Below are 57,258 nucleotides of genomic sequence, written 5' to 3' on the forward strand. Positions count from 1 at the left end.
CGCGCCGCAACAAACCTCCCCGCCGAAGCAAATGCATCGTGAGAAGCTGTAAATTTGTCGCGTTTCGGCCAACGGGCAGCTGTCAGGATGACGTCGACGGCCCAGCTATGCCACGATTTGAAACATGTCGATCAAGTGGCCAAGGCGCCGCGCATGAGAGGTAGAAAATGGGACAAGCAGGAGTCATCGGGTTGGGTCAGATCGGTGCCGGCGTTGCCATATGCCTGGCACGATCTAACCAACTCGCGGCAGTCTACGACATCCGGCCGGATGCATCCGATACGCTGGACGGCGTGCCCGCGGTAGAGAGCTCCCCTGCCGCAGTTGCCGAGCAGGCCGACGTGATCGTCATCGCTGTCGTCGATGCAAAGCAGACGATCAGCGTGCTCACCGGCCCCGATGGAGTGCTTGCGCGGGCGCGTCCGGGCATGACCGTCGTTCTCGTGGCGACCGTCTCGATCGAGGACTTGAACGCCATCCGCAGGCTTACGGAGCAAGCCGGAGTGGAGTTGGTGGATTGCGGCGTGACCGGCGGCCCGAAATCGCGCGAACACGGGCTCGTCTGTCTGGTGGGCGGCAGCGATCAAGTGATTGACCGGGTTCGGCCGGTGCTTGACGGCTTTGCCAAGCACGTTGCGCATATGGGCGGTCCAGGTTCCGGCATGGCTGCAAAGATTGCACGAAACGTCATTGTCTTTGGGGGACTTCGCGCAGGATACGAAGCGTCGATATTGTGCCGCAACGCCGGCGTCGACATCCGTCAGCTCAACGAGGTGATCGAGGCCAGTTCCGACAGTGTAGGGGGGCCGCTGATGCTGGCCATTCGCGACGACCCGTCGTCGAGCAAGAGCGAAGCGGCGGTGCGCGAATATACCCGCTCACTGATGGTGAAGGATCTCGACGCCGCGATCGACCTTGCGCAGAGCTACGGGATTTCGCTTCCGCTTATCGAACTGACCCGCCGCACCGACCTGGCGGTTGTCGGCCTTGAAGCAGTATTGGGAGAAAAGGCATGAGTATCGACGAAACACAGTGGCAAAAGGGTCTCGAAACCTTTGATCAGGTCTATGGGCCGGGTTCCTCGGACATGGTGCTGCCATTCCGGAACTCATCGTTCAACCAGGAGATCGTCGGTAATCAGTTCGCCAACCTTTGGGCAAGCGATGTCCTGTCGATGCGCGAGAAGCGTCTGCTCGTGCTCGGTGCAACAGCCATGCTCGGCCGCACTGATCTCGTGGAAATTCAGATGAACGGCGCCTTGATCAACGGGGAGTTCACCGACGAAGAGCTCGATTTCATTCCCCTTTTCACGCTGTTCTATGCCGGCGCAGGCAATACCACGGCGCTCTTTAGGGGGATCGAGGCCGCCAAGGCCCGGCGCCGCGATCGCGTCGAAGCGGCCCAATAGGGAACAGAGATTTCAAGTTTTCGGGAATGGCCCGGCTCGCACGAGCCGGGCCATAATTCTTTAGGCGATTTGTTTCTTCTGCGCGCGGCGAATGGACCGCGATGCCAGCAACAGCACCAGTCCACCGGCAAACGTGAACAGCATAGCCGTCCCGATGCCCCATGCGACTCCCTCGGTCCCGCCCACGAAGTCGCTGACAGCTCCGATCAGATAGGTCCCGGCGCCAACACCGATCAGATTTGCGCCAAGTTGCACAAGCGATACGGCAAGACCGCGCAGGCGCGGGCCGGCTATCGTGACGATCACCGCATAGATCGGGCCGTTGTAGGAGGCGCTCAGGAAGCCGCAGGCCATGAGGAGCGCTTGCATGGGACCAGTTTGTGAAACGACCACCGTGCCGATCCCGGTCAGGGCAGTAAGAATGGGGATCACCGCGCCAAAGAGGGCGGTTCTTGCCGGATCGAAGCCGCCGCGCTGGCGGTTTATCTGATCGATTGCCCACCCGGCAAGGAAACCGCCCACCGAGCCGAGGCCGCCGTAAGCAATGGCGATGGTGATGCCCGCGCGCGAGATCGGCATACCATGAACGCGAATGAGGAACGTCGTAAGCCAGGTGCTCATCCCGTAGATGCCGGCCGCAATCAGAATGATGGCGGCTATGCAGAAGAACAGTCCCGGCCGCGCGGCGAGTTGAAGGATGCGTGCGGCAAGACCGGGCTGGCCCTCGGCTGGCCGTGCAGGCACCGGATCGTCGTAGGCGCCTCGCTGCGGCTCACGAACGGTCAGGAACAGGATCGGCGCCAAAACAAGGCCGGGCAGTCCAGCTGCGGCAAAAGCCCATCGCCACCCACCGACCTGAACGATGGCCCCTCCAATCAGGAAGGCGAGGGCAAGACCGATGCCCGAACTCAGGTACCATATGCCGATAGCCGTCGCCCGCCGTTCCTCGCCGAAATAGTCGCTAAGGAGTGACATTCCGGTGGGAGAGCCGGCAGCTTCTGCGGTGCCGACCGCGGCCCTGCCGAGTAGGAGCGTCCAGAAACCGGATGCCAGACCGCATAGCGCTGTTGCGCCGCTCCAAAGCGCGAGTGCGATCGCCATCAGGTTGCGCCGGTTCAGGCTGTCCACCGCGATGCCGAAAGGCAGCGCGGCCAATGCGAAGAATATCCCGTATGCAAACCCGGCCAGAATGCCAAGCTGACCGTCGGTGAGTGAGAATTCCTTGCCTACCGGTGCGAGCACCAGACCGATGATCGCGCGGTCGATCCCATGGCAAGTCTGCGATAGTGTCAAGATGCCAAGCACATACCAAGGGTAGCGATCGGCGGATTTGACTGGGTCCGGAGCTCTCATCGCACGGACCCGGTTTTGACCGAAAGGTTATGCATAGGTCTCCCCGTTGTGACGAGAACAGCCTAGTCCCCGGGAAACGTTCCGCCATCCACGGCCAATGCCGTCACTCGGCCAGATCGTGTCGCGCATGGGCCAACGGGATAAATTGCCGACAGCACTTTCGGGCATCTTGACGACCTACCCGAAGATAGAGGAACTGGAGGCGGCACAGGTATCTGATGCCCTCATAAAAAAAGAGAAGAGGCAGAGGTAACGATGTTTCGTCCGGAGAGCGATTGGACCGGCCAGGACAGGTTCGGCGTCGATGATTTCTACATCGAAGCGTTGGCATCGGTGAACGATGCCCGCGTCGATATCCGGCACTTCAATTGGGTGCGGCCCTGCAGCGGCGTGTTCAGCCCTGAAAAGCATTACCTCGACTATTCCCTCAATACCCAGCCTCGTCGCAGCATGCTTTCGATGGGGCGTTCGGACGGGTTCGTGGCGAGTGGCGACATGCTCTACATGCCGCCTCACCGTCAGTACGTGGGTGAGCCGGCCCTCCAGGAACGTCATCTCGTTTGCGTCGCGCTCGGCGAGGCCTTCCTCGAAGAACTTTTCGATGGCGAACGCCCCTTCCACGGGCTGGAACCTTGTGCCGATGTTCAAAATATCGCGATGAGGCGCTTTTTCGAGGGGCTGGCGGCAGAGCTTCGTGTACCCGGATTCGCAAGCCAGGCCTTGATCGAATCCATGCTCATGGGACTTGCCGTGGAACTGGTTCGGCATGTGAGTACACAGGAATTCGGCGCCGGCAGCCCACGTAGTACACGGCAAGTGCGCCATATCGTCGACTATGTGATGGATAATCTGGCGGCGCCGCTCGGAGTTGCTGACATCGCTCGTGGTTGCAATATGAGCGTGCGGCACGTGGCGCGCGTGTTCAAGGACGGTACTGGCGTAAGTCTGGGGGAATTCGTTGCGCGCAGCCGGATTGCTCTCGCCAAGGAACTGCTGCGCGGCGACGGCACGCGGATCAAGGAGATCAGCTGGCGCTGCGGCTTCAGCAGCACCTCGGCTTTTTCGGCCGCGTTCCGTGTGGCGACCGGCCAAACGCCCAAGGACTTTCGCTGCCAGCCGCGGCAGGTTCACTGACAGACGCCTGAACATATCGAGCGACGGCCAAAACATGTCGCGCCGCAGTCATTAACTCCGCAACCACTATGGAGGAAAATCCCCCGCGCTTAGGCTCCTCCCCGCGTCAACGTGCCGAAACAGGCACGGAGCAAAACAAAAACGACGTGGGAGGAACGGATGACCAAGGCTGTCATACTGTCGACTATAGCGACAGGCGCGTTGATTGCTGCGTGGGGGCAACCCGCACACGCGCAGCAAGCACAATCAAACGAAACTACCGGGATCCAGGACATCATCGTTACGGCTCGCCGGATCGAGGAGAGTCTTCAGACCACGCCGATTGCGGTAACGGCGCTCAGTTCCCAGGCACTGACGACTGCCAAAGTCGAAAACGTCGTGGATCTTCAACGTACGGCGCCCGGCCTGGTGATCGGCCGCGGTTCGGCGGGCGGCGATGGCATCGTGTTCGTGGCCATTCGCGGACAAGGAAACCTTCAACCGATCCTCGCCAACGATCCGGCAGTGGCGACATACGTCGACGGTGTCTACATTCCGCGCCCTTCCACCGGCATGACCGACATCCAGGATGTCGAGCGCCTTGAGGTGCTGCGTGGACCTCAGGGCACGCTCTTCGGGCGGAACACGACCGGCGGGGCTATCAACATCATCACCAAGGATCCAACCGACCAACGCGAAGGCAGATTCAAGGCGGAGTTTGGAAACTACAACAACCTCGGTGTTCAGTCCACGATCAACCTCCCCCTGGCCGAAGGGTTGGCGATCCGCGTCAGCGGCGCGATCGACGATCGCGATGGCTACGGGAACAATCCACTTACAGGCCGGGATTTTGCTGACAACAACAGCAAATTCCTGCGCGGTAAACTCAAGTACATTGGTAATGGCTGGGACGTCACTCTTTCCGGCGACTGGAACCGCCAGCGAAACAGCGGGCAGCAGATTGCTCTTTGGACCTTCAATCCCGCAATTGTCCCTGCTCCCTTCCAGCCGGGTCTCACCGCAGGTCTGCTGACCAAGGACAACTGGTGGGACAATACCGCTACCGGTACCTCGGTGCCGGCAGGTATTGGCAGACTCACGCCGCAGGCGCAGGCTCTCTATGGGGTGCAGCCGTTCAACACTCTGGAAGTATACGGTTTTTCCGGCACCGTTAATGTCGAACTGGGCCAACTCAATCTGAAGTCCATTACTGGCTATCGTCATTCGATGAACTACGGCTTGAGTGATACCGATGGTACCGCGGTTCCCTTGCTCGGGACCTTCGCTGGATCGGGGTCCTATTACCTTTCCCAGGAACTCCAGGTTTCGGGTAACGTAACGGACGGGCTCAGCTTCATCGCCGGTGCCTACGCCGGGAAAGAAAGCGGCTACGAGTTCAGTCGATCCCAGATCTTCGGCGGCCTCATTCGCGATTCCAATGCGGACGTTACCAACAAGACGTTCGGCTTGTTTGCGCAAGCCTACCTGGAGCTGACCTCGAGCCTGCGCGCCGTCGGTGGCTTCCGCTACACGTGGGACACCAGGGACAGTGTTTTGCACAATGCCCAGGTATATGGCCTGCCCTATGACGTGCCGGTCGCAGGCACGCCCACCGGCATCAATTGCACGGTCACTCCCACCGAACCGGTCACGGCCACGACCTGTAATCAGGACCAGAATGCCAAGTTCCACTATCCTGCATGGAACCTCGGTCTCGACTGGCAGGCAACGGACGATCTCTTCCTGTATGTCGCGACACGCGGGGCGGCGAAGGCTGGCGGCTGGAACCTGCGGGCAGGCGGGCTACCGGCATTCTCGCCGGAAAAAGTGAAGGATGTCGAAGGAGGTCTGAAGGTGGATCTCTTCGATCGGCATCTGCGCTTCAATACGGCGGTCTTCCATACTTGGAAGAGCGACAACCAGGCGATCGTCAACAGCTTCGTTCCCGGGATTGGCGTTACGCAGTATATCCAGAACAACGGCAAGGTGCGGATCTGGGGTGTCGAGGCCGAAGCAACTGCGGTTCCCTGGAAGGGTATGACCGTCAGCCTCAACGGGTCGCTTCAGGACGGCAAGTACGTCAAGGGCACATTTAACGAAATTCAGGTGGTCCCGGGCAGTGGCTGTACCAACGGATCGGGCGTGACAAACGGCTGTGTTGTCGACCTGAGCGGATTGCCGCTGCTGCAGCTGCCCAAGGAGCAGCTCAACGTCAGCGCGACCCAGAAGGTTCCGCTGGGTGCGGGCAGCTTCGCTGTTACGGGCGCCTATTCCTATATTGGGGCTCAGCATTTCGACGCGGTGAGGGCGGCCGATCAGGCATCCGCTGCGACCAAGGCCGCCTACGACACTGAGAACAGCCTCGGACGCGTGCCGGGATATGGTGTCTTCAACGGCCGGATCGCCTACCAGTTCGACAACCCCGACATCGAAATAGCCGTCTACGGACGGAACATCACCAACAACAAGTATCTGCTGCGAAGATTCCCGGATCTCTATCGAACCCTTGGAATTGTCGCAGCCTATGTCGGGCAACCGGCGACCTATGGGGTGGAATTGACGTTCAACTACTGATCGGCCGCGTCGAGGCGAACTATTGAGTAAGCGAGGGGACAACTTGGTCCCCTCGTACACGTCCGGGAGAATTGTGAGAGATGAAACGGCTAGAAAACAAGGTCGCAATTGTGACTGGCGGCGGCGGCGGCATCGGTACGGGTGTTGCGCGGCGGTTCGTTGAGGAAGGCGCGCTGGTCGTCGTCGCAGATGTTTCCGAAGAGGCCGCGGCGCGCACTGCTGCATCTTTGGGAGAAAGGGCACTCGCCGTACAGTTCGATGCGGCAGCGCCGAAGTCGGTCAAGGCCATGGTCGACAAGACAGTCGCGCACTTTGGCAAGTTGGACATACTTCACAATAATGCGGCCATGACGGATCCGGTCAAAAGCCCGCAGGATACGACCGCAGTCGATATCCCGATCGAGATATGGCGCGAGATCCTCGACATCAATCTCACTGGCTACCTGCTCGGATGCAAATACGCGATTCCGCACATGGTGGCTGGTGGCGGCGGCTCGATCATCAATACCGCCTCGAATTCAGGCTCGGCAGGAGATCTGGCCCGTATCGCCTACGGTTCATCCAAAGCCGGTATCATTGGGCTGACGCGGTACATCGCGACGCAGCACGGACGCGACAACATTCGCTGCAACAGCGTGGCCCCCGGTGTCGTGCTGACCGAAGCGCTGGAAAAGACGGTGCCGGGTCTCAAGGAGATCATCCAGCGGCATATATTGACGCCCAATTTCGGAACACCTGAAGACATCGCTGCGCTTGTGGCGTTCCTGGCGTCTGACGAGGCTCGCTACATTACGGGTGAGAACATCTCCATTTCTGGCGGCGGCCTTGTCCATCAGCCGCATTATGCGGATCTGCTTGCCTTCATGCAGGCAGCGGACTGATCGATGCCCAAAACCCGCATTCGGACCAGGAAGCTTCTACCGGGCAGTCCGATGGAAGTATCTGATAGCCAACCGGCCGCCGGCAACTTTGTAGGTCTCGAGGCTGGTCAATCTGACCGTGCCGCTATCGGTCTGAAGGTGATTGGCGACATAGGCGGCGCCTTCCGTTCCATTGACTATCACATCAAGAAGTTCGGTGGTGCATTTGCCCCCGTATTCCTTCCACATGGCGGCCATCGCGGTGGGGCCGTCGACTGCGGAGGATCCGACATATTCGATCGTGAAACCTTGGGGCCCGAGCGAGCGAAAAAGCGCATCGAGCTCTTCGCGCTTGCCTTCGTTCCACAACCGGTAGTTGTCCCTGATCGCCTGCTCAAGATCCGGAGTGATTGCGTCGCCCATTTTCGTGGCCTCCATTGGCTGCGGATATTCCGCCCCGCCGCATTCGCATCCGTGCAGCGGGCGACGCACCCATCTTTGGCAAGGGTTGCCACTATCCGTTGAGCTCTGGAGAATACCATGACTTCACTCGCCAAATCCTCGCTCCCCGCCCATGTTCCGGCCGAATTGGCGTTCACGCTGCCTCTCTTTGCGCGCAAGGTCGTCTATGAAAATCCGCAGGAAGTTCTGATCCCGGCAATGCACGCCGAGCTTCCGCCCGTCTCTTACGTCACTAACATTTTTCCGGGGGATCAACCCGGCTGGCTGCTGAAAAACGCCGAAGATGTTCAGGCGATGCTCCGCGATCCGGACAACTTCACCAAAAACGGCATGGGAAAATGGGCTCAGAATATTGGTGAAGACTGGCTCGTGATCCCAACGGAAGCCGATCCGCCGATCCATACCCAGTACCGCAAGGCGCTGAACGGCCATTTCGCGCCGCAGAAGATGTTTGCAATGAAGGAACAGGTCCGTGAACGCGCGCGGTCTCTCATCGGCGCCTTGCGAGAGCGGGGACAATGCGACTTCATTGCCGACTTCTCGGAGAAGTTTCCCATCTACATCGTCCTCGACCTTTTGGGCCTGCCGCAGGGACGAATGACCGAGTTCCTGAAATGGGAAAAGGAACTGCTCCATTCCAACGACTGGGAAGTGCGCGGAAATGCCGTGCGAAAGGTAAAGGCCTACCTGCTCGAGGAAATCGCAGCGAGGCGCGAGCAGCCACGCGACGATTACATAACCAAGGTGCTCGACTTCGAAGTAGACGGGCGGCCCTGGAATGATGACGAGGTCTTGGGGCACTGCTTCAATCTCTACATTGGCGGCCTCGATACGGTCACGTCCCTGCTGGGCAACATCTTCAACTATCTGGCATCGCATCCGGAAAAGCAGAACGAACTCCGAGCCGATCCTTCGCTCATCGTTTTGGCTGTTGAGGAGTTCCTGCGCGCCTTCGCACCTGTCACCGTGTTTCGCATCGCGACCAAGGAGATCGAAATTCACGGCCAAAAGATCATGCCTGGAGACTATGTGGCCTTCAGTTCGCCGGTCGTGGGTCGCGATCCGGTATTTTACGATGAACCGCAGGAAATCCGGTTCGACCGCAAGGCGGCGCACATGTAATTGGGAAGCGGCATCCACAAATGCCTGGGCATGCATCTCGCCCGGCTGGAGTTGCAGATAGCAGTGGAGGAGTTTGTGACGACGCTGCCCGAATTCAGAATCAAGGACGGCTTCAAAGTTCCCTATTACGTCGGCAACATCTTGCACGTGCCCGATCTTCATCTTCAATGGGATAGCGCATCGGCCTGACAGCTGAGCGTCCGGGAAGCCTTGTTGGGCCTCCCGGACGCTCAGGAGTATCAGCCATCCAGCCTAATACTCTGCGCGTGCCGATAGCGAATTTTCCAGCCTAGAGCGGTTGATCCGACTGCATCGGATCAACCGCTTTAAACTTCTGGTTTGGCGCGTTTTCCGAGTCATCAGGTGGTTCCACCTGATTAGAAAACGCTCTAGCGACCGATTGGGTAGAACACGGATTTCTGGTTCTGGTATTCGTGAAGCCAATCCGGACCATACTCGCGGCCGATACCTGACCTTTTGTACCCCCCGATCGGCGCATAGGTCATCCGCCCGGTCCCGCCATTCAGCATGACGCTGCCTGCGCGAATCTGCATTGCCATCTCATACCCTTTGGCAGCGTCAGCCGTCTCGATGCCGCCGTTGAGACCGTATCTGGAATCGTTGGCGATGCGGATGGCCTCGTCATCACTGTCAAAACCGATCACGCAGCCGACGGGCCCGAAGACTTCCTCCTGCGCGATGTTCATCTGGTTGTCGACATCATCGAAGATCGTGATCTCCGTAAAATAGCCCTTGTCGAGCCCCGCCGGCCGTCCGCCGCCGTGAACGAGCCTTGCGCCTTGATCGCGGGCCTGGGCGATCATGCGTTCGACCTTGCTACGCTGGCTCTCGCGGATCAGCGGGCCCATCGTCACCGTTGGATCGCTGGGGTCGCCGATCCTGAACTGGCGGGCGACAGCGCAGACGGCCTCGACGAATTTGGCCCGCACACTGTTGTGCACCAGAAGCCGCGTGAGGAGAGCGCATCCTTGTCCAGCATTGACCGACAAGACAGCGGCGGCCATTGCCGCGGTTCGGGCAATATCGGCATCGTGCCTGACGATCAGCGCCGACTTGCCGCCTAGTTCCAGATGAACGCGCTTCAAGGTCGGGGCCGCCTGCGCCATGATCGCAGCGCCCACGTTTTCTGATCCCGTGAAACTGACAAGATCGACGCGCGGGTCGGTAGTCAACAGCGACCCCACGTCTGGTCCGCCGGTAACGATATTCAGCACGCCCTTGGGCAACCCGATTTCTTGCGCGATCTCGCCGAACAGCAGAGCGGAAAACGGCGTAAATGGGGACGGCTTGAGCACCAGCGCGTTGCCTGCCAGCAAGGCAGGTACGATTTTCGCCAGGTTGAGCAGAAAAGGGAAATTGTAGCCGGTAATCCCTGCAACGACGCCAACCGGTTCGCGCACGACCGTCGTGCCGCCGATTTTCTTTGGGCCCTGGGGATCAAATGGATCGGGAGTCACGTCGATCGGTAACCGGACACTATCGTCCCGTGCCGAGTGGTTCAGCGCAGCAAGCAGATGGTCGAGCGGGTTGCCGACCTGCATCGTATGGGTGACGCCTTGCGAACAGCCGACCTCTGCCACGATTAGCGTCGCGATCTGGGCTCGCCGACCATCCAATGCGGCATGCATCTTGCGAAGGTATTCCGCGCGCTCGGCCATCGCCATGCGGGGCCATACACCGTTATCGAATGCATCTCGCGCCGCGGCGATGGCTGCGTGTGCCGCGATGCTATCGCCCACGGGTGCCCGGCCGATTACCGCCTCGGTTGCCGGATTGAGGATGTCGTCCCGATCGCCGGCGGCTTCGGCCCAGGCGCCGTCGATGTAAAGACCATCGAAACTGGTGAAGGGAATAGTCAAAGTCCATCATCCTGCTGGGGCCGCAAAATCATTTCCGCGGCGTTGAGAGCGATCGCCATGGCCGGCGCGTTGGTATTGCCCGACACAATGGTCGGCATGATCGATGTGTCCACGACCCGTAGACCGGTGACGCCGCGAACGCGCAGCTGCGGGTCGAGCACCGCACCCGTATCGCTTCCCATCCGGCAGGTCCCGCAGATGTGGAACGATGTGCCGCCAAGCCCGATGGCATTCGCGAGGATGTCCTCGTCGGTTTCGAGGCCCGCCGTGGCGCCGGTTTCCTCGATAATCCAGTCCCGCAAGGCCGGCTGCCGGGCAAGGTTGCGCAGCCACCTGAACAGAGCCAGGAACCGCTCACGATCGTTGGCGCTCGCAAGGTGATTGGCATCGATGGCAGGCGCAGCATCGGGATCTGCCGCGGTAATCCTCACTTCGCCCAGACTGTCGGGCCTCATGTAGTAGGCGATCACCGTCAGGCCGGGAAATGGGTCGAGAACGACCGCGCCCTTTTCATCGGTATGAAACGAATAGAGACCCATGCCCACTTGTGCGTCGGGTCGCTCGAGCTGCGCTTCTGTCTTGATGAAGCCGCCAACTTCGTGCGCCGAATGGGTGAGGGGACCGCTCGAGGCAAACAGGTAGCGAAGGAACGATGCGACCAGACCAGCGCCCGACAGTCGCTGGTTCAGACTTTGGCCGCGAACCCGGAAAGTGAAACCCAGATATCGGTGCTCCTGCAGGTTGGCGCCCACCCCGGGTGCATCGACTACGACCGGAATCCCTAGTCCCTCCAGCAGGCGGCGTGGGCCGATGCCCGAGAGCTGCAGAAGTTTCGGACTCTGGATCGCACCCGCACATACGATTACTTCGCGCCGTGCTTGCACCTCGAAAGTTTGACCGGCCTTGCGCGCGACGATGCCGCAGGCCCGTTTGCCTTCGAACAGGATGCGCAGGACATCGGTGCCGGGCGTAACGTCGAGATTGGATCTCCCACGCACGGGTTTCAGAAATGCGCGCGCAGCCGAAAAGCGTTTGCCATTATGCGTCGTGGTCGGCTGATAGCCCATACCGCCGTCGGTGACCGAAGGGATGTCGTTCATGTCTGCGACCCGAGGAATTCCGGCTTGCTCACTGGCCTCCAGGAACGCTTCGCAAAGCGGATCGCCCGCGGGATGAACACTGACCTTCAGTGGACCGCCGGTGCCGCGCCATTCATTGGCACCAAGCGCGTGGTCCTCGAGTTCGACGAAATGCCGGCCCATTTCCGTCCAGCCCCAGCCATGACAGCCCGCCCGTTCCCACGCGTCGTAGTCGGCCGGAGCGCCCCGGACATAGACCATACCGTTGACGGAACTTGAACCGCCAACCGCTCGGCCCTTGAGCCACACTTCGTGTGACGCGTTCCCGCCCGGGGATACTTGATAGTCCCAGACATGCGGGTTTCCCGGGGCAAGCAGTTTGCCGATGCCGCGCGGCATCTTGATCAGAGGACTCTTGTCGTCAGGGCCCGCCTCGACCAGCAGCACCGAAACGTCTGGATCGGCAGACAGCCTGTTTGCCAGAACGCAGCCGGAGGATCCGGCGCCGACAATGATGTAATCATAGATTTTTTGCTGCATGCCGCGGAGTGAACATGCTGGCACGCTACGCCCACCTGTCTGAAGGAAGGTCGGCGCACCTTCTGTCCAAGAAGCTGAACGTTTGCGGGCTAATTTCCTGGCAGTCGCCATATCGGGGCGTCTACATTGGCGTAAGCCGCCTCCCGCCGCCAAAGTGGAGAGGGCTGGGCCGGGCAACATGTTCCAGGCCACGATCCTGCGTTGGCATTCGCGGGAAATCTGACGAAATGGGTGCACACCGATTCCCTGCGCCGGTGCGCAGGTCACGGTCTGAACGGCCCAAGTGGCTGGTTTAAAACGGCTATCAAACACTGACCGGAATGGCACTATAGGCCATTCCGGTTTGCTGCAGTTCGCATGCGTTGCGTCAGCTTGAGGCGGGCTTCGTAACTGGAACGGGTTCCACGCCCCGATAGTGCGTCAAGAACGCACAGCGTCTCTTAGTCCCACTGAAGTTCGAGGCGGGGCACGAAAGTGATATTGCCCACGAAATATTTCGGTTCGAAACCGTCTTTGAATCGAAATTGCGGAATTTCTTTCAGAAACAGTTCCAGCGCAGTCTGCAGTTCGAGCCGGGCGAGGTGCATGCCGAGGCACTTGTGGATACCCCCGCCGAGCGCCACATGCGCGGCCTTGCGATCGAAACGGACCTCGGCTGGGTCTTCATGGATCTTCGGATCCTGGTTCACGACGGGCGTGCTGACCGAAACATATTCGCCCGGCATGATCTTCTGCCCGTGAATCTCGATTTCGCGCGAAGCGATACGGAATGCCGTAACCGGCCCGTAGACCCGAAGAAACTCCTCGACCGCCAGGACCATTCGATCCGGATTGTCGCGCAGTTCCTGCTGCTGATCAGGATGGCGTGCGAGATGTGCGAAGATATTGCCCAGCATGGTCGTGACCGTGTCGAGGCCGCCGAGAAAAAGATTGAAGCAATGGCCGAGGACCTCTTCGTTATTCCACTTGCGGCCGTCTTCGGCTTCGAAGTCGAATATCTTGGTGATGTAGTCGTCCTGAGGAGTACGGCGGCGAGCATCGATCTCGGACTGCAGATATGCCACGACCTGGCGCACCGCGTTGCTGCGCACCTGCCAGTCATTGGTGTGCAACATCTCCTTTTCCCAGACCAGGAATTCGGCCATCCGTTCCTGCGGAAGTCCCAGGAGGTCGAGAACGATGAAGATCGGGTAGCGTTCGGAAAATTCGTTCACGAAATCGCAGTGGCCGCGGTCTTTGAATGCCCCGATGAGATCGCTTGCGCGTCGCCGCAGCTCGTCTTTCATCGCGGCCATCTTCTGCGGCGAGAATTGGGGGTTCAGGGCCTTGCGGTAGAAACTGTGCATCGGAGGATCCACCTCCGTGGGCACGACCAACCAGTCTGCGCCGATGCTCTGCGACCACTGGCCCATGCCGTTCTTGGTGAAATTGTCGGGATCGCGCAGCATGGCCATGGTGTCATCATAGCCGGTGAGCAGCCAGCCGGGCTTGTCTCCGGGGAAGATGTTGGTGACATACGTAATGGGTCCCAGGGTGCGGTGCATCTCGGGAATGAGCGTTTCCTGAGGGCAGTCCTTCACTTCCTCACGAGCGAAATAGGGCAACCACTTTGCCATCTCGGCCGGTACGTGGGGAGGAATTTCCTGTGTGGGTGCGCTCGCCATCAAATCTTCTCCGAATCCTCTTTGCCCCGCTGGCCAGACCGCTCGCCTGTGCGCTGCCATTCTGGTTTACCGAAGCGTCTAGTCCTGTTTCGCGCTGCGATCAGACGATGGGAAATGCGTCAACGCGTGGCCTGCGCAACCTTCCATAAGATAGGCGCCGGGCCGCCGTTCGCTGCGAACCGGCGCCCTGTCGCGTCGCAGTCACGTCAGAGCGGTTTGGCCGGTTGTTGAGGTAATACCGCCGGCTCGCATTCACAGGGGGCGTCGATGAAAGACATTGGCCGCGCCCCTGGTGGCCGGGAGTACCTGCGCGGCGGCGCCGGACGAAATCTGCGAAAGCATCTCGCTTCACTGCTTCCGGCGCCTTGCGTGTCGGCACTTCGGCTACCCCTATCAGACCGCGCGACGACTATGGCGAATGGGCTGAGCCATATCCGATTGGTCGCCCGCGGCCTGGTTAGGGGCACTCAGGCGCCGATTGGTTGGCCGAGCGGATATTCCAGTCCTGATGTGGAAGCGGCGTTCTCCCGGATCAGTTCTACCATGGGAAGACGGACGCCGAAGCGAGCCGCCTCGGCAATCGCGACCTCCAGATCCTTCACCATGAGCATCTGGAAATATTCGCGTAGCTTCGTCTCGTCGGCATTCCCAGCCGCTTCGGGACGTTTCGCCATGGCAAGGGCGCCCTCAAGCCCGCCGCCGGCGGTCGGGTCGCCTGACAACGCGAGAGTGAGCTGATCGAGGCTGACGCCATAGTTGCGCGCAATAACTGCCCCCTCGTAACCCGCTCTCATGCAGCCGAAGTACGTGGTGTTGCGAGCGATCTTGGCGGCCATGCCGGCTCCCGGGCCGCCCATGTGAAGGACCTGCTGCGCGAATCCGTCGAATACGGGTTTGGCGGCCGCCAGATCACCGTCTTCGCCGCCGGCCATACAAATGAGGCCGTTTTCGGCAGATTTCGGTCCGTTCGTGACCCCGCAGTCGATGAGGATAACGCCGGCATCCTTGCACATCGCCTGCGCTCCGGCGAGATCTGCCATATTGATCGTCGACAACAGAATGACGGTCTGGCCGGGTTTGTTTGCCGCGAGCACTCCGTCCGGTCCGGAGAGGACTGCAAGGGTCTGCTCCCCGTTGAGGACCGCGATCAGCACGCAGTCCGAAGCCTCGGCCAAGGCACGGGGGCTAGAGGAAATTGGAGGTGCACCCTTAACGCGATCCGCGGCTGCCGCCTGAACGTCATAGATTGCTGCAAGCTGGCCGGATCGCTGAAGGCATATGGCGACGCCTCCGCCAATCGATCCCAAACCGATAACGCCGCCGGTCTTCATCACTATTCTCCTGTATCGGAAAAACACTGGTGCTGCCGAGGGGGTCTCGACGCTTCCAGGATAATTCAAAGTCAAAAAGGGGCGGATCGCCTCCGCCCCTTCATGGTAGTTCTGGCTATCAGAACCTGTAGGTCGCCTCGACGCCCCAGGTGCGCGGGGGACCGAGATAGAGGCTGTTGTAAGGGGCATTCGGCAAAATGACCGAAACGCCCGCCTGGTATTGAACGTCAAACAGGTTCTTGACGTAGAAGCCCAGGTCCAGCCCCGTGCCGGCAATTCCTTTGACGTCGATACGCCCGTTGGCGAGGGAATAGCCCTTCAGCTGGTAGCCTTGCTGGCCGCCGTAATCGGCGGTCATGTAAAGATCGCCGCTGATGATGACATCTGCATTTGCCGGATGGACAGGCGTAATCCAGCTGGCCGTGACGGTACCGGAGAACGTCGGTGTCAGCCTGTTGATCTGATCTGCGCCGAAGGATCCGACATTTGGTCCGAGTTCGCCATTCGTATTGATGGGAAGCAGCTTTGCCACGTCCGTTTTTGTGATGGCGCCGTTAAAGCCCAGAGTCAGGTTGCGATCAGGCGACACACTGGCATCGATTTCCACACCATAGATGTTGAGATCGGCCGCATTGATGATGATCGAGGAGGGCGGCGCGTCCAGGGTTCCGCGAGGAAACAGGAAGCTGCCGGAATTCGACAGGAACTGCGTGGCGTTGTCGTAGCGCGAATAGAACGCCGCGACATTGAGTCGCCCTTGTGCACCGGCCACATTGAAGCTCAGTTTCTCGCCGATCTCGACGTCGGTTACTCGTTCCTGCTTGATTGTTTGGTACCCACGCAGATCCACGCAGGACATCGAGTAGGCCTTGGATGGGCAGGTGACCGGAGCGGATTCGAACAGCGGGAAATTGAGGTTCTTGGGGCGAACGCCGCGGCGGCTCGTGATATAGACCATGAAGTCGGGGCTGATCTTGTAGTCAAATCCAACGGTCCAAGTCGGATAGTTGTCCTTGACCGATGCCTGTCCGAAACCGTCGCTGAATTCGGTCGGCGTTCCCACCCGATCGGCGATATTCTGCTTGCACTGTGAGAAGTCAACAGATGCGAAGGTGGCCGTATTGCCAGGATTGTAGCAGAATTCCGACTTGTCCCAGCTGTAGCGACCGCCAATGTTGAAATTCAGCTTATCGGTGAGCGGGATGCCAAATTGCCCGTATACCGCGAGACTCTGGTTTTTCACATGGGTAGTCGTGGGCGGGACGCGGCCAAGCGAAGAGAACACGGTAAATTGGTCGCCGGACGGTCCTGCCGGGCCGTCGACACTGTAGTAGACGCCGAGAATACCGTTCAGTCCGCCCGAGCCCTTGTAGATGAACTGGAAGTCGTTATCGATATAGTCGCGAACATAGCGTTGTTCGGCGTAGTAGGTAATGAACGGCTGGGTAACAAGGCCGCCGAGGAAGGGATTCGCTACGCCTCCCTGATCCAGCACCGGCACGGCAGCAGTGTTGATCGACTGGTCATTCGTATTCTTGCGATAGCCGAAAATGTTCCGGAGAGAGAAGCTGTCGCTCAGCTCAACGTCGGTCGTGTTGACGACCGCGATCGACTTTCGATAAGCCCGGCCTCCGTCGATCCCGCCGTCGAACGCGCCGCGAGGATGCGCCTGCGCGTAAGCCTCGGCGAGGCTTGCAAGCTGAACGGCGGTGGCAGCCCGACTGGCGCTGCCAAGGAGCGGTAGGAAAACGGCCGACTGGAGCGGCGCGAAATCTGCCTTGTAAAGGTAGAGACCGGATGCCAGTTCGTCGGCCTTGAAATATTCGGCGACCGTCGTGTTCGTGATCCCCTCGGTCGGGGCGATTGTAAGCGACACACGAACGCTGTCGTTCTTGATGTTCTCGAAGCCGGGATAGCTGTTGGCTTTCGGATCCGTAGCGCCCAGGGCCTTCACTTCAGGCAGCGCGAAGAAGTCTGCGTCCAAAGAGCGGATCCTGGGGTCCTGACGCCGTATCTGGCCGGCAATGCGCAACGCGATCTTTTCCGACACGATCGGGACGTTGACCGCCCCTTCGATCGCCCAGTAGTTCCAGCGGCCATACGTGCCTTTCACGTAGCCTCCGAAATCGTACAGGTCCGGTTGAACGGTATTGACGAGGATCGCGCCGCCGAGCGTCGATTTACCGAACAGAGTGCCCTGCGGTCCCTTGAGAACCTGCACATTCGCGATGTCGTAGGTAGGAATGCTCGACCCAAGGCTGGGAATCGCGATGTTGTTGAAATAGGTTACAACGCCTGGGGTCGTAAGCCCAACGGGAAGCTGGCCAACGCCGCGCAAGCTCACATTCGTCGTGCTTTTCCCGCCCTCCGAATTGAAGTTCAGGCCGGAGGCGATTGTCCTGACATCCGAGAGTTCCTGTACGGTCGAGCGCTGGAGAGCGCTGCTGTCAAATGCGGCGACCGCAACCGGAACATCCTGCAATCGCTCGGCGGTTCGCCGAGCCGTAACGATAATTTCCCCGGTACTTTGTGCGCCGGCGGTGTTTGCCGGAGCATTGTCTTCTTCCGCCCAGGCCTGGCCCGAACAGATCATCAGGGCGCTCGAGCCGAGCAATACCCTACAAATGCCCTTTTTCATTTCCATCTCCCTGCCGACTCCGATTTTCTTGCAGTCTACTGGCGGTCCGCCGCAGGGCTACCTATCGAAGGGTGGGGCGGTCCTGTTTCCATTTAGGTTGTGCAAGATCTCCGACCTGAAAATACGCAATAGGTGAGGTGTCACTAGACTGCCGTAATGTGTTTGGGAATCCGAAGCGCGGGGGACATTTTCGCTGTTTCCGGCGTGCTAGTCTTCCAGTCGCAAGGCGATCACGGGCCGTGCGTGAGCACGCCGGACAAATGTGTCGAAGCGGTCTCTCTCATACGAATGGTTGAAAACACCTCGGGTGCAATATGGCGGATCGATGCTCCGATGGCATTTAGCAAATGGTCCTTCAGAAGCACCGCCTTCCGCAGGTGAAAGCCGTCTCATCCGACAAACCCTATCCTCGGGTGGGTGCTCTTCGCATGGGCGCTACTCACGATCCAGGAGAACAAATCCGGGGAGGGGTGATGGGTAGCCAGAGCACGACAATGAAGCTGTGCACTTACATGGGCGCGATTGCAGGAACAATGATGTTCCTGGGAATCTGGCCGGTTGCACACCTCTTTCCGCCGCTCGCGCCTTCAATGCCACATGCTCAAGTAGCCCAATACTATCGCGAGCATCAGGTCGGGATATTGGTCGGTGGCATTCTTATAACCTCGGCATCGGTCCTGTTTTTCCCATTTCTCGGCGCCTTGGCGACATTCATGAAGAAAATTGAGGGTCCAGTGTCTCCGCTGACCTGGTCGTTCGTGATGATCGTTGCTTATGGGTTTGTAACACTGTTTTTCGCGGGGCTTTTCTTCACCGTCGCGGCCTATCGGCTGGATCGGCCAGACACCGAAATCGTCCTGCTGAGCGACATTGCGTTCTTTCTGTTCGTCATGCCCGCTGTCCCGGCGTTCGTGCAGAACATTGTCACCGGTATCGTGATCCTTCAGGATCGGAAGACGGCCCCGACGCTTCCGCGATGGCTGGGTTACCTGAACCTGTGGACTGGTGTCCTGTTTCTCCCCGGCCTCGCGGTCGGCTTGTTCAAGTCGGGTCCTTTTGCGTGGAACGGCGTTCTTGCTTTTTGGCTTCCAGCTGTCGTTTTCGGCATATGGTTCAATGTGATGATCTTCGCCATGCTGGCGGCGATCAAGCGCGGTGCATTGGCCGGCGAATGACGGGCAAGCAACAAACAACACCTGCGATCAAGACTCCCGCCGGTCGTATACCGGGGGAGGAAGGCGTGTGGGTCTTCATTGGCGGCGACCTCATAGTCTTCGCAGTATTTTTTATAACCTACGCTGTCGCACACCGGCAAGAATCGGCCCTCTTCGAGACATCCCAGCGATTGCTTGATCGCCACCTCGGCTTGCTCAACACGCTACTGCTGCTGACCAGCAGTCTTTGCGTAGCGCAAGCCGTCACGGCTGTCCGAAAAGGCGATCGGCGCGCGCGCCACTTCCTGCTTGGCGCGATTGCACTCGGTATGGGTTTTGTCGCGGTGAAGGCTGTCGAGTACTCGGCAAAAATCGCTGAGGGCTTTACGCTCAATACCAACGCATTTTCGATATATTATTATATGTTTACCGGTATTCATCTGGTCCACGTCGTGATTGGCATCGGTGTACTGTGTTTTGCCGCATCGCAGATCGAATCGTCCGGTCAGATGCGCGGGAGCGTGGCCCTCATTGAGGGGAGCGGCGTGTTTTGGCACATGGTCGATCTCCTGTGGATCATTCTCTTCGCGTTGCTCTACTTGTTGTGAGGGGAGCCTTGATGCCTTCAGTTCTGCAAAATCGCGCAATCATTGTCTGGACGATCTTGGTCGCTGCGACCCTCCTTTCGTTCGAAACGATGGTCGTGGGGCGTGATGGAGCCGCCCGCTGCGTGATCCTTATCGTCGCGTTCGCCAAGGTGACTCTAGTCGGGCGTGAGTTCATGGAGCTCAGGCACGCACCGAAGTATCTCCTCTGGCCGTTTCAAATATGGGTTGCGGTCCTCGGCGTGGCGCTCGTCGTCTTGTTCCTGGCTTGATCCAGAATCCGGGCCGGACATCTTGTTCATCTGACGCCCGTTATCGGCCCCGTCCCTAGGGAATAACGGCATTGTGCGGCATTGATGAATTACGGTCTCAATATGATTGTACTGCAGCCACTAAATTGAAAAATTGCCGGATAGAAAAATAAAACTTCGATAAAAATTAAAAAAGTGCGGGAAAGGATTTGTATGTTGATGGTTCGCTTAAGTGTCAGTTTAAGTTTGTTGACCGTTATTCCAAATTCGACTTGTGCTGAACGATCCGATTTCGTTCTGACGTCGCTTGAGCGGCCGGATTTGCCGCGAGCTTACGCGTCTTACGCACCCACTTGCAATAGTCCGTGTGGCTGGGCGGCGCTCCCCTTCACGCGCTAAGTTCCGTATAGGCTGTCGGTGTCGGTCGTATCGCAGTGGGAACTTTGATGGGCAATGAACTTCGCCGCTGTCCGGCTGGCGGTGGCGATAAAACCCCATGAGTGAGCGCGTTGAAGGAAGTGCCTTGCGGGGCAGGTGGATGAGACATCGTCTCAAGCCATGGAATGCAGGCCGGGCATGTTCGGGAGAGATGTGAGGCATCGAAATTTATTCGCGCGCTCTTGATCTGCCCCCTTCTGAGTGGCCCAAAATCTGTTTTAGATTTGGCCACGAAGGAGGACTTGAATGGCGAGGAAGCACAAGCCGGAAGAGATCATCGGCAAGCTGCGTGAAGCGGAGATCGTGCTGGCGCAGGGCGGAACGGTGGCGGATGCGTGTCGCCGGATCGGCGTCACCGAGCAGAGCTACTACCGCTGGCGCAAGGAGTATGGCGGCCTGAAGATGGACCAGGCTCGGCGCATGAAAGAGCTTGAGAAGGAAAACGCTCGGTTGCGGCGGGCGGTGTCAGATCTGACGCTGGACAAGTTGATCCTACAGGAGGCCTCGCGGGGAAACTTCTGAGCCCCGCGCGCCGCAGGCGCTGTATCGATCATATCCGGGGCATGATGCCGGTGTCCGAGCGGCGGGTCTGCCGCGTGCTCGGGCAACATCGATCGACGCAGCGCAAAACGCCGCGTGGGGCGGATGACGAAGCAGCCCTGACCGAGGATATCATCGCGCTTGCCCGGCAGTATGGCCGCTATGGCTATCGCCGGGTGACGGCCTTGCTGCGCGATGCCGGTTGGCATGTGAACCGCAAACGGGTGGAGCGCATCTGGCGCCGTGAAGGGCTCAAGGTGCCGCAGAAGCAACCGAAGCGTGGAAGGCTCTGGCTCAACGACGGATCATGTATCCGCCTGCGACCGGAATATCCGGGCCATGTGTGGTCTTACGACTTCGTCGAGGGACGCACACATGATGGCCGCAAGTTCCGCATCCTGTCGATCATCGACGAGGCCAGCCGCGAGTGCCTCGCCTTACCCATCGCGCGACGGCTGCGCAGCGAGGACGTGCTGGCGACTCTCGCCGAGTTGTTCGTCACACGGGGGCCGCCGGCGCACATACGGTCAGACAATGGCCCTGAATTTATCGCCAATGCCGTGCAGCAATGGCTGGCGAAGATCGGCGTGAAAACGCTCTACATTACACCCGGCAGCCCATGGGAAAATGGCTACTGTGAGTCCTTCAACGGCTCGATGCGTGATGAGCTCTTGAACGGGGAGATCTTCTACACCTTGGCCGAGGCGAAGATCCTGATCGAGGCCTGGCGGCGGCACTACAACACCGTCAGGCCTCATAGTTCGCTGGGGTATCGACCGCCGGCCCCGGAGACGGCGACGGCGCCATGGCTGCCCTCCGGTTCCGCTACGCTGCACCTACGGCCAGCCATGGCGCCGGAGGCAATCTTACACTAACAAACAACCCGGACCACTCGGTGGGGGCCGGTCACCGGTTCGATCAGGCGGCTTGCCCCGCGTCCGAGCCACAGTCCTCTCGCCGCATCGAACGCGAAGAGGGCGATCGACTGGACGATCGGCAGGATAGGATCGTAGATCGGAACGGATACCGAGTTCACGAAGGAAAGCGATCCGCGCCACTCGCCCGGAACATAGCCCGGAACCGTGTAGCCGTGGACTATTCCCTGTTCGCGCGCCATCGCAAGAATCCGCCGATCACCCTCCGTCATCGGGATCAGATGGGGAATGCGTTCCCAGCGGAAACCCAGGTTCGTGACGTTGCTCGCCCGGTGGACGGGGTCATTGAGACCAAGACCGAATTGGTCGTAGAACTCGGCCCACTGATCGGGATAATTGTGAATCCGAAAAGTCTCGCCCGCGGGATCCAGAAATCCCCCATGGTGCGAGAGCGCAAAGCGCTGAAAACCGAGTTCCTCTGTCGCTTCGCTCATAGCTTCGGTCAGATCGTCGATGCTGCCGATAGTCTCGAAGATGCTCACGAGGTGCGTCATGAGCGCCAAAATTCGTGTGCCCAATGTTCGACTTCGCGATCGTCGGCGGCGTTGCTTGTCACCGTCGGTCCGGCGATCGCCCTTCCTGCTTCGTGGCCGTCCAGCGGGTTCTCAATCCGCCATCGGGCAGGTTGTGTCGCAAAAGTGTCATATCATTCCATGTGTGCACTCTGGAATGGTCTAATTCGGACAGAATGTCCGTATATCGGTGAAAATTTGTTAATTGCCTGCGAACACGTTTCTAAATTCATCTCGGATACCTTGTTCAAATGAGGGTGGGTGTTTTTGCCAATTGGCAAGATTCTGAGTCCTATGCATATCTAAAGAAGGCTGATCGTACGGGTTTGATGTGGGAATGGCTCCGCAGGGATCCAGCTTATCTTGCATGGCACGCCAAAGCTTCTCTCCTCACCGGCGGACATTCGTCAGAGCCGTTGAATTGGGGGCTTCACTTTCGCGGAAGAGCCGGACCGGGATTGTCTCTCGGCCCGGATAATCTGGCATGCCCATCATGATCCATCGACACTGAGCGTCGAGGCAGGGCCGGGAACGCCCGGCGATGCCGGATGCCTCGATGTCGAGAGAATCAGACCGTGGCTGACTGCGATTCCAACCGCTTCAGGCGGCGAACACGCGGTATTGTCCGACGGGAGTCATCATATCAGGCTGGACGTGATCGCGGGATCCCTGAGCCGGCATTCCACCGTCCGGTTGCGCTTTTGCTTCGATGGCGTGACCCGGGCCGAACCAGGCGTGCTCTCGCTCCAGCGGCTCCTGGCACTCCATCGCCACGGTCGGTTTGGAAAGATGCTCTACCCCCGCGACCCTGCTATCGCGCGAGGTGTCGTGTTGCTGCGCGTCCATGACGCATTGAGCGATGGTGCCAGCCTTCGCGATCTCGCCTGCGCAATGGTCGGCGGGGATGTCGTCGAACAGGACTGGGGTGATCCCTCCGATTCCCTGCGCTCGCGCATTCGCCGGCTCGCGCGGCAAGCACGCGAGATGGCGCTGGGGGGATACAAGGAACTCCTGCTTCGCAAATGAGACCCCGCCGAAAGATGCGCAGTGAATGAGCCCGGCTCTTAGCGGGACTTGGCCAGTCCGGGGACCAGACGCGCGGCTGCGAGAGCGCCGATCATGTATGGACCATCGTCACGCTTGCCGCTGCGGATTTCCCTTAGAAACTTGCGGTTGTCGAGACCCCGGCTTTCAAGTTCGCTTGCGACTGCGTCGCGGATCTGATCGATGCTGTCCATATGCTCCGTCCTTGAGGATGGAACATATATAGAACAAAATTGAACCGATCAAGTCCGGTGCGGACGCCCCCGCTTCTTCGCGGGAGGGGCAAGCATCAGGTCGACGAGCTCGATGCTGCGTACCGCGGTCGGCGGATCTTTCGAAATCTGCACCGGCTCGCCGCCGTTTAAGCAGATGTCCTCCCAGTAGGTGATGCGCCGGACGAACTCACTTCGTAACTGTTTGGCGAGGTCCCGCTGGGACTCGGAGGACCCGAACTGCGTGCTGAGGACGGCGTGCTTGGCGGCATAATCGGCAGCAATCTTGACGATATCGAGCGGCGTGAAGGCAATGCCGCCGGCCGACAATGCGTCCTGCGCTGCCTCCGCCGCTTGGATGACCTGCTCGCGGGCGAGGGTCCGGGTCGATTTGGCCATAGGAACGATCTCTCAGGAATTGTCATCGTCCGTAAGCTGACAAATGCGACCGCTTCGCGGACGCTCCTGTCCTCTATTCAGCGACGTCTCGATAATCCCTCTCGGTCCCGGCGCTTCCCGGGTTGGGAGACTTTCCGCGCAATTTGTGCATGGTCGCTTCAGTTTTTGGAGCCGTTGATCCCGTTCCCGGAGGTGCCGGACGCCGCAGGGAGACTATACCGGTAATCTGCGCGGGGGATCTGTAGGACGCCGCCCGAGCGCCTCGCTATGAAAGCCGCCTTGCTGTCGGTGACGAGCGTGATGCCTTCGATGGCCTCCGGACCATAGAGCGCGCAAAGGCAGTTGTCGGATTTCAGAGTCTTCCATTTATTCTTTGCGCGCTGGGCGCCAAGGTCCCGCGCGGCTGCAGGGAAAGTGAACATCGCCGCTTTCAGCGCGATACCAACGGTGATGATGGCAACGAGGAGAAAGGTCATGGCGTAGACCTCGCGCAGCGAGGGCTCCATGTGGAAGAACTTGCGCGCGCGTTCCGGATCCGAGCTGTACTTTTCGACGAGATGCTTGATGAAGCCATACACGATCAGCACCAGCAATATCGCAGGGACCGCCAGCGCGTAGAACTTGGCGCTCTCGGCCGATGCAAGCACGATTTCCAGCCCTTTTGTCGCCAATCTCGTACTTGGCAGGCTGAATGTTCCTTCGGGAATTCCGAACCCCTGTCCGTAGCTGTCGTAGTACTGCACGCCGAGATAACTCAGCCAGACATAGCCCGTACCACCCAGGAGGAGGTGGATCGCGCCTAGGACCAGGGCCGTGAGTGTCAGCTCTTGAAGTCCCAGAAGACTGGTCAGGGAGAACGGCGCTTTTGTGTCGCTCGGAGCGGGTGTTGTGGGGGCAGGCATCTGTAGCTTCCGGTTTTGGTGCAGTTGGTGCGCACCGCTTCTGGAAAGTCATGCCTTTGATGCAATAGGGAAAATTTACCCACCGACGGATGTGGCCACCGGTAGGCGCAGTTCGGTTCCGGCTGGCGCCTGGAGTGCGGGAGCAAAGTACTGCGGCCCGCACTCCAGACGAGGTACGCGCTGTTATTCGGACGGCGCCGCATTGGTTGCCGACTTCGGCTTTCTCGCAGTCTTGCCGCCGGTGGCCGCCTTTTTCGCGGGGGCTTTCTTGGCCGGAGCCTTATCGGCCGGCGCGCTCGCGGAAGGCGAAGCAGCGTCTGCAGGCGTGTCGCTGGGAACGGGGGCGGAGTCGGGCGCCGCATCGGCGACTGCGGAATGTGCCTTCTTGGCCTTGACCTTCACGCCCTTCTTGCGCCCGAGGCCGATCTCCTTTGCAAGCGCCCGCCGGCGCTCGGCATATTCCGCCGCGACGAACGGATAGCTCGCAGGCAGATTCCAGCGCGCCCGGTAATCCTCGACCGAAAGCTGGTGATCGGTGGTGAGGTGCCGCTTGAGTGTCTTGAACTTGCTACCGCACTCGAGGCAGACGATGCCATCCGGCTTTACCGAAGCACGCACGGAGACTGCGGGAGTAAGCACTTCCGGCTGCGGCGCAGGAGCTTGCCCAAGGGACGCCAGCGATCCGTAAACCGCCTCGATCAACTGGGGAAGCTGCGCTGCGGGAATCGAATTATTGCTGACATGCGCGCTGACGATGTCAGCCGCCAGCGTAAGTAGAGCTTGGGCTGCCATGATGTATTTACATGCCCGAATTTCTTTTTGTGGGCGTTTCGTTTCGTTCATTGTCATCGCGGGCGCAAGCGGGATTGCAGGCAATGCGGATCAATTCTTTCCCTCGCCGTGATCCCTTCCCGGACCGTTTCCCAAACCGCTCATGTGGCCCGGCATTGAAAGCGGTGTGATCGGACAGTGCTTCTCCCGAAGTCCAGACGGCCGTCAATACGCCGCTGCCGCTTCCGAAAGTGAGGCCACGATATCGATAACCCGCCGCCCGCCTCCATAACGCGTACCCCCGGCCTCCTCGTCCTTTTTTGGCGGCGTGCAGGCAAGCGTTACGAATTGGGTCAGGGACTACGGGCGGTGACCGGCGTCTTCGGCGCCGCCGCCCATATACGGTACTGCCGCAGGCATGATAGGTTCGGGTGCCGGGCGGGTCATTGGGCAGGCTTGGTCGGTACGGGCAACAGCCACGGCAGAGGAGAGGGCCGCCATGTGCAATCGAGCCAGAATGCGGGGTGAGCCGGAAACCCTGTTCGGCTCGGCCGCCCACCTGTTCACCGAGCGTCCGCGTGACAATCGCTTCGATCCGCAGGAATTGCGACCGAAAGGACGCAGCTATGTGATCCGCGAAGAGGGCGAGATGCGCGGATGGGATATCATGACCTGGGACGTGCTCGGTGGAAAGGCGGCCTGGCCGATGACCAACGTCCGCCAGCTCTCGCTGCCGCAATGGCGCCGGCTCGCGGAGAAGCCGGAAAACCGCTGCATCGTGCCGCTTACCGAATTCTGCGAGTTTACGCCGGAAAAGCACGATCTCGGTGATGGCAAGCCGCCGCTTAAGGGCGAGATGTGGTTTGCAGTCACCGACCAGCCGGCCTTTGCCGTTGGAGGCTTCTGGCAAAGGACTGAGACCGGCAACGGCTTCACCATGGTGACCTGCGATGCCAATGCACTGGTCGCGCCTATCCACCCGAAGGCCATGGTGACCATCCTCGATCCAGGTGACGTCACGACCTGGCTGCGCGGCAGCTACGACGAGATCGTTTCGCTGCAGCGGCCCTACGATCCAGCAAAGATGGTCGTGAGAGGGCCGATATTCCCGACGCGGCAACCCCAAGCGGAAATCTGAAAAGCGTGATTTGACAGCGGGTTGACCGGTTTACCCGTCGAAATCGCTCCGTCGTCGTTTTCTTATGTTCCCAATATGTTCCGAATCGCGTTATTGGGACGGCATGTCTTCCGGCTTTGCCTTGCCCCCGTCGATTCCTTTGCCGCTCGGCGAACTGCCGCGCGAGTGGTGCCTTCGCGTTATCGGCGCAGCTGGCGCCGGCTTTCCCTCGCCGGCCCAGGACTGGGAAGAATCCGCGATCAATCTCGTAGAGCTGCTCCGGCTCGATCGCGCTGCCAGCTTCGTATTCCGGGTGAGCGGGCAGTCCATGGTCGATGCAGGGCTGTTCGATTCCGACGTCGTCGTGGTCGACAGGGATGCCAAGCCCGTGAACGGGCGCATCGTCATTGCCGTGGTCGATGGCGGTTTTGTCGTTCGCCAACTCTGCTTTCGCCACGGTGTCCCGATGCTCGGGGCGCGCAATAGCCGCATGCACTACGAGCCGGTCGTGGCGGACGAGACAGTGGAAGTCTGGGGCGTCGTGCGGGCGAGCGTGCGTAACCTTCAGGCTTAGCCCGTGACCTGGGCCATCCTCGACATCGAGAACTTCTACTGCAGCGCTGAGCGCGTCTTCGATCCATCGCTGCGCGGTGTGCCGCTGATCGTGCTCTCGAACGGTGACGGCTGCGCCATCGCGCGCTCGGCCGAAGCCAAGGCGCTCCACATTCGCATGGGCGCGCCCATGTTCCAGATCCGCGATGTGGTGAAGAGGCACGGCATCCAGTGCCGTTCCTCCTCCTACGAGCTCTACGCGGACATGAACCGGCGTTTCAATGCGGTGATTGCCGAGTTCACCGATACGGTCGAAATCTACTCGATCGACGAATCCTTCTTTCGTCTGCCGGTATTGCCGAGCGGCCTCGGCGACGTCGAGATGGCGCACCGTGTCCGCGCGGCGGTCAAGCGCTCGGTGGGTCTCCCCACCCGCATTGGCCTCGGGCCGACGCGGACACTCAGCAAAGTGGCAAACGCCCTCGCCAAGGCGTCCGAAAAGGTATGGGACGGGGTCGTCGATCTGCATGACGAAGGCCTGCGGCGGCGGCTCTTGGCGGCCTGGCCGATCGAGGAAGTCTGGGGCATCGGACCTGCATTGGCGAAGCGCCTGCGGCCGCTCGGCGTCCGGACGACTGGCGAGCTTGCTGCACTGCCCGCAGAAGTGGCGCGCGAGGTGGGAACGGTCGTGCTCGAGCGGCTGGTGCGCGAACTCAACGGCATCGAATGCAGCGATTTCGAGCCGGAGCCGGCTGCGCTAAAGTCCACGGCCGTCACGCGCAACTTCGGCGAACCTGTTCGTGACGTCGAGGCGCTGCGCGAAGCCATGGTGCGGCGCGCTGTACGCGCGGCCGAGAAAATCCGTAACCAGCGGTTGCAGGCGAGCCGCCTGATTGCGTTCGCGCATGGCAGCCGCTTCAAGCCGAACGCGCCTTCGGCCTCGCGCGTCGGGCGGCTTTCGCCTGCCAGCAACGATCCGCGCGTCATTGCCGGCATGGCCGGCAGGATGGCCGAGGCCATGTTTGAGGTCGGCGCAATCTACACCAAGTGCGGTGTGATGCTCGAGGGACTGGAGCAGGAGGCGCGCGGGCAGCTCGACATGTTCGCCGCCCCCGATCCCAGGTCGCCGAAGCTGCTGGCCGCGCTCGACGAGATCAATACAAGGTTCGGGCGCCAGACCTTGCGGCTGGGTTCCGAAGGGATGGGCGTGAAGGCCTATGATACCAAGCGTGCCTTGAAGAGCCCCTCCTGGACCACACGGATCGATCAGGTTCCAGTGGCGCGGTGAGACCGCCGGCGCCCCGTGTAACGATCGAGCGGGTTGCTTACGTTTTCTCGATGAGGTGAACCTCGACGGTGAAGCCCATGAGTTCGAGCCTATTTGCCGCAGCCCTCAGGCTGACTTTGCTGAAGAAGGGCAGATCGACCTTTTTCGATCGCTTATACGGGTGGCGCATAATCCCGTAGACGATTCGATACTCGGCTGTCACCGGCTTCTTCTGTCGTCCGTCGGGAATTACGGCCTCGAAGCCGGACTTGCCCGTTGCCTTCTGTCTTTTCAGTGCCTTCGTGCGCATCTCGCCGCGGATGATCTGCCCCCTTCTGAGTGGCCCAAAATCTGTTTTAGATTTGGCCACGAAGGAGGACTTGAATGGCGAGGAAGCACAAGCCGGAAGAGATCATCGGCAAGCTGCGTGAAGCGGAGATCGTGCTGGCGCAGGGCGGAACGGTGGCGGATGCGTGTCGCCGGATCGGCGTCACCGAGCAGAGCTACTACCGCTGGCGCAAGGAGTATGGCGGCCTGAAGATGGACCAGGCTCGGCGCATGAAAGAGCTTGAGAAGGAAAACGCTCGGTTGCGGCGGGCGGTGTCAGATCTGACGCTGGACAAGTTGATCCTACAGGAGGCCTCGCGGGGAAACTTCTGAGCCCCGCGCGCCGCAGGCGCTGTATCGATCATATCCGGGGCATGATGCCGGTGTCCGAGCGGCGGGTCTGCCGCGTGCTCGGGCAACATCGATCGACGCAGCGCAAAACGCCGCGTGGGGCGGATGACGAAGCAGCCCTGACCGAGGATATCATCGCGCTTGCCCGGCAGTATGGCCGCTATGGCTATCGCCGGGTGACGGCCTTGCTGCGCGATGCCGGTTGGCATGTGAACCGCAAACGGGTGGAGCGCATCTGGCGCCGTGAAGGGCTCAAGGTGCCGCAGAAGCAACCGAAGCGTGGAAGGCTCTGGCTCAACGACGGATCATGTATCCGCCTGCGACCGGAATATCCGGGCCATGTGTGGTCTTACGACTTCGTCGAGGGACGCACACATGATGGCCGCAAGTTCCGCATCCTGTCGATCATCGACGAGGCCAGCCGCGAGTGCCTCGCCTTACCCATCGCGCGACGGCTGCGCAGCGAGGACGTGCTGGCGACTCTCGCCGAGTTGTTCGTCACACGGGGGCCGCCGGCGCACATACGGTCAGACAATGGCCCTGAATTTATCGCCAATGCCGTGCAGCAATGGCTGGCGAAGATCGGCGTGAAAACGCTCTACATTACACCCGGCAGCCCATGGGAAAATGGCTACTGTGAGTCCTTCAACGGCTCGATGCGTGATGAGCTCTTGAACGGGGAGATCTTCTACACCTTGGCCGAGGCGAAGATCCTGATCGAGGCCTGGCGGCGGCACTACAACACCGTCAGGCCTCATAGTTCGCTGGGGTATCGACCGCCGGCCCCGGAGACGGCGACGGCGCCATGGCTGCCCTCCGGTTCCGCTACGCTGCACCTACGGCCAGCCATGGCGCCGGAGGCAATCTTACACTAACAAACAACCCGGACCACTCGGTGGGGGCCGGTCAGTCCAGTATTTGTTCGCCGCCTATTCGCTTGGCGGCCCGCAGGTGCCCGCCGAACACCACGATAAGGTGGCGCGCTGGCAGGCCGTGCTCCTCGGCATAGCACGGGAGGAGATGGGGCACCTCGTCACGGTCCAGAATCTCCTTAAGCTGCTTGGCGGCCCGATCAACCTCGAACGCGACGACTTCCCGTGGGATACGCCATTCTATCCCTTTCCGTTCTCTCTCGAGCCGGTGAGCCTCGGATCGCTCGCCCGCTACGTGTGCATCGAGAGTCCCGAGACGTGGCCCGATCCATGGGCGAAGAGACGTGCGGAGATCGAGGGGATAGGGTTTCCCGGCGGCGCCAGCGACTTCAAGCGCGTCGGTCTGCTCTACGAAACGCTGAAAAACCTGGTCGGCGACAAGACGCTGATTCCCGACGATCTCTTCCATGCCGACACGCTCAGCTTCCAGGCCAGCTTCGCCGAGTGGGGACGTGGCTATGCGGCTGGCGCGCGTGGCGCGACGGAACCTGGAGCGAGGGTGCCGGACGTCCTGATCCACACCGCTTACTCCCGTTCGACCGCACTGGATGCGCTCGAGGCGGTCGCCGAGCAGGGGGAGGCATCGCACGCCGACGGCGACAAGGATCCTGCCCCTTCGCACTTTGAGCGGTTCATGGGACTATTCCTGGAGATCGAAGCCGTCACGGGCTGGACTCCATGGCGTCCCGTTGCCGCCAATCCCCGAGCGGTCGGGGATCCCGACGCGGTGCCCGGCACGACCTACATCGGCAATCCAGTGGCGCGGGTCTGGGCGCGTCTGCTCAACCTGCGCTACCGGATGCTGCTTTCCTACATCGCCCATAGCTTCCGAATCTCCGGCGACTACACGTCGGCGGACGGCCTGACGCGAAGCGCGGTGCTTAATCGCGCGTTCGGGGAGATGTATAATCTCCGGGCCATCGCCAACATCCTCGTCTCCATGCCGGCCGACGACCCCAAGCAGCCGGAACGCGCGGCGCCGAGCTTCGAGCTTCCCTACTCGATGGATCTACCTATGCTCGACCGGGACGCCTGGCGGCAGCACATCGACCTCCTTCAGGCGTCGGCCAAGCTGATCGGCCAGATCCATGGAACCGCCGGCTCCGCCGCCGACGCGTATCTGGATTCGCTGCTTGCCCTGGATGGGCAGGCGATCGCGACCTTCGAGGCGGCGGTCCGGGGCAGCCGCGGCCCCGGTCTCGCTTACAGCGTGGGAGGACGGGCATGAGCATCCTGGAGCTTCGCATCCTACCGCCACTTTCGGTCGCCCGCCTTGGCGCCTCGGCGACACCCTTGGAAAGCTATCGGATCGAGGTCGATGACAAGCATCCCCTCGGCTACCGCAACGTGGTCCCCGACGAGACGTTGGAGCTGAGCAAGGAAACGGGTGAGATCGTCCGATGCTACACACCGAAGCGCGTGAAGTTTCGCGATGGCGACGATGTCCGGCCGGTGGCGCCGTTCCTCGAGGTGTTTGCGCGGACGTCCGAAGACGTGCTTGAGCCGCTGACGGTCGATCTTCTGGAAGCGCACGGCCTGAAGCCGGCGGACGTGAACTGGACCGTCCACCTCGGATGCCGCAAGATCGAGCGGCGCACGTTCGACAAGAATGATCGGATCGAGGCGATCCTCAAAGTTGGCGACCACGCTCGGCACAGGGTCGATGCGACCTGCGCCAACTTTCGTGACGGCATGACCCTTCCGATTGGATGGGTGCAGTATGTTCGCCCCAACGAGGACTTCCCGGAGATCCGGCTCCGCTTTACGCCCGCCGCCGGACTGGTCTACGGCGCAAGTCCGACCGGCGCCGTCTTCGATACCAAAGGCCCCGACCCCGCGCACACCGATCCGAACGTGCCCCCTGAGCGCATCATCTACGATCCCAGGAAGGGCAACTGGCTGGGTTATGTCCAGATAGAGGCCTTTTCCCACCTGTTTACGAACCCTGGCAACATCTTCGCCCAGAATGACGAAGGTGTGAGCTGCGGCTATTTCGACGACGAGTGCGATGGGGTCGTGACTGTGGCCCTGGAAATCGATGGCAAGTCCCTGACGGCGTTCGCCCGCATCGGTGCGGGCCCGCCGACGTTTGCGCCGGACACGATCCCCATTCGCACGGTGGCCGACGAACTCGAACAGATCGCGTTTGGGGTCGAGCACGACGGGATGGCGACGCTCGCTGACGCGGAGGAGATTCTTCGTCGCGCCGTGGAGACCGTGCGGCTATTCAACACGGCGGCGCTCAACGGCAACACGGTCAAGGGCCGCACCAACCAGACGAGCACCATGGTGCGCCAGGACTCGAACGACTTCGGTCGCTACTTTGAGCCGATCATGGCGCCGGCGATCGTCGACAATCATGCCATCCTCGCGCTCCACCAGAACATCCTGACCGCGCTGCGTAGCAGCACCGGCGCGTGGTTCGCGGATGCCCTCCGCAGACCCGAGCAGATCGGGGATCTCTCCGATATCGGCCGCCGCAAAATGCCCGCGATGATGCGCGGCGCCGACGGACGGCATCTGGTGTTGACCCGCCGGCAGATCGATGCGGTCGTCTCGGCCGCCATGGGCAGCCTTTTCTCCGATCCGACCGAGGTGTCCGCATGACCAAGATCTCACCGAGCAACCTGGCGGCGCAACTCAACCACCGCAGCCGAGGCAATCCGTGGAACACGCTGCCTGTAACTGCGATATCCAACTGCTTCCCCGGCCTCGAGTTCGATTTTCGGGTCATATGGCGCAGGATTTTCGAGGGTTTGACCCTGATCGAATGCCATAACCTCGTGCTCGACGGGGACGGCCCTCTCGCCGACATGAAGGGTCATCGGCTGCTGGCAATCGAGGATCCCGGCGCAGGCAAGGGACCGTTGCCGATGGCCGTCGAGACGCAGGGCGTCCAGATGCCGGGTTACGAGGGGGCCCTCGGCAATCCGGATCACCTGAACGGTGTTTCCTTCATGGAGTGGGCGAACAGCCTGGCGAGGATCCACGCCGCGCAGGGTCGGGTGCTCGTGGGCTACTTCACGCCGGAACCTTCATCGGTGGAAGTCCTCTTCCCCACTGATCCGGCCGAGGTCGCGAAGCTGCCCAAGTTCGACCTCAAGGTCCGTCCGATCTTCGAGAGCAGCGCCGTGGACGGCAAGTCGATGGCGACGCTGTCTCAGGCGCTGATCGAGCCTGGGGAGCTGACGCAGGGGCTCTGCTCCCCTTGGCAGAACGACTATCGCGAATGTGCGTGCTACTACTGGGCCGCGAGCCGCCCCGACTTCGTGAACGTGGTCGATGGCCCGGACGGCACCAGCGTGGGTGACAACTGGATGGCCATCGAGCGCCCCCCGGGCGGCGGCTACATCCTCGACGATCGGAGCGATGGCGACGTCTGGAGCTACGACCAACTGTTTCAGAACTGGCAGGGCTTCCTGAAGTTCGTGGTCGGAGGCTCGGAGGAGCAGGATCGGCTGGACAGGGAGGATCGGTCGTAGCGCCATGACCTTGGCCACCGCCATCATCGACGCTTCACGCCCCCGCTCACGCGACGCACATGTGCTCCGGTGGGACGGTGCCGCTCAGCTTCTCCTTCCGGACGGTAGCCAACTGTTCGACATCGACGAGGCGCTTGCCGACGAACTCACGCTGGCCGGCTCGTCCGCAGACGGTGCCGCCACCGCTGCGATCCTAGCACGCCTCGGTCTCGAGCCGCGCGCGGACCGCTGCGCGTCGACCCCGGACGATCGACGCGTGCGGGCGATCTCGCTCGCTGTTGCGCAGAGTTGCAATCTCGGGTGCGGCTACTGTTACGCCCAGGGTGGATCGTTCGGTGGGTCACCCAAGGGGATGGACCTGGGGACCGCGCAGGCCGCGATCGACATGCTTTTGCGGGAGACCCTTCCCTACGAGCAGGTCAACATCGCCTTTCTGGGCGGCGAGCCGCTTATGGGTCGCGATGTCGTGCATGCGTCAACCCGATATGCGGTCGAGGAGGCGGCGCGGCGCGGTATCGCCGTTTCCTTCTCCATCACCACCAACGGCACCCTTGTCTCCGAGCGCGACATCGAGCTGTTTGACGCGCACCGCTTCGCCGTCACCGTCAGTCTCGACGGTGTCGGCGGCGACCACGACCTGCAGCGTCCCTTCAAGGGTGGCCGCGGAAGCTACGCGCGGATCATGGAGCGCATCGCACCACTGCTCGGCGGCGGGCGTGGCTGCCAGGTATCGGCCCGCGTGACCGTCACGCCGCGTAATCTCGACCTGCTGCCGATGCTCAATCACTTCACGGACATCGGCTTCCACAGCGTCGGGTTCTCGCCAATGCTTTCCGCGCCCGGCGAGCAGGATGAGATGCAGGAGCGGCACCTGCACTCAATGCTCGAGCAGATGGTTTCCTGCGGCCGGGAATTCGAGGCGAGGACCGCCGCCGGCGAGCGCTACCCGTTCCTGAACCTCCTCAACGCGCTTCGCGAGATCCACCGCGGCACGCACCGCCCCTATCCCTGTGGCGCCGGGGCCGGCTACCTCGGCGTCTCTGCGGAAGGGGAGTTGGCCGCCTGCCACCGCTTCGTCGACGCGCCGGAAGGTGCGATGGGCACGCTTGCGGACGGCGTTGATCGCGAGCGGCAGGATGTCTGGCTGAACGAACGGCACGTCCACGCCCAGCCTGGATGCCGTTCGTGTTGGGCTCGCTACCTTTGCGCTGGCGGTTGCCATCACGAGACACTGAGCCGTGGCCGTCCGGCCTGCGACTTCATTCGTGGCTGGCTGCACTACGCGATCGGGGCCTACGGCCGCCTCTCGCGGACGAGGCCCGACTTCATCGGCCAACTGGTGCGGTGACGGGCCTTACCGACGTGATCGTCGTCGGCGGCGGTCCGGCGGGGTGCATCAGCGCGCTTGCGCTTTGTCGCCTGGGCTTGTCGGTCCGCCTGATCGAGGAGCATGTCGGCGCCAGACCCCATGTCGGCGAGGCGATCAGCGTGGCCGTTCTCCGCCAGCTCCACGACTTAGGCCTCGAAGGCATCCTAGATCGTGCCGGCTGGCAGCGGTTTTCACGGTGCGACGAGCGCTGGGCAACGGAAAGCTGGATCACGAGGGACGCACCACCGGGCGCGGCGACGTTAGACCGGGGCCGCTTCGATGCGGCACTGGTGGACATCTGTCGGGAGGCGGGTGTCGTCGTCGATCTCGGACGCCGCGCCACCACCGCCATCCGTCGGTCAGAAGGAGGTTGGAGCGTTATACTCGCGGATGGCGAGGTTCGCGGGGCCAACTTCTTGGTCGATGCGGCTGGTCGGCGGGGCCTGTTGCCGAAGTCGCGCCGCTGGCAGGGACCGCGCACGATCGCGCTCTATGCCTATTGGAGCGGTGCGGGTCTCCCGGATCGACCCCGCATCGCGGCCGGTGGAGGCGTTTGGTCTTGGGGCGCGCCGGTCGCGGATCTGGGCTTCAACGCTACGCTGTTCACCGATCGTCAGGCCTTGCCACGGAGCCGAGGGGATCTGCGCCAGATCTATCTCGACGGGTTGGCCGACACGGACCTCCTGCCTCAATTAAGAACCGTCCTTTCCTGCGGCCAAGTGACCGCGTGCGACGCCAGTGCCTGGCTCGACGAGGAGGCAGTGGGCCGGGACTATATCAAGGTCGGAGAGGCGGCGCAGAGCTTCGATCCGCTAGCCTCGATGGGCGTCCAGCACTGTATCCAGTCGGCCCGTAGTGCGTCCGTCGTGGTCAACACCATCCTTCGCCGACCCGGCTCGCAAGCCGTGGCGCGGCAATACTATGAGCAGAGGTTGGAGCGATCGGCCTGGACGCATGCCGTCGCGACCAAAGAGATCTACGGCCGGAGCGTCCACGCCGAGAAGCCGTTCTGGCGGTCCCGGTGCGCGGGCGGCGCGGCGGCTGCGCGCGTCGAGGCGCATCCCATGAGCCGTCCCAAGCCAGTTCTCTCGACGCCCATCCATCTGGACCGAAGCCGCGTTGTGGAGGTACCCTGTCTGTGCGGTGATTTCGTCGAGCCACGCCTAGCGGTGTTGGCTGGGACCGAGGGGGAGCCTGTAGCCTTCCTCGGCGGCATTCCGATTGACATGATCGTACTAGCGATAGTGGATAGCGAAACGGTCGGGGACCTGCTGGAGGCACTCGTGCGCGGGCAAGCCGGAACTCAAGCCCACCGGGTCTGCGGCTGGCTCATCGACAAGGGAGTCGTTCAGGTGTCCGCTGTGTGCGAACAGCCACGACGATGATTGTCGGTCGGTCGGAGGCGTTCTGGAAGCTCAGAACTAGCTTGGGTAAAGTGACCAATTTGTAACGATGGAAGCAGACGCGCGCTCGATGGTCGCGAGAGGGAAATCAGCGCTGGGTGGCGGATCAAATCGTTTTGGACGCCGCGCCGGCGGTTGGTAGCGGCGTGAGAGCGTTACCGGTCCGTCTTAGCATGAATGTAAGTGTGACGCGCGCAGGTGTCAGCTACTGCTTGTACATTGCTAAAAGCCGACGGCCTGCAAACGAACCAATATCCGTCTTTTAACGAGACCAGTCGGGCAAATGCTGAACGTCGGCTTTTGAGAAGACCTGCCATTCTACATTTCATCGGCGAACGGCGGCTAAGTCCAAGGATTTCGGGCGCTTGCGTACGGAATCCTGACATGGAGGAACCCGCGGGCCCCATCCACCGATCTATGGGCAAAAGGGCTTTGGTGTGGATCTGGTTGACTGAGGCAGACGTGCCAGTTTGCCCATCATAGGCAGGCTGGCAAGGGCTTTGGGTACGATTAGGCCGCGTTGCTTCCCTGACCCGGTATGCAATGTGCGCTGTTTTGATCGAGCCCGTGAGGTGGGCGCACTTTTCCGTATGGGCCGAGACGGAATGACCTCGGCCATGCTGTAGGGTGAGCCATGCCGGATCATGGCGCGTATTTCCGGGTCAGGAATGTTGGCGCCGGCGGTGCGCGAGGCTGATACCAACGCGCGAAGGCCTCGATGATGGTCATGTGCCCGCCGCAGCACGGACATGGCGGGCGGTGATCAGGCGGCTCGTCGGGTTCGGGCTCCTCGACCGGCGCGGCGAGGCCCAGCAGCCCACGAGCCAGTGCCATGGCCTCCTTATGCGCTGAACTGGCGAGCAGGCCATAATGCCGGATGCGGTGGAAGCCGCGCGGCAGGACGTGGATCAGGAAGCGGCGGATGAACTCGTCGGTCGCCAGCGTCATGACCTGCTGACGTTCAGCAGCATTACGGCGATAATCCTTGTAGCGGAATGTCACGCCGGACCCGTCGAAGCCAATGAGCCGCCGGTTCGAGATCGCGACGCGGTGGGTGTAGCGCGAGAGATAGGCCAGGACTGCCTGCGGGCCGGCGAAGGGTGGCTTGGCATAGACCACCCAGCGCTTCTTCCGGATCGGCGAGAGATGCCGCAGGAATGTCGTGCGGGCGGCAAGATGGGCATGAGCGCCGAAGAAGCCCAGCTTGCCGGCATCGAACAATGCCAGCAGGCGGGTGAGGAACAGCCGGCGGAACAATGCGCCCAGCACGCGCACCGGTAGCAGGAAGGCGGGGCGCGAGGAGATCCACCGCGTGCCGTCCGGCGCGATGCCGCCACCGGGCACGATCATGTGCACGTGCGGGTGGTGGGTCAGCGCCGATCCCCAAGTATGCAGCACGGCAGTGATGCCGACCCGTGCGCCGAGGTGTTTAGCATCGGCGGCGATGGTCAGCAGCGTGTCCGCAGCCGCGCGGAACAGCAGGTCATAGATCACCGCCTTGTTCTGCCACGCGATGGCGGCGATCTCGGCGGGTACAGTGAACACGACATGGAAGTAGCCGACCGGCAACAGATCGGCTTCGCGCGCCGCCAGCCAGGTGCGCGCCGCGGCGCCCTGGCACTTGGGACAATGCCGGTTGCGGCACGAGTTGTAGGCGACCCGCCAGTGCCCGCAGTCGTCGCAGGCCTCGATGTGACCGCCCAGCGCGGCGGTGCGACAGTTCTCGATGGCCGTCATGACCTTGAGCTGGCCGAGACTGAGATGCCCGGCATGGGCTGCGCGATACGCGGACCCGGCACAACGGAAGATATCGGCGACCTCGAGCGAGATGCGCACCGGCTTAACCGGGAGGTGCTCTACCTTCCATCAAGGCCACAATCTGGTCGAGCGGGCTGGCCACCGCCCGCATGGTCTTGCTCGAAACCTTGGTATAGATGGCGGTGGTGTCGATGTTTGTGTGGCCTAGCAGCACCTGGATGACGCGGATATCCACACCTTGCTCAAGCAGGTGAGTGGCAAACGAGTGGCGCAATGTGTGCGGGCTCACTCGCTTGTGGATCCCGGCGAACTCCGCCGCCTCATGCACGGCGCGGTTCAACTGGCGCGCCGAGATCGGATCCGTGCAATTGCGACCCGGGAACAGCCATCCATGGGGCAACATCACTCCGCGGCGCTTGCCTTCGCGCCACCATTGCCGGAGCAGATCCAGCAGATGCGGTGAGAGCATGGCGTTACGGTCCTTGCGTCCCTTGCCCTGTTCGACACGGATGATCATGCGCTCGCTGTCGACGTCTCCAACCTTGAGGTGGGTGACTTCGGACACGCGCAAACCTGCGCCGTAAGCCACGCTGAAGGCGGCCTTGTACTTGATGCCTGGGGCTGCCTCGATCAGTCGTGCGGCCTCCTCGACGCTCAGGACATCTCGAAGCTTGGGTTCACACCGTATGACGGAAAGACCCAGCGCAATCTCCGGCCGCTTGAGCGTCATGGTGAAGAGGAAGCGCAGAGCCGATACTGCGGCGTTGATGGTCGCCGGTCCAACGGCGCGCCGATGCTGGTCGAGTTGAAATCGCCGGAGGTCTTCTGCGTTGGCGGTGTCGGGAGGGCGGCCCAGAAACGCGGCGAAGGATCGTACGTGGCGAATGTAGTCCTGCTGCGTATGCACCCCGAGTCCTCGAAGCTTCATATCCTGTAGCATCCGCTGGCGCAGCGAACCGGTGGGGGCCGACATAATCGTAGTGTCCATGGTGAGTTCCTTTGCGTTGAAGGAACCTCACAATCTCATGGCGACTCCGCCCCAACCAACGTCTGGCAATTACGGCGCGACCTCACCCCAAACACCCCTCCCGCGGAGCGGGTTCGTCCAAGTCCCAGCCCCGGCCATAACCGGACTGACCGCTCGTAGGCGCGGGACTTTTCCAATTGAGCGGCTTGGATGGGCGCATTGTGTTGCTGCCAGTCCGTCGCCGACCCATTCCAGACGCTCAACGCTAAAACTTTTCTTCCCAGGAGCCGACTGGCCGCTATCCTACTGGCGGAGCCCGACTGTGACCGGCAGTAGGTACTTCAGCCCGTGGGTGAAGCCGCGCGGCGCGACGCTGACGTGATCTTCGTCATTGAGAACTTCCGTCTGCAAACGAAGGGAGGGATATCTGCGGGATCGCAGGATCTGATCCATGTCCCTGGTATCAGTCACCATATTGGCGGATTTGGAAAAACGCGCATCGCCGGGTCGCGTCTCTTCGTATTCGCCAATGTACATGTAGACCCGCGCCGGCAAGTCGTCGTGGCTGGTCGCGTAGGCGCGTGCCTGATTCACCATGAAATGATGATCGTACCAGAACGAGGGGCTCCCCAGAACATAGCCATCAAACAGGCCGGGTTCGCTCAGCAGGATCTGCATGCCGAGCAGCGAGCCGTATGAATGGCCCAGAAAAATCCGCCGCTTCTCGTCCGTCCGGTAGCGTTGAGCGACGAAAGGTAGCACTTGGTCCCGAACATAGGTTTGATAGGCCTTCGCTTGACCGTGTACCGCTCCCTTCGGCGATCCGGCAGGGCCGTTCTCCGTCGGCGTGTAATCGCGACGGCGGCTTTCCACGCCGCCTTCCCCTTTTGCATAAGAGAGCCCGACGAGGATGAACTCTTCGATGGTCGGCCCCTCGACATTGAGACGGCGGCCGATCTGCTTGAGCATCGGGAACGCGTAATCGGCGTCCGTCGCATAGATTACCGGATATCGACGCTCAGGCTGTGTGCGGTAGGATGGCGGTAGGGCCACGAAGACCTGATAGCCTCGTTGCGATGCGGGATCGGGCACGTCCCATACCTCGCTTTCGGTGACCTCGTAGGGCCGCCCGTCCCCTCGTTGTACGGCTACGCCGGGCGTCTCTTTTGCCTGGGTTTGTCCCGTGGACGCATCCGTGCAGGCGGCGAGCGCGTTGGCACAGAAGCCGATGAAAAGGAATTGCTTCAACAATGCCGCCCCCGTCTTAACAATGTCGAGCTTAGATCCCGGCGGCCCCCGGCCGTCAGAATTCGTAATCACCGTAGAGTGTTAGCAGTCGCTCGGAAGACTGTCTCGATCACGTCAGCCCCAAGGAAAGGCGCTTCGTCGCATCGCTTGAATGATCAGATCGGCAATTTCATCGCCATCAAGAGCATTCAAACTAAAATCAGGCTGATTGGATTAAGACGAGTGCCGAGCGGTTTCTGAAACCGACCCATTCCGGACCTTAAATGGCAAATTGAGCGCACCGATAAGAGGAAGGTCCGCTTATCCTTACACGCTCCGACTGGCGGCCACCAAATAACCGTGGCAGGCCTCGGGGAGTTCGCGCCGAAGTCGCGCGAAATTTTCCTCTGAAGGGTCGGCCTCCATGACGACCCGGACGGACCCGCCCAACAGCGCCGCTAGCATGAAAGCCACTGACGCTCGGTCGGCGAATTGCGCATCGCAGGCACTGGCGAGCAGCCCATCGATCGACACCGTCATGGTCTGCGCCGCTCTGCTCATCAGTTCGGACAAGTCAAATTCGGCAGAGATGCCGTAGATAGCGCGCGAGGCGACCATGTCTGCCATCTTCGCGTCCAGCCAGGCCGTCGCCACGCCATGCGCGATCGTCTTGAGGTCACCGCCCATCAACTGGTCTGTCGCGTCCCTCATCGCCGTTTCGATCAGGTTGAACTGGCGCTCGACCAGAGCGAAGAGCAACGCCTGCTTGTGGGGGTAATACTGGTACATCGTACCTACGGAAACGCCGGCGCGCTCGGCGACCCGCGTCGTGGTGAGATGTCCGAGTCCCCGCGTCAGCAAAACCTGAATGGTCGCGCAGTGAATGGCCTCGATCGTCACGGCAGAACGCACCTGTCGCGGCGTCTTGCGCGGTTTTAGCAGTGCAGGCGTCGGGCGGCTCATATGCGAATACCAAAGCTGAAGGATCATTCATATCTAAGGGATAAGAACGATCCCCTGCAAGGAGCTTTACGTTGAAGACTGTCCTCATCACCGGTTGTTCGACCGGCTTCGGTCGCGACACGGCCTTACATTTCCTCAACCAGGGCTGGCGCGTGGTAGCCACCATGCGCAATCCGGCCGCCAGTACACTCCCGACGTCGGACCGGCTGCATATCCTTCCGCTCGACGTGACCGATGCAGACAGCATCGCGGCTGCAATCGGGCAGGCCGGAGCGATCGACGTGCTCGTGAACAACGCCGGTATGGGATGGCTGAACGCGGTCGAGGGCTCGCCTCTCGAAACGGTGCGCGAGGTTTTTGAAACCAACCTGTTCGGGGCGATCGCGATGATGCAGGCCGTCCTTCCCGGGATGCGAGAGCGACGCTCGGGCGTCGTCGTCAATGTCAGTTCCAGCTCGCTCTACAAGCCCTTGCCCCTGCTGTCGGTCTATCGTGCCAGCAAGGCGGCGATGAACGCTCTCAGCGAATCCGCCGCGCACGAACTGGCACCCTTCGGCATCCGCGTTCGGGTCGTCATGCCCGGCATGGCGCCATCGACCAGTTTTGGCAGCACCGCCCAAGGCCACGTGGCCGATGCCGGTGGCTTCGCCGAACCCTATGCCGACTATGCCCGGCAAACGCTGGCGACGATGATGGAGGCTGCCAATGGCCCGGTCACAGAGGCCCAGGACGTCGCGGATGCGATCTTCCGTGCGGCGACCGACGCGGACTGTCCGGCGGTTCTTCCGGCGGGCGCAGACGCCATTGCCTGGGCGGAGGTGAAGTGATCCACTTGAAGCGAGGCCCTATGTCATCCGCGAACCGCTACTACTCCGGGCCCGTCTCATCCCACTTCGACGGGCACCGCTTTACGAACTCGGCAGGAGAGCCGGAAACGGACCGGTCTATGCGCGATATCCTGCGCTGGTATCGCACGGCTCCCCGGACCAGATGGCCGAAATCGATGCCGGTGTCTCCCATCGTTCCGGCGGAACGGGTGGAGGGATTGTGCATCACCATGGTCGGCCATGCATCCGTGCTGATCCAAACCGGCGGGCTCAACATCCTGACCGATCCGGTCTGGTCCAACCGTGCCAGTCCGCTCGCCTTTGCCGGGCCGCGCCGCGTGACCGCGCCGGGTGTCCGGATGAGCGATCTGCCACCCATCGACGCGGTCCTCCTGTCCCACAATCACTACGACCATCTGGACGTTGCGACCCTGCGTCAGCTTCAGGCGCGGCATGCCCCAAGGATCATCACCCCTTTGGGCAACGACAGCATAATTCGCCGCCACATCCCCGATGCCCGCGTCGAAACGGGCGACTGGTTCGACCGCTTCGACATCGCCCCGGGTGCTCAAGCGCATGTCGTACCGGCCTTGCACTGGTCATCGCGTGGTGCCCGCGATCGCCGCATGGCTCTGTGGGGCGGCTTCATGTTGCAGGCCTTTGGCCGGACGGTCTATTTCGCTGGGGACACTGGCTACGGCACAGGTGCGATCTTTCGCAACTTGCGGGCACGCTTCGGGCCGGTCGATGTCGCAATCCTACCGATCGGTGCGTATGCACCGCGCTGGTTCATGGCAGCCCAGCATACCGATCCCGACGATGCCATCCAGATCATGCTGGACCTGGATGCAAAAGCGGCTGTCGGCATGCACTGGGGGACATTCAAGCTGACGGACGAACCCTGGGATGAACCCGCCCGGCGCCTAACGGCGAGCCTGCGTACAGGCGGCATCGATGCCGCGAAATTCATAGCCATGCGGCCTGCTGAAACAGCTGAATTCGAATAGCTACATGCCCCGGGGTGCGCGTACACCACCGACCCTTTGTCGCCGTTCAACCGCCGATTGTCCGCTCCCAGGTGCAGCCGGTCTGCTATGCCATTCAGGATGCCCAAGACTGGCCGGTTGCGGAATGGCGGCTCACCGGCTCAGATCGGCAGATAGCTGCCCGTCGCCTTTCGTTTGGCGCATCGCCAACAAAGGAGATTTGCTGCCGGTCTGCAGACCCCCCATTGCGGCCCCTCATCAGCCGGAGGGTCGCGCTCCATAGCGGCCTGTCGGTGCTCACCGCTCGGGAAGGAACGCAACCTGACCAGAGAGCCCCATCTCAGTCATGTTTATGGAACATCGGCGCTTGCGGCGGTCCTCCGGTGCAAGCGCCCCCATTCACACTCTCTATTTATCGCGGTATACGCACACCGCTGCGGTTCAGATGCAGCGGCGCAATGCGTCCGTCCGGCAGGTAGTTGACCTCGCAGAGAACGCTCCGGCGGAAAAGCGGTGAAGTGCCGGGTTGGGATTGATCATTGCACGCGAAAAACCACTTGCCGCGCCATTCAAAGAACGACCCGTGCCGATCAAAATTGAGCCAGTCCTTCGGACGATATTGTGGCGGGGGCGCATGGGGCCCGCGCATGGCGCTGTCGTTGCGGAAGGTCTCGTCTACATTTTCAGGCTTCAGCAACGCCCCTTGACACTTGAAGGGGCCGTACGGTGAGCTGCTGACTGCATAGTAGGTGCCCCAAGACAAGTAATAGAGATCACCTCGACGGTGGAGAAACGGCTTGTCGTCCGTTTTACCGGGTCCGAACGGCCCTTCCTTGTCGGTAATCTCGACCAGACGCGGTTCCTCGGCCAAGGAGACCATATCCTCGTTAAGACGCACCACATAGAAGTCGAAGGTGCCGAAGACCATGTAGCTGGTCCCGTCCGCTTCTTGGAGAATGCCCGGGTCGCGCGATGCAGTCGGAACTTGCCCCTTTGCGATCAATGGCTTCCCGAGAGGGTCTTTCCACGGACCTTCTGGCCGGTAGCTCTCGACCACCCCGATGTCCTCCGGACCCATGGAAAAGTAGAGATAGAACTTTCCGTTTCGAGCGGCCGCATCCGTAGCCCAACATTGGGTACTTGGCTGACGCAAGTAGGTCTGTTCCGGCGTGAGGGTTCCTGCGAGCATCCAATTTTCGAGATCGGTGCTACGCCAGATTTGCCAATCGTTCATGGTGAAGGTTAAATTGTCTGGTTTCGCATCATGTGTCGCGTAGAGCCAGGCGACGTCATTGTAGACCCGGATCTGCGGGTCACATACACCTGCCGGAAGCTTCATCGGATTTCGAATTGATCGAAACTTGACTTCCGCGCTGCAACCGAACGAAGGAGCAACAAGCGCAGACCCGGCTATCAAGGAAACTTGGAGCAAGTCCCGACGTGATACGTCCATTTATTATCTCTCCACTGATCGACGTTGGGATCATCGTCCCTGCGTTTTCAGGGTAAACGACACGTTCCATCGCGTCCAATAGCGCCTTCTCGATAGGCCATAGCCTGTAACTATGGATCGCCTCTGTCCGTGGAGGACGTACGCGCGCGGAAGAAGCGAGCTGCGGTTCAATAAGTGAGCGGGCATAACCGCGAGCGGCGGAGTTCAGGATCGTTAATTAATCGCGATATGTTTGATCGAGGCTCTGCGATCTGATTGGACGGGTCGACCGACTGCCAGGCGACACTGGCGGTTGAAAGGCGCGAAATGGGACGGCTAGATCTGGTCGGCAGGTGCCGCTTTGGTCGGGTGCGATCAATGTCAATCATCGGCGGCCTGTCACCCGAAAGCGGCCTGACCGCCATCCACCCATCCCGGTCTTTGTGGTGCCCTTATCGCTTCTCTTGAAACCGGTCCGGCGGGTTTGTGCAAGGCTCGTGACGTTTGCGTCTTTGATCGGCTGCGATGGGTGGTGGGTTCAACGGGTGGCGGCAACACAGGCTTGAAAGCGCTCTGCGGGTGTTTGGTATTCGAGCGTTTTCCTTGGCCGTTCGTTGAGTTGCCGGGCAACGGCACTCAGTTTGGCCTGGCTGTATAGCGATAGATCGGTTCCTCTGGGAAAGTATTGTCGTAGCAGACGATTGGTGTTTTCGTTGGAGCCGCGCTGCCAAGGCGATTGCGGATCGCAGAAATAGACTTCGACATCGGTAGCCAGTGAGAGGCGCGGATGATCGGCCAGTTCCTTGCCGCGATCCCAGGTGAGCGACTTGTAGAGTTCGCGCGGTAGGCGCTGCGTCTGCCTGATCAGCGCCGACACCACGCTCCTTGTGTCCTTGTTGGCGACCTTGACCAGCATCACGTAGCGCGAATGCCGTTCGACCAGCGTCGCGATGTAGCTGTTCTTTGTGCCTCCGATCAGATCGCCTTCCCAGTGGCCGGGAATGGCGCGGTCCTCGACCGACGCGGGACGCTCGCTGATCGACACGGCATCCTTGATCTGTCCCAGCCCGTTGCGCTTGAGGCTGGCGTGCCGCGACCTGCGGATGGTGCGCCGGGCGCGCAGATGCTCCAGCAATTCCTTCTTCAGAACTCCCCGCGCCTGTATGTACAAGCTTCTGTAGATAGTCTCGTGCGACACTTGCCTATGCGGCTCCTCGGGAAAGCTGCGCCTGAGCCACCCCGCAATCTGCTCTGGTGACCATTTGCGGCACAGCTTGGCCGATACTGCCCGGGCCAATGGCGGCGAGCAAGCCAACTTGCAGGGCTTGGGCCGCAAGGCTCGGTCCCAGGCCGCCTGATCGGACACGGTCGCCCGATACCGTGCAAGGCCGCCGTTACGCCTGACTTCGCGACTGATCGTCGAAGGCGCGGGGCCCAGTCGCCGTGCTATCGCACGCAAGGGTTCACTGACGCTCAGGCCCCGCGATATCTCCTCCCGTTCGGCAAGGCTCAGCGCAAGGCGGCCACGCTTGCGATCGGCGGGCCTGATACCGCCGGTCGGCGAAATCACCGAAAATACCGACGATGACTCTCGATCAAACCTTCGCCCGATCGAACTCATCGATTCCCCGCGCTGCCAACGATCCCATATCTCCGCTCGCTGGCTGGCCGTGTAATATATCCGACGACGCTGCTTCATCGCGACACTCCATCTTCCTCAAAAGATTAAAGTGTTGCCACCACCCGTTGAACCCACCACCAGCCTCAGTCATGAGCGGACTGACTGCTCATAGGCGCGCTGCTTTTCCAATTGAACGGCTTGGATGGGCGCGTAGCTGTCAAAGCACAGATGGCAATCTCTATGCCAGGAGCGTCAGCTTTCTTGGGCTACGTGCTCGGAACCGGACCGAGCAAAATTTCCCATTGCCGGCCGTTCATCATCGCCGATCTCTCAGTCAACGAATGACCGCTTTGGAGATGCTCTTAGAAGGCGCTGAATGGCGGCTCTGTCCGCGTCTCAAGTCACCCTGACAGGGGTGAGGCTGGTTGCACTTGCATTCAAAGCGCTCGATGACCTTTTCGGCCATTCCTCCCAATGTTCAGTGTTGTTTGTCGGTCTGTCTCCCCAGCGCTCCAGCGATGACTTCGATGTGATGGGAAGGATGCGTGGCAATCTCCGCCGATTCTCTAAATCCGTCCGTTCGAAGCAGTTTAATCAGACCAGGCCTGCGCTCTCGGGCGTAAGCAACCCATCGAGCCGTTCCAGCGCAGCCAGGATCATCGCCTGCTCCCAAGAGGCAAGGCCGGCATAACCCTGGCTGAAGCGCATCTGGAGCGGAAACGGCGAGGCCTTCAGCTTTTCCCGGCCGAGTTCGGTGACTTGCAACAATACCTGCCGCTTGTCGGTAAGGCCGCGCGTGCGCGTCACGAGCTGCGCCGCCACCAGGCGATCGACGATGTTGGTGATCGTCGCCTGTCCAAAACCCAGGGCGCTCGCGACCGCGCTCGGCGTGATCGTCTCGTTGCCTCCGATCTGCCGTAGCACCAGTGCCTGCGAGGAGGTCAAGCTCGTCGCAGCGGCCATTTTCCGGTTCTCTAGCTCGGCTGCGTCGAGAATTTTTCGCAGGGCCAGAAGTGCCGCCGGTGTGAGATCGATTTCCATGCCCGATAGCTAGCTTTCCTGCGGGTTTGCGCCAAGCGTGAAGATGCTTCGAAAATCGAATTAATTGCAGTTCCATGACGGTGTGAAAGCGAACTTTTGAAACCGTACTGTTGCGCATATTCTCGCAATCCCTATGGTATGACGCGAGAACCACGAATGACATGGCAACGGCCAAGCACGCGAATGTGCTTCGGAGGGTGAAGTAATACTCGATGATAATGTGAATGAAGTTGGCCCGCAGAGCGATTCCGCGAGCCCGATCCGCGCGCGCGACGAGGGCGGCGTTGCGGAAGGAAATTCCGGCGCTGCTATCGTCCTGCGCGAACCCAAAGCCGAGGACGGGCCGGCCATTTCCGCCTTGATCGCGGCATCGCCGCCGCTCGACGGCAACTCGGCCTACTGCAATCTTCTCCAGTGCAGCGACTTTGCCGGCACTTGCGTGGTCGCCGAAAGGGACGGCCGGCTGCTCGGCTGGATTTCCGCCTATCGTCCGCCCTCCCGTCCCGACTGTATCTTCGTCTGGCAGGTCGCCGTGGCGGCCGAGGCGCGCGGGGAGGGCCTGGGTGGGCGCATGCTCGACGCATTGATCGCCCGCAGCGCTTCGCGCGGCGCGCGTGAACTCACCACGACCATTACCGAGGCGAACTCGGCCTCCTGGGCGCTTTTTTCCGCCTTCGCGCGGCGCCACGGCGCCGTCCTGACGCGCTCCACGCGCTTCGAACGCGATGCCCATTTCGCCGGAGCGCACGATACCGAATGGCAGGCGAGCATTTCGCCGCTGCCGTTCATTCCGTCCAACTGAACAGGAAATTCCTCCAGATGACGACGATTCCCCAACCGAGCGCGCATGCGCCGGACACCAGCATCTATGACCGCCGCGAATCCCAGGTTCGCAGTTATTCGCGCGCCATGCCCCGCCAGTTCGACCGCGCCGAAGGCGTCTGGTTGCACGACAGCAAGGGCGGGCGCTATCTCGATTTTCTGTCGGGCTGCTCCTCGCTGAACTACGGACACAATCACCCGGTATTGAAGCAGGCCCTGATCGACTATATCGCCCGTGACGGCGTCACGCATGCGCTCGATCTCCACACCAAGGCCAAGAGCGAGTTCCTGCGCACGTTCGAGGAAGTGGTCCTGGAGCCGCGCGGGCTCGACTATCGGGCGATGTTCACCGGCCCCACCGGCACCAATGCTGTCGAGGCGGCCATTAAGCTGGCGCGCAAGGTCACCGGGCGCGAGATGGTGATTGCTTTCACCAACGGCTTCCACGGCATGACTCTGGGCGCGCTGGCCTGTACCGGAAATGCGGGCAAGCGCAGCGGTGCGGGCGTTCCCCTCAACCATGTCAGCCATGAACCGTTCGACGGCTACTACGGGCCGGATGTCGATACGGCCGAACTGCTGGAACAGCGCCTGTCGGATCCGTCCAGCGGGCTCGATGCGCCTGCTGCCTTCCTCGTCGAGACCGTGCAGGGCGAAGGCGGCCTCAATGCCGCTTCGCCCGAGTGGCTGCGCCGGATCGCCGCCATCGCCCACAAGCACGGCGCTTTGCTGATCGTGGACGACATCCAGGCTGGTTGCGGCCGCACCGGCGACTTCTTCAGCTTCGACGGCCTGGGCTTCACGCCCGACATCGTCACTCTGGCCAAGTCGCTCTCCGGCATGGGCCTGCCCTTCGCGCTGACCCTGATGCGGCCGGAATTCGATCAGTGGTCCCCCGGCGAGCACAACGGCACGTTCCGGGGCAACAATCACGCTTTCGTGACGGCCACGGCGGCCTTGCGCGAATTCTGGGCGGATCCGGCCTTCGTCGATGATATTGCCCGCCGCAGCGGCATCCTGGAACGCCGCCTCGAAGCGATCGCCGCCCGCCACGGTTTGTCCACCCGCGGCCGGGGCATGATGCGCGGCATCGATGTGGGCAGCGGCGAGGTGGCCGGAAAGATCACCGCTGCCTGCTTCGCGCAGGGCCTGATCATCGAAACCAGTGGCGCTTACGACGAGATCGTCAAGGTGCTGGCGCCGCTGGTGATCGACGATGCCGTGCTCAACGCCGGTCTCGATATCCTGGAAGAAGCCGTGGCCGAGGCGCTCCCCGCGCTCGCAGCGACGCGCAAGCTCGGCGTCGCCGCCTGAGCCCGATCCCAGCATTAAAGGAACATACCCATGATCGTTCGCAATCTCGAAGATATCCGCAAGTCCGACTGTCACGTCCAGGGCAAGGGCTGGGTCAGCGACCGTCTGCTGCTCAAGGATGACCGGATGGGCTTCTCGTTCCACGTCACTACAATGTTCGCGGGCGAGGAACTGCACATGCACTACCAGAACCATCTGGAAGCCGTGCTCGTCCTTCAGGGCAGCGGCACGATCGAGGATCTCGGCACCGGTGAGACCCACGAACTGAAGCCGGGGGTGATGTATGCGCTCAATGCCCATGACCGCCACATCGTGCGCCCGGTGGAGGACATACTCTGCGCCTGCACCTTCAATCCGCCCGTCACCGGCCGCGAGGTCCACGACGAGAACGGCGCCTATCCGGCTCTGGCTGACTGAGGGAGGGACAGGCAAACGATGCAGGATCTCTATCCCACCCGATGCGAAAGCGAACCCAGGCTACAGCCGCGGGACGAACCCGTCGCGCGGCGGGCCTGGCACCCAGCTGCGCCGCTGACCGCAACCCAGGTCGAACAGTTCGACCGGAACGGCTATCTCGTGCTGGAAAACCTGTTCTCCGCGCAGGAAGTTGCCACGCTGCAGGCTGAAACCGGACGCCTCCTGGCCGATCCCGCCGGTCTGAAGGACGAGACGGTCATTGCCGAACCCGGCAGCCGGGAAGTCCGCTCGATCTTCGAGATCCACGCCCAGAGCGACGTCATGGCCCGCCTTGCCGCGGACCGGAGACTGGCCGGTGTCGCCGTCTTCCTGCTCGACGACGAGGTCTACCTTCATCAGACCCGGCTCAACTACAAGCCGGGCTTCGCGGGCAAGGAGTTCTACTGGCATTCCGATTTCGAGACCTGGCATGCCGAGGACGGTATGCCCGTGATGCGGGCGCTGTCCATGTCGGTCCTGCTGGCGGAGAACACGCCGAACAACGGGCCGCTCATGGTGATCCCCGGCTCGCAGGGGACTTTCGTGTCCTGCGTCGGCGAAACGCCGCAGGACCACTACCGCCAGTCGCTGCGCCGCCAGGAATACGGCGTTCCCGACGAACTCAGCCTGGCCGAGCTGGCCCATCGCCACGGGATCGACGCGCCAGTCGGCAAGCCGGGTACGGTGGTGGTGTTCGACTGCAACATCATGCACGGCTCCAACGGCAACATCACGCCTTTCCCGCGCGCCAATGCCTTCCTGGTCTATAACGCCGTCAGCAACCGGCTGACGTCGCCCTATGCCGCGCCCGCGCCGCGTCCCGAATTCATCGCTGCGCGCGATTTCTCACCGGTAGTGCCGATTTCCGGCGCAATCGAGGGACTTGTCGAAGGAGTAGCGGCATGACGGGAACGCACAGCGTCGAGAAGATCGGCGGCACGTCCATGGCCGCCACCTCCACCGTGTTCGAGAACGTACTGGTCGCCGGACGCAAGGGCGCGGATCTCTACAATCGGATTTTCGTCGTCTCGGCCTATGCCGGGATGACCGATCTGCTGCTCGAGCATAAGAAGAGCGGCGAGCCGGGCGTTCACGGCCATTTCGTGCGCAACGAAACGCCGGGCGCATGGCGCACCGCGCTGACCGAAGTGCTGGGCGCCATGTGGGCGCGCAATGCCGAAATGTTCGCGCGCCCGCAAAGCCGCGAGGAAGTGGACCGTTTCGTTGCAGAGCGGATCGCCGCGCTGGAATCCTGCCTCGACGATCTCGACCGCCTGCGCCGCCACGGCCATTTCCGCCTCTCGGAGCAGATCGCCACCTTGCGGGAAATGCTGGCCGGTCTGGGCGAGGCCCATGCCGCGCACTCGACGGCGCTGCTCCTACGCGATCGCGGGGTCAATGCCGTCTTCGTCGATCTTTCCGTCTGGAGCCAGGACGATCTGGTCGATCTCGACGAACGCATCCGCACCGCCTTCGCCTCGATCGATCTCTCTCGCGAGATGCCGATCGTCACCGGCTACGCGGGCTGCGAAGGCGGCATGGTGCGCCGCTATGCCCGCGGCTACTCCGAGATGACCTTCTCCCGTATCGCCGTCGTCACCGGCGCGCGCGAGGCGGTCATCCACAAGGAGTTCCATCTATCCAGCGCGGATCCCCGTCTCGTCGGCGAAAGCCGGGCGCGCAAGATCGGCTGGACCAACTACGACGTGGCCGACCAGCTCGCCAACCTCGGCATGGAAGCGATCCATCCGCGTGCGGGCAGGGGTCTGCGCCAGTCGGGTATCCCGCTGCGCGTCCGCAACACGTTCGAACGCCATGACGAGGGTACGCTGATCGAGGGCGACTACGTTTCGAAGGCACCGCGCGTGGAGATCGTCACCGGGCTCGCTTCGGTCCAGGCCCTGCAATTCTTCGAGCAGGACATGGTGGGAGAGAAGGGCTACGACGCGGCGATCCTGGAAACGCTGACCCGCCACGGCGCCTGGATCGTCAGCAAGAGTTCCAACGCCAATACCATCACCCATTACCTCAGCGGCACCGGCAGCGAACAGGCCGCGCAGATCGTCGACGATTTGTGCGCGCAGTGGCCCGGATCGGTGGTGACCGCGCAGGAAGTGGCGATGGTCTCGGTGATCGGCACCGACTTGTCGGAGCCCGGACTGGTGCCCCGCGCTCTTGCCGCACTGGACAGCGCGGGCATCGGCCTCGTCGCGCTCCAGCACCAGATCCGTAACGTGGACGTCCAGTTCATCGTTGCGGCGCCGGACTTTGAGGAAGCCGTCCGTGCCCTTCACGCCGCGCTGGTCGAGGCGGGCACCGCCACCGACCGCGCCGCGGCCTGACCGGAAAACGCGCCCTTTTCCGCATTTTGGCGGAAAGGGCGCCGCATCGTCATGCTAAAGGCCATCCTTCCCGTCCGCAGCCTGCTGATCGCCATCTTCCTGCTCATGGCGGGCGGCGGGTTCCTCAACACGCTCGTCGCGCTGCGGCTGGAGCGGGCGGGAAGCGGTGCGCTGGCGATAGGTCTCGTCGGGACCGCCTATTTCGCCGGCCTCACCCTGGGGTCGGTTCGTGTGCCCGCGCTGGTCGGGCGCATCGGCCATATCCGGGCCTTCGCGGCCTTCGTCACGCTGCTCAGCGCAGATACGCTGGCCTATGCGCTCCACACCAACCCGGTGTTCTGGGGCGCGCTGCGCTTCCTCGATGGCCTGTGCCTCGCGGGGATCTACGTCTGCGTGGAAAGCTGGCTGAATGAGCGCGCCGAACCCGATCGTCGCGGCATGGTGCTGGCCGGCTACATGATCATGCTCTACGGCGGGCAGGCGGCGGGGCAGTTCCTCATCCGCCTGGGAGCGGGGGGACCGGCAGTGCCGCTGCTGGTGGGATCGATCCTGATTTCCCTGGCGGCGATTCCAGTGCTGCTGACCCGTATCGCCGCGCCCGAAACCGGCGATTTCGCGCCGCTGCCGTTTCGGGAACTCTACCAAACCTCGCCTCTCGGTATGGTCGGTGCCGGGCTGACCGGGGTGATGCTCGGCGCTTTCTATGCGCTCGGCGCCGTGTTCGCGCGCCGGCTGGGCATGGATCTTTCGCAGACCACCCTGTTCATGAGCGTGGTGATCCTGGGCGGCGTGGTGCTGCAATGGCCGCTCGGCTGGCTGTCCGACCGCATCGACCGCCGCAAGGTGATCGTGCTCGCTTTCGCCGGAACGCTGGCCGCCGCGCTTGCGATCGCCCTCACGGCGCAGGCGGGGATGCTGCTGCTCGGGCTCGGCGCCCTGTTCGGAGGCTTGAGTTTCGCGCTCTATCCCTTGTGCGCGGCCCATACCAACGATCACCTCGCGCCGGAAAAGCGCGTGGCGGCGAGCGGCGGTCTCGTGCTCGTCTATTCGCTGGGCGCCGCTGCCGGACCGGCCACGGGATCCTTGGCCGTGTCCCTGACCGGGGCTTCAGGACTGTTCCTGTTCATCGCCGCCTGCGCGAGCGCCGCGGCTTCGTTCGCACTGCTGCGGCAGGCGAAGTCGGACCCCGTGCCCGCCCACCTTCAGGAAAGCTACATCGGCCTGCCGCGCACCTCGCCGCTGGCCGCTTCGCTCGATCCGCTCGCCCCGGAAACATCCGCGGCACCGGACGAGTCTGGACAAACAGGGAGCCGTCATTGAATCCGCCCGCCAGAATAGTGCCCGCCGTAACAGGGCCCGCCGTAACAGGGAGAGCCGAACCGCGCGACTTGCGCCGAGCCATCTGCGCATCCGCCATCGGCAATGCCACCGAGTGGTTCGACTACGGTATCTACGCCTATGGCGTGAGCTACATTTCCGCCGCCCTGTTTCCCGGCGAGACGGCGGAGGCGACGCTATTCGCGCTTGCCACTTTTGCGATCTCGTTCCTGGTGCGTCCGCTGGGCGGCCTGTTCTGGGGGCCGCTGGGAGACCGCTATGGCCGCAAGGCCGTGCTCGGCCTGACGATCCTGCTCATGGCCGGTGCCACTGTCGGCGTCGGCCTCATCCCCTCCTATGCCGCTATCGGCGGCTGGGCACCCGCGCTGCTCGTGGTCCTGCGCATGGTGCAGGGCTTCTCCACCGGCGGCGAATACGGCGGTGCCGCGATCTTCATGGCCGAATATGCCCCGGACGAGAAGCGCGGCTTCTACGGCAGCTTCTTGGAAGTCGGCACTCTGGCCGGTTTCAGCGCCGGCGCGCTAATGATGCTGAGCTTCTCGCTGTTGCTGGGGGATACGGCGATGCGCGAATGGGCTTGGCGCCTGCCGTTCCTGCTGGCCGGTCCGCTGGGGCTGGTCGGCCTCTACTTGCGGGCGCGCATGGCGGAGACGCCGCTGTTCCAGGAAGCGGAGGCGCAGCGCGAGAGCGGAGAGGCGGAACCAGCCGGACTTCGCCACCTGCTTTCCCGCTATCGCCGCCCCCTGCTGGCGATGAGCGGCCTCGTCATCGCCCTCAACGTGGTCAACTACACGCTGCTGAGCTATATGCCGACATATCTGGAGCGCCGCCTCGGCCTTGCCACCGACACGGCTCTGATCGTGCCGATCTCGGGCATGCTGTTCATGATGCTCCTGCTCCCGTTTGCAGGAGCCCTGTCCGACCGGATCGGTCGCAAACCGATGTGGCGGGCATCGCTGCTGGGGCTCACCCTGCTGGTCATCCCGCTCTACCATCTTATGGGCATCGGCCCGGTACAGGCGGCGATCGGCTACGTCCTGCTCGGCCTGCTCTATGTGCCCCAACTCGCCACGATTTCGGCGACCTTCCCGGCCTTCTTCCCCACCTCGGTACGATTTGCGGGCTTTGCGCTGGCCTACAACCTGTCTACCTCGCTGTTCGGAGGCACGGCGCCCCTAGTCAACGCCTGGCTCATCGATGTGACGGGCAACCCGCTCGTACCGGCCTACGTCATGATACTGGCCTGCCTCTGCGGTCTTCTCGCGCTGGAATTAACACCCGAGAGCGCCGGAAAACCACTGCCAAGGACTTGAACAGGTCGCCGTACCGATCCTTTTGAGGAACCGTCTTGCCTACCCGATCCCCATCAACTTTCCGTTTTCCAACCCTGGACCTGCCCTGGGCGAGCGAGCCCTGGATGCAGACGGGCATCGCCCTGCTGGCGCTACTGGCCGGTGCGGCCCTGGCGAACTGGGTCGCCAAGCGGATCGTGCTCAAGGGCGTGCTTCGCCTGCTCGGGCGTAGCCCGTTCGAAGCGGAAGCCCGCCATGTCGGCGTCATCGCCGCGCGCCTTTCGAACATCCTGCCGACCGTGATCGTGCAAGTGGGCATCGCCGCTGTGCCTGGCCTGCCGATGGAGTTCGTTTCGCTCGTCCACAGCCTTTGCGCAGTGATCATCATCCTGACGCTTGCCCTTGCCGTCACGGCGACGCTGACTCTCGGCAACGAGCTCTACCAGCGCCGCCCCGATGCCAGGAACCGGCCGATCAAAGGCTATGTCCAGGTGGCCAACCTGCTGGTCTATGCCGCAGCCGCGATCCTGATGCTGGCGGCGCTGATGAACCAGTCGCCGCTACTGCTCTTGTCGGGCCTCGGCGCCATGGCGGCGGTTCTCATGCTGGTTTTCAAGGACACGATCCTCTCGCTCGTCGCGTCCGTGCAGATCGGTTCCAACGACATGGTCCGCGTGGGCGACTGGATCGAGATGCCCAAGCTCGATGCCAACGGCGATGTGATCGACATCGCCCTGCACACCGTGAAAGTTCAGAATTTCGACAAGACGATCACCACGATCCCCACCTATCGCCTGATTACGGAGAGCTTCCGCAACTGGCGCGGCATGTCCGAGTCCGGCGGCCGCCGGATCATGCGAGCGTTGATGATCGACCAGAGTTCGATCGGCTTTCTCGGTGAGGCCGACCTTGCGAAATTCGCGCGGTTCGGTGTGCTGCGCGATTATCTCCGGCAGCGTCAGGACGAAGTGCAGGCGTGGAACCGGGAGCATGCTCCCAGCGAAGTGCTCGATGCACGGCGGTTGACCAACCTCGGCACTTTCCGCGCCTATGTACTGGCCTATCTGAAAGCGCGGCCGGATATCGCCGACGACAAGACCCTGCTGGTGCGTCAGCTGGCGCCCAGCGAGAATGGCCTTCCGCTCGAAATCTACGCTTTCGCAACAACTACGGTCTGGGCGCAATACGAAACGATCCAGGGCGACATCTTCGACCATCTGCTCGCAGTCATGCCGGAATTCGGGCTGAGGGTTTTCCAGCGGCCAACGGGGGCAGATTTTGCCTTTCTCTCGCGAGGTCCAGGGCGTAGCCCTGAAGGCAAGTTCCTCTCGCCCACCCCTGTATCCTTTCAGCGGAACCCCTGAACTATGCCCGCTCGCCACCCAATCCTGCTGATCGGCCTGGCGGCCGCCACCTGCTCGCTCATATCCAGTGCCTCGCGTGCGCAGGTCCGTTCCCTTTCCGCGGACCAGGGAACCTACGTGGACACAGTAGAGCTCTCGAAAAAGGCCGACCTTGTCGTGCTTGCGCGGATAACGCAATTGAAGCCCGTAGCGGGCACTGCACCGGGCACACGGCTGCCAAATCATCGTCGCTACTATGCCGAAGCCAGCACGCGGGCGCTGCTATACGGCAAGAACGGGATCGGTGGTTCGCTGCAGTATCTGGTCGATCTGCCCGAAGCTTCAGCGCAAAGCGCCACCGATTGGATGGGGAAGGATGTTTTCCTTTTCGCATCGCGCGTGCCTGGTCGACCCAAAGAGATCAAGCTGGTGGAACCCGCCGCGCAGCAGCTTTGGTCTCCGGAACGGGAAAGCCGCCTGCGCGGGGTACTTCGTGCGCTGGTCTCGCCGCGTGCGACAGCCCCCGTAACCGGTGTAAGGGAACTGGGCTATGTTCCCGGAAATCTTGCGGGGCAGGGTCGCACGCAGATCTTCCTTGATACGGAAAAGGGTCCGGTGACCATCGCCGTGCGTCACATGCCCGGCCAGCCCGAAAACTGGGGTGTCTCGTTTTCGGAACTGACGGGAGGCGGTCTGCATCCCCCCACCAAAGACACGCTCGAATGGTACAACCTTGCCTGTTTCCTTCCGGCGTCACCTCCGCAAAGTGCTTACGTCTCGGGCGCTTTCCCCTCCAAACAGCAAGCTTACGCGGACTATCGCATGGTTCTGGCGGCACTTGGGCCATGCGAGCGGAGCCAATAGATATCCACGCATCGCATCGCACGGGATTGATACCAGCGGACTTTAACGGAGATCGGCATAGCGTTGCATGCATTCCTG

The 57,258-nt window shown here is 61.6% G+C and carries 55 protein-coding genes (2 of these 55 only partly in view); 35 read left to right on the plus strand and 20 right to left on the minus strand.

What is annotated here, in order from left to right:
- From ACLIMP_RS18085 to ACLIMP_RS18095, 3 genes are all read left to right on the plus strand, one after another.
- Positions 1-42, plus strand: the 3' end of a protein-coding gene (locus tag ACLIMP_RS18085; protein ID WP_443478732.1) for an MFS transporter. Its footprint begins 1,278 nt before the window's first position; only the last 42 of its 1,320 coding nucleotides appear in the window; its start codon lies beyond the left edge, outside the window; the stop codon is at positions 40-42.
- 125 nt (positions 43-167) lie between these two features.
- Complete coding sequence (locus ACLIMP_RS18090; protein ID WP_443478733.1) at positions 168-1,016, plus strand: NAD(P)-dependent oxidoreductase; 849 nt, start codon at positions 168-170, stop codon at positions 1,014-1,016.
- Positions 1,013-1,408, plus strand: a complete 396-nt coding sequence (locus tag ACLIMP_RS18095) for a carboxymuconolactone decarboxylase family protein (RefSeq protein ID WP_133085088.1) — start codon at positions 1,013-1,015, stop codon at positions 1,406-1,408. The genes ACLIMP_RS18090 and ACLIMP_RS18095 overlap by 4 nt, the downstream gene beginning before the upstream one ends.
- Before the next feature lie 60 nt (positions 1,409-1,468).
- Here ACLIMP_RS18095 and ACLIMP_RS18100 read toward each other — a convergent pair whose 3' ends face one another.
- Entirely contained in the window at positions 1,469-2,701 is a 1,233-nt protein-coding gene (locus ACLIMP_RS18100) for an MFS transporter (RefSeq protein ID WP_443478734.1), read from the minus strand.
- Between the two features lie 315 nt (positions 2,702-3,016).
- Between ACLIMP_RS18100 and ACLIMP_RS18105 the strand changes: the two genes are divergently transcribed.
- The 3 genes from ACLIMP_RS18105 to ACLIMP_RS18115 all read left to right on the plus strand — a co-directional run bounded on the left by ACLIMP_RS18105 (position 3,017) and on the right by ACLIMP_RS18115 (position 7,329).
- Positions 3,017-3,895, plus strand: coding sequence for an AraC family transcriptional regulator (locus ACLIMP_RS18105; RefSeq protein ID WP_133085090.1), 879 nt, complete (start codon positions 3,017-3,019; stop codon positions 3,893-3,895).
- A 159-nt stretch (positions 3,896-4,054) separates the two neighbouring features.
- Positions 4,055-6,448 (plus strand): TonB-dependent receptor, encoded by a 2,394-nt coding sequence (locus ACLIMP_RS18110; protein WP_443478735.1) that lies wholly within the window; start codon positions 4,055-4,057, stop codon positions 6,446-6,448.
- An 80-nt stretch (positions 6,449-6,528) separates the two neighbouring features.
- Positions 6,529-7,329: an SDR family NAD(P)-dependent oxidoreductase gene (locus tag ACLIMP_RS18115; RefSeq protein WP_133085092.1), complete on the plus strand. Its 801-nt coding sequence runs from the start codon at positions 6,529-6,531 to the stop codon at positions 7,327-7,329.
- 36 nt (positions 7,330-7,365) lie between these two features.
- Here ACLIMP_RS18115 and ACLIMP_RS18120 read toward each other — a convergent pair whose 3' ends face one another.
- Positions 7,366-7,731 (minus strand): hypothetical protein, encoded by a 366-nt coding sequence (locus ACLIMP_RS18120; RefSeq protein ID WP_133085093.1) that lies wholly within the window; start codon positions 7,729-7,731, stop codon positions 7,366-7,368.
- Between the two features lie 117 nt (positions 7,732-7,848).
- Between ACLIMP_RS18120 and ACLIMP_RS18125 the strand changes: the two genes are divergently transcribed.
- Positions 7,849-8,892 carry a cytochrome P450 gene (locus tag ACLIMP_RS18125; protein WP_443478736.1) on the plus strand — a complete coding sequence of 348 codons (1,044 nt, stop codon included), beginning with the start codon at positions 7,849-7,851 and terminating at the stop codon, positions 8,890-8,892.
- Positions 8,893-9,081, plus strand: a complete 189-nt coding sequence (locus ACLIMP_RS18130; protein WP_443478737.1) for a hypothetical protein — start codon at positions 8,893-8,895, stop codon at positions 9,079-9,081.
- Positions 9,082-9,281: 200 nt separating this feature from the next.
- Here ACLIMP_RS18130 and ACLIMP_RS18135 read toward each other — a convergent pair whose 3' ends face one another.
- The 5 genes from ACLIMP_RS18135 to ACLIMP_RS18155 form a co-directional block, all read right to left on the minus strand.
- On the minus strand, positions 9,282-10,772 hold the full coding sequence (locus ACLIMP_RS18135; protein WP_443478738.1) for an aldehyde dehydrogenase family protein: 1,491 nt from the start codon (positions 10,770-10,772) through the stop codon (positions 9,282-9,284).
- Positions 10,769-12,391 (minus strand): GMC family oxidoreductase, encoded by a 1,623-nt coding sequence (locus ACLIMP_RS18140; protein ID WP_443478739.1) that lies wholly within the window; start codon positions 12,389-12,391, stop codon positions 10,769-10,771. Before ACLIMP_RS18140 ends, ACLIMP_RS18135 begins: the two co-directional genes overlap by 4 nt.
- A gap of 440 nt (positions 12,392-12,831) precedes the next feature.
- Complete coding sequence (locus tag ACLIMP_RS18145) at positions 12,832-14,055, minus strand: cytochrome P450 (protein WP_443478740.1); 1,224 nt, start codon at positions 14,053-14,055, stop codon at positions 12,832-12,834.
- Positions 14,056-14,522: 467 nt separating this feature from the next.
- Positions 14,523-15,386 (minus strand): NAD(P)-dependent oxidoreductase, encoded by an 864-nt coding sequence (locus ACLIMP_RS18150; RefSeq protein ID WP_443478741.1) that lies wholly within the window; start codon positions 15,384-15,386, stop codon positions 14,523-14,525.
- Between the two features lie 118 nt (positions 15,387-15,504).
- Entirely contained in the window at positions 15,505-18,024 is a 2,520-nt protein-coding gene (locus tag ACLIMP_RS18155; RefSeq protein ID WP_443478742.1) for a TonB-dependent receptor, read from the minus strand.
- A 473-nt stretch (positions 18,025-18,497) separates the two neighbouring features.
- On the opposite strand from ACLIMP_RS18155, the gene ACLIMP_RS18160 reads away from it, so the two are divergent.
- From ACLIMP_RS18160 to ACLIMP_RS18175, 4 genes are all read left to right on the plus strand, one after another.
- Positions 18,498-19,199, plus strand: coding sequence for a hypothetical protein (locus tag ACLIMP_RS18160; protein WP_443478743.1), 702 nt, complete (start codon positions 18,498-18,500; stop codon positions 19,197-19,199).
- Complete coding sequence (locus tag ACLIMP_RS18165) at positions 19,196-19,786, plus strand: cytochrome c oxidase subunit 3 (protein ID WP_443478744.1); 591 nt, start codon at positions 19,196-19,198, stop codon at positions 19,784-19,786. The genes ACLIMP_RS18160 and ACLIMP_RS18165 overlap by 4 nt, the downstream gene beginning before the upstream one ends.
- A gap of 11 nt (positions 19,787-19,797) precedes the next feature.
- A complete protein-coding gene (locus ACLIMP_RS18170) occupies positions 19,798-20,055 on the plus strand; it encodes a cytochrome C oxidase subunit IV family protein (RefSeq protein ID WP_395335179.1) in 258 nt (85 codons plus the stop codon).
- Positions 20,056-20,718: 663 nt separating this feature from the next.
- Positions 20,719-21,887 (plus strand): IS3 family transposase gene (locus ACLIMP_RS18175; RefSeq protein WP_443478072.1). Its coding sequence is split into 2 segments (ribosomal slippage): positions 20,719-20,980 and positions 20,980-21,887, totalling 1,170 coding nucleotides; the frame shifts between segments, so codons are not numbered across the junction.
- Here the strand turns inward: ACLIMP_RS18175 and ACLIMP_RS18180 are convergent.
- Positions 21,884-22,441: an autoinducer binding domain-containing protein gene (locus tag ACLIMP_RS18180; RefSeq protein WP_443478745.1), complete on the minus strand. Its 558-nt coding sequence runs from the start codon at positions 22,439-22,441 to the stop codon at positions 21,884-21,886. The genes ACLIMP_RS18175 and ACLIMP_RS18180 overlap by 4 nt on opposite strands.
- 269 nt (positions 22,442-22,710) lie before the next feature.
- Between ACLIMP_RS18180 and ACLIMP_RS18185 the strand changes: the two genes are divergently transcribed.
- Both ACLIMP_RS18185 and ACLIMP_RS18190 read left to right on the plus strand, forming a co-directional pair.
- Positions 22,711-22,956, plus strand: coding sequence for a transcriptional regulator domain-containing protein (locus ACLIMP_RS18185; RefSeq protein ID WP_443478746.1), 246 nt, complete (start codon positions 22,711-22,713; stop codon positions 22,954-22,956).
- 238 nt (positions 22,957-23,194) lie between these two features.
- Positions 23,195-23,485, plus strand: coding sequence for a DNA -binding domain-containing protein (locus ACLIMP_RS18190; RefSeq protein WP_443478902.1), 291 nt, complete (start codon positions 23,195-23,197; stop codon positions 23,483-23,485).
- 38 nt (positions 23,486-23,523) lie between these two features.
- Here the strand turns inward: ACLIMP_RS18190 and ACLIMP_RS18195 are convergent, their stop codons facing one another.
- From ACLIMP_RS18195 to ACLIMP_RS18210, 4 genes are all read right to left on the minus strand, one after another.
- Entirely contained in the window at positions 23,524-23,697 is a 174-nt protein-coding gene (locus tag ACLIMP_RS18195) for a hypothetical protein (protein WP_442046973.1), read from the minus strand.
- Positions 23,698-23,745: 48 nt separating this feature from the next.
- Positions 23,746-24,114, minus strand: a complete 369-nt coding sequence (locus ACLIMP_RS18200; RefSeq protein ID WP_443478747.1) for a hypothetical protein — start codon at positions 24,112-24,114, stop codon at positions 23,746-23,748.
- A gap of 158 nt (positions 24,115-24,272) precedes the next feature.
- A complete protein-coding gene (locus tag ACLIMP_RS18205; protein ID WP_443478748.1) occupies positions 24,273-25,016 on the minus strand; it encodes a hypothetical protein in 744 nt (247 codons plus the stop codon).
- A gap of 183 nt (positions 25,017-25,199) precedes the next feature.
- The gene (locus tag ACLIMP_RS18210; RefSeq protein WP_443478749.1) at positions 25,200-25,859 is read right to left on the minus strand and encodes a Ros/MucR family transcriptional regulator; all 660 of its coding nucleotides are present in this window, start codon (positions 25,857-25,859) and stop codon (positions 25,200-25,202) included.
- Positions 25,860-26,286: 427 nt separating this feature from the next.
- Between ACLIMP_RS18210 and ACLIMP_RS18215 the strand changes: the two genes are divergently transcribed.
- The 3 genes from ACLIMP_RS18215 (at position 26,287) to ACLIMP_RS18225 (ending at position 28,744) form a co-directional block, all read left to right on the plus strand.
- The gene (locus ACLIMP_RS18215; RefSeq protein WP_395398156.1) at positions 26,287-26,925 is read left to right on the plus strand and encodes an SOS response-associated peptidase family protein; all 639 of its coding nucleotides are present in this window, start codon (positions 26,287-26,289) and stop codon (positions 26,923-26,925) included.
- Between the two features lie 103 nt (positions 26,926-27,028).
- Positions 27,029-27,478, plus strand: a complete 450-nt coding sequence (locus ACLIMP_RS18220; RefSeq protein WP_443478750.1) for a LexA family protein — start codon at positions 27,029-27,031, stop codon at positions 27,476-27,478.
- A 3-nt stretch (positions 27,479-27,481) separates the two neighbouring features.
- A complete protein-coding gene (locus ACLIMP_RS18225; protein ID WP_443478751.1) occupies positions 27,482-28,744 on the plus strand; it encodes a Y-family DNA polymerase in 1,263 nt (420 codons plus the stop codon).
- A 37-nt stretch (positions 28,745-28,781) separates the two neighbouring features.
- Here the strand turns inward: ACLIMP_RS18225 and ACLIMP_RS18230 are convergent, their stop codons facing one another.
- A complete protein-coding gene (locus ACLIMP_RS18230) occupies positions 28,782-29,093 on the minus strand; it encodes a DUF6119 family protein (protein ID WP_443478752.1) in 312 nt (103 codons plus the stop codon).
- A 14-nt stretch (positions 29,094-29,107) separates the two neighbouring features.
- Between ACLIMP_RS18230 and ACLIMP_RS18235 the strand changes: the two genes are divergently transcribed.
- The 6 genes from ACLIMP_RS18235 (at position 29,108) to qhpG (ending at position 36,569) form a co-directional block, all read left to right on the plus strand.
- Positions 29,108-30,276 (plus strand): IS3 family transposase gene (locus ACLIMP_RS18235; RefSeq protein WP_443478072.1). Its coding sequence is split into 2 segments (ribosomal slippage): positions 29,108-29,369 and positions 29,369-30,276, totalling 1,170 coding nucleotides; the frame shifts between segments, so codons are not numbered across the junction.
- A gap of 43 nt (positions 30,277-30,319) precedes the next feature.
- A complete protein-coding gene (locus tag ACLIMP_RS18240) occupies positions 30,320-31,561 on the plus strand; it encodes a ferritin-like domain-containing protein (RefSeq protein ID WP_443478753.1) in 1,242 nt (413 codons plus the stop codon).
- Complete coding sequence (locus tag ACLIMP_RS18245; RefSeq protein WP_443478754.1) at positions 31,558-32,940, plus strand: hypothetical protein; 1,383 nt, start codon at positions 31,558-31,560, stop codon at positions 32,938-32,940. The genes ACLIMP_RS18240 and ACLIMP_RS18245 overlap by 4 nt, the downstream gene beginning before the upstream one ends.
- Positions 32,937-33,815 (plus strand): LodA/GoxA family CTQ-dependent oxidase, encoded by an 879-nt coding sequence (locus ACLIMP_RS18250; RefSeq protein WP_324699360.1) that lies wholly within the window; start codon positions 32,937-32,939, stop codon positions 33,813-33,815. The genes ACLIMP_RS18245 and ACLIMP_RS18250 overlap by 4 nt, the downstream gene beginning before the upstream one ends.
- Before the next feature lie 4 nt (positions 33,816-33,819).
- On the plus strand, positions 33,820-35,163 hold the full coding sequence (locus tag ACLIMP_RS18255) for an SPASM domain-containing protein (protein ID WP_443478755.1): 1,344 nt from the start codon (positions 33,820-33,822) through the stop codon (positions 35,161-35,163).
- The gene (gene qhpG, locus ACLIMP_RS18260; RefSeq protein ID WP_443478756.1) at positions 35,160-36,569 is read left to right on the plus strand and encodes a flavin-dependent monooxygenase QhpG; all 1,410 of its coding nucleotides are present in this window, start codon (positions 35,160-35,162) and stop codon (positions 36,567-36,569) included. The genes ACLIMP_RS18255 and qhpG overlap by 4 nt, the downstream gene beginning before the upstream one ends.
- A gap of 660 nt (positions 36,570-37,229) precedes the next feature.
- Here qhpG and ACLIMP_RS18265 read toward each other — a convergent pair.
- The 4 genes from ACLIMP_RS18265 to ACLIMP_RS18280 all read right to left on the minus strand — a co-directional run bounded on the left by ACLIMP_RS18265 (position 37,230) and on the right by ACLIMP_RS18280 (position 41,529).
- Entirely contained in the window at positions 37,230-38,423 is a 1,194-nt protein-coding gene (locus tag ACLIMP_RS18265) for an IS91 family transposase (protein WP_185999475.1), read from the minus strand.
- A gap of 4 nt (positions 38,424-38,427) precedes the next feature.
- Entirely contained in the window at positions 38,428-39,333 is a 906-nt protein-coding gene (locus tag ACLIMP_RS18270) for a tyrosine-type recombinase/integrase (RefSeq protein WP_221937281.1), read from the minus strand.
- Between the two features lie 282 nt (positions 39,334-39,615).
- Positions 39,616-40,560, minus strand: a complete 945-nt coding sequence (locus tag ACLIMP_RS18275) for an alpha/beta hydrolase (RefSeq protein WP_324699386.1) — start codon at positions 40,558-40,560, stop codon at positions 39,616-39,618.
- Positions 40,561-40,866: 306 nt separating this feature from the next.
- A complete protein-coding gene (locus ACLIMP_RS18280) occupies positions 40,867-41,529 on the minus strand; it encodes a TetR/AcrR family transcriptional regulator (RefSeq protein ID WP_443478757.1) in 663 nt (220 codons plus the stop codon).
- A 44-nt stretch (positions 41,530-41,573) separates the two neighbouring features.
- Between ACLIMP_RS18280 and ACLIMP_RS18285 the strand changes: the two genes are divergently transcribed.
- Both ACLIMP_RS18285 and ACLIMP_RS18290 read left to right on the plus strand, forming a co-directional pair.
- Complete coding sequence (locus tag ACLIMP_RS18285) at positions 41,574-42,329, plus strand: SDR family NAD(P)-dependent oxidoreductase (RefSeq protein WP_324699388.1); 756 nt, start codon at positions 41,574-41,576, stop codon at positions 42,327-42,329.
- 230 nt (positions 42,330-42,559) lie between these two features.
- The gene (locus ACLIMP_RS18290; RefSeq protein ID WP_443478758.1) at positions 42,560-43,336 is read left to right on the plus strand and encodes an MBL fold metallo-hydrolase; all 777 of its coding nucleotides are present in this window, start codon (positions 42,560-42,562) and stop codon (positions 43,334-43,336) included.
- Positions 43,337-43,727: 391 nt separating this feature from the next.
- Here the strand turns inward: ACLIMP_RS18290 and ACLIMP_RS18295 are convergent, their stop codons facing one another.
- The 3 genes from ACLIMP_RS18295 to ACLIMP_RS18305 all read right to left on the minus strand — a co-directional run bounded on the left by ACLIMP_RS18295 (position 43,728) and on the right by ACLIMP_RS18305 (position 47,409).
- Positions 43,728-44,654, minus strand: a complete 927-nt coding sequence (locus ACLIMP_RS18295; RefSeq protein WP_324699389.1) for a family 43 glycosylhydrolase — start codon at positions 44,652-44,654, stop codon at positions 43,728-43,730.
- 631 nt (positions 44,655-45,285) lie between these two features.
- Positions 45,286-46,446 carry an IS30 family transposase gene (locus ACLIMP_RS18300; RefSeq protein ID WP_443478759.1) on the minus strand — a complete coding sequence of 387 codons (1,161 nt, stop codon included), beginning with the start codon at positions 46,444-46,446 and terminating at the stop codon, positions 45,286-45,288.
- Positions 46,447-46,962: 516 nt separating this feature from the next.
- Positions 46,963-47,409: a MarR family winged helix-turn-helix transcriptional regulator gene (locus tag ACLIMP_RS18305; RefSeq protein ID WP_054436096.1), complete on the minus strand. Its 447-nt coding sequence runs from the start codon at positions 47,407-47,409 to the stop codon at positions 46,963-46,965.
- Positions 47,410-47,629: 220 nt separating this feature from the next.
- Between ACLIMP_RS18305 and ectA the strand changes: the two genes are divergently transcribed.
- The 10 genes from ectA to ACLIMP_RS18355 all read left to right on the plus strand — a co-directional run.
- Positions 47,630-48,211 carry a diaminobutyrate acetyltransferase gene (gene ectA / locus ACLIMP_RS18310; protein WP_443478760.1) on the plus strand — a complete coding sequence of 194 codons (582 nt, stop codon included), beginning with the start codon at positions 47,630-47,632 and terminating at the stop codon, positions 48,209-48,211.
- Positions 48,212-48,228: 17 nt separating this feature from the next.
- Positions 48,229-49,545, plus strand: coding sequence for a diaminobutyrate--2-oxoglutarate transaminase (gene ectB, locus ACLIMP_RS18315; protein ID WP_324699390.1), 1,317 nt, complete (start codon positions 48,229-48,231; stop codon positions 49,543-49,545).
- Between the two features lie 30 nt (positions 49,546-49,575).
- Positions 49,576-49,962, plus strand: a complete 387-nt coding sequence (locus tag ACLIMP_RS18320) for an ectoine synthase (protein ID WP_324699391.1) — start codon at positions 49,576-49,578, stop codon at positions 49,960-49,962.
- An 18-nt stretch (positions 49,963-49,980) separates the two neighbouring features.
- The gene (gene thpD / locus ACLIMP_RS18325; RefSeq protein ID WP_324699392.1) at positions 49,981-50,907 is read left to right on the plus strand and encodes an ectoine hydroxylase; all 927 of its coding nucleotides are present in this window, start codon (positions 49,981-49,983) and stop codon (positions 50,905-50,907) included.
- Positions 50,904-52,343, plus strand: coding sequence for an aspartate kinase (locus ACLIMP_RS18330; protein ID WP_324699393.1), 1,440 nt, complete (start codon positions 50,904-50,906; stop codon positions 52,341-52,343). Before thpD ends, ACLIMP_RS18330 begins: the two co-directional genes overlap by 4 nt.
- 51 nt (positions 52,344-52,394) lie before the next feature.
- Positions 52,395-53,663 carry an MFS transporter gene (locus ACLIMP_RS18335; RefSeq protein WP_324699394.1) on the plus strand — a complete coding sequence of 423 codons (1,269 nt, stop codon included), beginning with the start codon at positions 52,395-52,397 and terminating at the stop codon, positions 53,661-53,663.
- A 14-nt stretch (positions 53,664-53,677) separates the two neighbouring features.
- On the plus strand, positions 53,678-54,994 hold the full coding sequence (locus tag ACLIMP_RS18340; RefSeq protein ID WP_443478903.1) for an MFS transporter: 1,317 nt from the start codon (positions 53,678-53,680) through the stop codon (positions 54,992-54,994).
- 104 nt (positions 54,995-55,098) lie between these two features.
- Positions 55,099-56,337 (plus strand): mechanosensitive ion channel family protein, encoded by a 1,239-nt coding sequence (locus tag ACLIMP_RS18345; RefSeq protein WP_443478761.1) that lies wholly within the window; start codon positions 55,099-55,101, stop codon positions 56,335-56,337.
- A gap of 117 nt (positions 56,338-56,454) precedes the next feature.
- The gene (locus ACLIMP_RS18350; RefSeq protein ID WP_443478762.1) at positions 56,455-57,180 is read left to right on the plus strand and encodes a hypothetical protein; all 726 of its coding nucleotides are present in this window, start codon (positions 56,455-56,457) and stop codon (positions 57,178-57,180) included.
- Between the two features lie 63 nt (positions 57,181-57,243).
- Positions 57,244-57,258, plus strand: the 5' portion of a protein-coding gene (locus ACLIMP_RS18355) for a hypothetical protein (RefSeq protein ID WP_443478763.1). Its footprint extends 252 nt past the window's final position; the window shows 15 of its 267 coding nt (coding positions 1-15); the start codon lies at positions 57,244-57,246; the stop codon falls past the right edge of the window.

It is taken from the genome of Novosphingobium aeonii, assembly GCF_052279045.1.
Taxonomy (GTDB): domain Bacteria; phylum Pseudomonadota; class Alphaproteobacteria; order Sphingomonadales; family Sphingomonadaceae; genus Novosphingobium.

Coding starts and splice junctions, on each gene's coding strand:
- ACLIMP_RS18090 (WP_443478733.1), top strand. CDS start 168: ATGGGACAAGCAGGAGTCATCGGGTTGGGTCAGATCGGTGCCGGCGTT.
- ACLIMP_RS18095 (WP_133085088.1), top strand. CDS start 1,013: ATGAGTATCGACGAAACACAGTGGCAAAAGGGTCTCGAAACCTTTGAT.
- ACLIMP_RS18105 (WP_133085090.1), top strand. CDS start 3,017: ATGTTTCGTCCGGAGAGCGATTGGACCGGCCAGGACAGGTTCGGCGTC.
- ACLIMP_RS18110 (WP_443478735.1), top strand. CDS start 4,055: ATGACCAAGGCTGTCATACTGTCGACTATAGCGACAGGCGCGTTGATT.
- ACLIMP_RS18115 (WP_133085092.1), top strand. CDS start 6,529: ATGAAACGGCTAGAAAACAAGGTCGCAATTGTGACTGGCGGCGGCGGC.
- ACLIMP_RS18120 (WP_133085093.1), bottom strand. CDS start 7,731: ATGGGCGACGCAATCACTCCGGATCTTGAGCAGGCGATCAGGGACAAC.
- ACLIMP_RS18125 (WP_443478736.1), top strand. CDS start 7,849: ATGACTTCACTCGCCAAATCCTCGCTCCCCGCCCATGTTCCGGCCGAA.
- ACLIMP_RS18140 (WP_443478739.1), bottom strand. CDS start 12,391: ATGCAGCAAAAAATCTATGATTACATCATTGTCGGCGCCGGATCCTCC.
- ACLIMP_RS18145 (WP_443478740.1), bottom strand. CDS start 14,055: ATGGCGAGCGCACCCACACAGGAAATTCCTCCCCACGTACCGGCCGAG.
- ACLIMP_RS18150 (WP_443478741.1), bottom strand. CDS start 15,386: ATGAAGACCGGCGGCGTTATCGGTTTGGGATCGATTGGCGGAGGCGTC.
- ACLIMP_RS18155 (WP_443478742.1), bottom strand. CDS start 18,024: ATGAAAAAGGGCATTTGTAGGGTATTGCTCGGCTCGAGCGCCCTGATG.
- ACLIMP_RS18160 (WP_443478743.1), top strand. CDS start 18,498: ATGGGTAGCCAGAGCACGACAATGAAGCTGTGCACTTACATGGGCGCG.
- ACLIMP_RS18165 (WP_443478744.1), top strand. CDS start 19,196: ATGACGGGCAAGCAACAAACAACACCTGCGATCAAGACTCCCGCCGGT.
- ACLIMP_RS18170 (WP_395335179.1), top strand. CDS start 19,798: ATGCCTTCAGTTCTGCAAAATCGCGCAATCATTGTCTGGACGATCTTG.
- ACLIMP_RS18180 (WP_443478745.1), bottom strand. CDS start 22,441: ATGACGCACCTCGTGAGCATCTTCGAGACTATCGGCAGCATCGACGAT.
- ACLIMP_RS18185 (WP_443478746.1), top strand. CDS start 22,711: ATGAGGGTGGGTGTTTTTGCCAATTGGCAAGATTCTGAGTCCTATGCA.
- ACLIMP_RS18195 (WP_442046973.1), bottom strand. CDS start 23,697: ATGGACAGCATCGATCAGATCCGCGACGCAGTCGCAAGCGAACTTGAA.
- ACLIMP_RS18200 (WP_443478747.1), bottom strand. CDS start 24,114: ATGGCCAAATCGACCCGGACCCTCGCCCGCGAGCAGGTCATCCAAGCG.
- ACLIMP_RS18205 (WP_443478748.1), bottom strand. CDS start 25,016: ATGCCTGCCCCCACAACACCCGCTCCGAGCGACACAAAAGCGCCGTTC.
- ACLIMP_RS18210 (WP_443478749.1), bottom strand. CDS start 25,859: ATGAACGAAACGAAACGCCCACAAAAAGAAATTCGGGCATGTAAATAC.
- ACLIMP_RS18215 (WP_395398156.1), top strand. CDS start 26,287: ATGTGCAATCGAGCCAGAATGCGGGGTGAGCCGGAAACCCTGTTCGGC.
- ACLIMP_RS18220 (WP_443478750.1), top strand. CDS start 27,029: ATGTCTTCCGGCTTTGCCTTGCCCCCGTCGATTCCTTTGCCGCTCGGC.
- ACLIMP_RS18245 (WP_443478754.1), top strand. CDS start 31,558: ATGAGCATCCTGGAGCTTCGCATCCTACCGCCACTTTCGGTCGCCCGC.
- ACLIMP_RS18250 (WP_324699360.1), top strand. CDS start 32,937: ATGACCAAGATCTCACCGAGCAACCTGGCGGCGCAACTCAACCACCGC.
- ACLIMP_RS18255 (WP_443478755.1), top strand. CDS start 33,820: ATGACCTTGGCCACCGCCATCATCGACGCTTCACGCCCCCGCTCACGC.
- ACLIMP_RS18270 (WP_221937281.1), bottom strand. CDS start 39,333: ATGGACACTACGATTATGTCGGCCCCCACCGGTTCGCTGCGCCAGCGG.
- ACLIMP_RS18280 (WP_443478757.1), bottom strand. CDS start 41,529: ATGATCCTTCAGCTTTGGTATTCGCATATGAGCCGCCCGACGCCTGCA.
- ACLIMP_RS18290 (WP_443478758.1), top strand. CDS start 42,560: ATGGTCGGCCATGCATCCGTGCTGATCCAAACCGGCGGGCTCAACATC.
- ACLIMP_RS18295 (WP_324699389.1), bottom strand. CDS start 44,654: ATGAAGCTTCCGGCAGGTGTATGTGACCCGCAGATCCGGGTCTACAAT.
- ACLIMP_RS18300 (WP_443478759.1), bottom strand. CDS start 46,446: ATGAAGCAGCGTCGTCGGATATATTACACGGCCAGCCAGCGAGCGGAG.
- ACLIMP_RS18305 (WP_054436096.1), bottom strand. CDS start 47,409: ATGGAAATCGATCTCACACCGGCGGCACTTCTGGCCCTGCGAAAAATT.
- ectB (WP_324699390.1), top strand. CDS start 48,229: ATGACGACGATTCCCCAACCGAGCGCGCATGCGCCGGACACCAGCATC.
- ACLIMP_RS18320 (WP_324699391.1), top strand. CDS start 49,576: ATGATCGTTCGCAATCTCGAAGATATCCGCAAGTCCGACTGTCACGTC.
- thpD (WP_324699392.1), top strand. CDS start 49,981: ATGCAGGATCTCTATCCCACCCGATGCGAAAGCGAACCCAGGCTACAG.
- ACLIMP_RS18330 (WP_324699393.1), top strand. CDS start 50,904: ATGACGGGAACGCACAGCGTCGAGAAGATCGGCGGCACGTCCATGGCC.
- ACLIMP_RS18335 (WP_324699394.1), top strand. CDS start 52,395: ATGCTAAAGGCCATCCTTCCCGTCCGCAGCCTGCTGATCGCCATCTTC.
- ACLIMP_RS18345 (WP_443478761.1), top strand. CDS start 55,099: ATGCAGACGGGCATCGCCCTGCTGGCGCTACTGGCCGGTGCGGCCCTG.